Source organism: uncultured Turicimonas sp. (assembly GCF_902477955.1).
In the GTDB taxonomy this organism is placed as follows: domain Bacteria; phylum Pseudomonadota; class Gammaproteobacteria; order Burkholderiales; family Burkholderiaceae_F; genus Turicimonas.
In genome coordinates this window covers 1-57,671 of sequence record NZ_CABSJB010000006.1, presented here as the reverse complement: position 1 = coordinate 57,671, position 57,671 = coordinate 1, and the positions used below count along the sequence as shown (strand labels likewise).

At 46.1% G+C, this 57,671-nt stretch carries 50 protein-coding genes, 1 other RNA gene and 1 pseudogene (1 of these 52 running past the window's edge); 25 read left to right on the top strand and 27 right to left on the bottom strand.

Annotated features, from left to right (window positions below):
* The 12 genes from murC to rnpB all read right to left on the bottom strand — a co-directional run.
* A protein-coding gene (gene murC / locus RDK53_RS03120) for a UDP-N-acetylmuramate--L-alanine ligase (protein ID WP_308513243.1) crosses the window boundary here: on the bottom strand, nucleotides 1–363 show its start. The gene continues 1,041 nt to the left of window position 1, outside the view; only the first 363 of its 1,404 coding nucleotides appear in the window; the start codon lies at nucleotides 361–363; the stop codon falls past the left edge of the window.
* An 8-nt stretch (nucleotides 364–371) separates the two neighbouring features.
* Nucleotides 372–1,448, bottom strand: a complete 1,077-nt coding sequence (murG, locus tag RDK53_RS03115; RefSeq protein WP_308513242.1) for an undecaprenyldiphospho-muramoylpentapeptide beta-N-acetylglucosaminyltransferase — start codon at nucleotides 1,446–1,448, stop codon at nucleotides 372–374.
* Nucleotides 1,445–2,680 carry a putative lipid II flippase FtsW gene (ftsW, locus tag RDK53_RS03110; protein WP_308513241.1) on the bottom strand — a complete coding sequence of 412 codons (1,236 nt, stop codon included), beginning with the start codon at nucleotides 2,678–2,680 and terminating at the stop codon, nucleotides 1,445–1,447. Before ftsW ends, murG begins: the two co-directional genes overlap by 4 nt.
* Nucleotides 2,674–4,104: a UDP-N-acetylmuramoyl-L-alanine--D-glutamate ligase gene (murD, locus tag RDK53_RS03105; RefSeq protein ID WP_308513240.1), complete on the bottom strand. Its 1,431-nt coding sequence runs from the start codon at nucleotides 4,102–4,104 to the stop codon at nucleotides 2,674–2,676. Before murD ends, ftsW begins: the two co-directional genes overlap by 7 nt.
* Before the next feature lie 7 nt (nucleotides 4,105–4,111).
* The gene (gene mraY, locus RDK53_RS03100) at nucleotides 4,112–5,275 is read right to left on the bottom strand and encodes a phospho-N-acetylmuramoyl-pentapeptide-transferase (protein WP_308513239.1); all 1,164 of its coding nucleotides are present in this window, start codon (nucleotides 5,273–5,275) and stop codon (nucleotides 4,112–4,114) included.
* A gap of 2 nt (nucleotides 5,276–5,277) precedes the next feature.
* Entirely contained in the window at nucleotides 5,278–6,639 is a 1,362-nt protein-coding gene (gene murF / locus RDK53_RS03095; protein ID WP_308513238.1) for a UDP-N-acetylmuramoyl-tripeptide--D-alanyl-D-alanine ligase, read from the bottom strand.
* Complete coding sequence (locus tag RDK53_RS03090) at nucleotides 6,632–8,092, bottom strand: UDP-N-acetylmuramoyl-L-alanyl-D-glutamate--2,6-diaminopimelate ligase (protein ID WP_308513237.1); 1,461 nt, start codon at nucleotides 8,090–8,092, stop codon at nucleotides 6,632–6,634. The genes murF and RDK53_RS03090 overlap by 8 nt, the downstream gene beginning before the upstream one ends.
* A complete protein-coding gene (locus tag RDK53_RS03085) occupies nucleotides 8,085–10,016 on the bottom strand; it encodes a penicillin-binding protein 2 (RefSeq protein ID WP_308513236.1) in 1,932 nt (643 codons plus the stop codon). The genes RDK53_RS03090 and RDK53_RS03085 overlap by 8 nt, the downstream gene beginning before the upstream one ends.
* On the bottom strand, nucleotides 10,013–10,360 hold the full coding sequence (ftsL, locus tag RDK53_RS03080; protein WP_308513235.1) for a cell division protein FtsL: 348 nt from the start codon (nucleotides 10,358–10,360) through the stop codon (nucleotides 10,013–10,015). Before ftsL ends, RDK53_RS03085 begins: the two co-directional genes overlap by 4 nt.
* Entirely contained in the window at nucleotides 10,360–11,322 is a 963-nt protein-coding gene (rsmH, locus tag RDK53_RS03075; RefSeq protein WP_374041556.1) for a 16S rRNA (cytosine(1402)-N(4))-methyltransferase RsmH, read from the bottom strand. Before rsmH ends, ftsL begins: the two co-directional genes overlap by 1 nt.
* Before the next feature lie 15 nt (nucleotides 11,323–11,337).
* A complete protein-coding gene (mraZ, locus tag RDK53_RS03070) occupies nucleotides 11,338–11,769 on the bottom strand; it encodes a division/cell wall cluster transcriptional repressor MraZ (protein ID WP_277030124.1) in 432 nt (143 codons plus the stop codon).
* Nucleotides 11,770–12,000: 231 nt separating this feature from the next.
* Nucleotides 12,001–12,297, bottom strand: an RNA gene (gene rnpB, locus RDK53_RS03065) — RNase P RNA component class A.
* A gap of 207 nt (nucleotides 12,298–12,504) precedes the next feature.
* Between rnpB and RDK53_RS03060 the strand changes: the two genes are divergently transcribed.
* The 4 genes from RDK53_RS03060 to RDK53_RS03045 all read left to right on the top strand — a co-directional run bounded on the left by RDK53_RS03060 (nucleotide 12,505) and on the right by RDK53_RS03045 (nucleotide 18,600).
* Entirely contained in the window at nucleotides 12,505–13,653 is a 1,149-nt protein-coding gene (locus RDK53_RS03060; protein ID WP_308513233.1) for an outer membrane beta-barrel protein, read from the top strand.
* Between the two features lie 70 nt (nucleotides 13,654–13,723).
* The gene (gene hemL / locus RDK53_RS03055) at nucleotides 13,724–15,016 is read left to right on the top strand and encodes a glutamate-1-semialdehyde 2,1-aminomutase (RefSeq protein ID WP_308513232.1); all 1,293 of its coding nucleotides are present in this window, start codon (nucleotides 13,724–13,726) and stop codon (nucleotides 15,014–15,016) included.
* A gap of 125 nt (nucleotides 15,017–15,141) precedes the next feature.
* A complete protein-coding gene (locus RDK53_RS03050) occupies nucleotides 15,142–17,103 on the top strand; it encodes a thioredoxin family protein (RefSeq protein WP_308513231.1) in 1,962 nt (653 codons plus the stop codon).
* A 162-nt stretch (nucleotides 17,104–17,265) separates the two neighbouring features.
* Nucleotides 17,266–18,600 carry a sodium-dependent transporter gene (locus RDK53_RS03045; RefSeq protein WP_308513230.1) on the top strand — a complete coding sequence of 445 codons (1,335 nt, stop codon included), beginning with the start codon at nucleotides 17,266–17,268 and terminating at the stop codon, nucleotides 18,598–18,600.
* 135 nt (nucleotides 18,601–18,735) lie between these two features.
* Here RDK53_RS03045 and RDK53_RS03040 read toward each other — a convergent pair.
* Nucleotides 18,736–20,355, bottom strand: a pseudogene (locus tag RDK53_RS03040) (NAD-dependent malic enzyme); the annotation flags it as partial.
* A gap of 120 nt (nucleotides 20,356–20,475) precedes the next feature.
* On the opposite strand from RDK53_RS03040, the gene RDK53_RS03035 reads away from it, so the two are divergent.
* The 6 genes from RDK53_RS03035 (at nucleotide 20,476) to pyrF (ending at nucleotide 27,341) form a co-directional block, all read left to right on the top strand.
* The gene (locus RDK53_RS03035) at nucleotides 20,476–21,492 is read left to right on the top strand and encodes a LysR family transcriptional regulator (protein WP_308513229.1); all 1,017 of its coding nucleotides are present in this window, start codon (nucleotides 20,476–20,478) and stop codon (nucleotides 21,490–21,492) included.
* A gap of 464 nt (nucleotides 21,493–21,956) precedes the next feature.
* A complete protein-coding gene (locus RDK53_RS03030; RefSeq protein WP_308513228.1) occupies nucleotides 21,957–23,087 on the top strand; it encodes an ATP-binding protein in 1,131 nt (376 codons plus the stop codon).
* A 139-nt stretch (nucleotides 23,088–23,226) separates the two neighbouring features.
* The gene (gene leuC / locus RDK53_RS03025; protein ID WP_308513227.1) at nucleotides 23,227–24,636 is read left to right on the top strand and encodes a 3-isopropylmalate dehydratase large subunit; all 1,410 of its coding nucleotides are present in this window, start codon (nucleotides 23,227–23,229) and stop codon (nucleotides 24,634–24,636) included.
* A 3-nt stretch (nucleotides 24,637–24,639) separates the two neighbouring features.
* Complete coding sequence (leuD, locus tag RDK53_RS03020; RefSeq protein WP_308513226.1) at nucleotides 24,640–25,248, top strand: 3-isopropylmalate dehydratase small subunit; 609 nt, start codon at nucleotides 24,640–24,642, stop codon at nucleotides 25,246–25,248.
* A gap of 41 nt (nucleotides 25,249–25,289) precedes the next feature.
* Nucleotides 25,290–26,504: an MFS transporter gene (locus RDK53_RS03015; protein ID WP_308513225.1), complete on the top strand. Its 1,215-nt coding sequence runs from the start codon at nucleotides 25,290–25,292 to the stop codon at nucleotides 26,502–26,504.
* 24 nt (nucleotides 26,505–26,528) lie between these two features.
* Nucleotides 26,529–27,341 (top strand): orotidine-5'-phosphate decarboxylase, encoded by an 813-nt coding sequence (gene pyrF / locus RDK53_RS03010; RefSeq protein ID WP_308513224.1) that lies wholly within the window; start codon nucleotides 26,529–26,531, stop codon nucleotides 27,339–27,341.
* Here the strand turns inward: pyrF and RDK53_RS03005 are convergent.
* Complete coding sequence (locus RDK53_RS03005) at nucleotides 27,338–28,306, bottom strand: LysR family transcriptional regulator (protein ID WP_308513223.1); 969 nt, start codon at nucleotides 28,304–28,306, stop codon at nucleotides 27,338–27,340. The genes pyrF and RDK53_RS03005 overlap by 4 nt on opposite strands.
* 389 nt (nucleotides 28,307–28,695) lie before the next feature.
* On the opposite strand from RDK53_RS03005, the gene RDK53_RS03000 reads away from it, so the two are divergent.
* The gene (locus RDK53_RS03000; protein ID WP_308513222.1) at nucleotides 28,696–30,126 is read left to right on the top strand and encodes a lyase family protein; all 1,431 of its coding nucleotides are present in this window, start codon (nucleotides 28,696–28,698) and stop codon (nucleotides 30,124–30,126) included.
* A 2-nt stretch (nucleotides 30,127–30,128) separates the two neighbouring features.
* On the top strand, nucleotides 30,129–31,499 hold the full coding sequence (dcuC, locus tag RDK53_RS02995; RefSeq protein WP_308513221.1) for a C4-dicarboxylate transporter DcuC: 1,371 nt from the start codon (nucleotides 30,129–30,131) through the stop codon (nucleotides 31,497–31,499).
* Between the two features lie 76 nt (nucleotides 31,500–31,575).
* Here the strand turns inward: dcuC (RDK53_RS02995) and RDK53_RS02990 are convergent, their stop codons facing one another.
* Nucleotides 31,576–31,899 carry a hypothetical protein gene (locus tag RDK53_RS02990; protein WP_308513220.1) on the bottom strand — a complete coding sequence of 108 codons (324 nt, stop codon included), beginning with the start codon at nucleotides 31,897–31,899 and terminating at the stop codon, nucleotides 31,576–31,578.
* Between the two features lie 61 nt (nucleotides 31,900–31,960).
* Nucleotides 31,961–32,578 (bottom strand): hypothetical protein, encoded by a 618-nt coding sequence (locus tag RDK53_RS02985; protein ID WP_308513219.1) that lies wholly within the window; start codon nucleotides 32,576–32,578, stop codon nucleotides 31,961–31,963.
* Nucleotides 32,579–32,976: 398 nt separating this feature from the next.
* Here RDK53_RS02985 and fdnG point away from each other — a divergent pair, with 398 nt between their 5' ends.
* From fdnG to nrfD, 3 genes are read left to right on the top strand one after another with little or no spacing between them, the layout of a single operon-like run.
* Complete coding sequence (gene fdnG / locus RDK53_RS02980; protein WP_308513218.1) at nucleotides 32,977–36,159, top strand: formate dehydrogenase-N subunit alpha; 3,183 nt, start codon at nucleotides 32,977–32,979, stop codon at nucleotides 36,157–36,159.
* A gap of 2 nt (nucleotides 36,160–36,161) precedes the next feature.
* Nucleotides 36,162–37,091 (top strand): 4Fe-4S dicluster domain-containing protein, encoded by a 930-nt coding sequence (locus RDK53_RS02975; protein WP_308513217.1) that lies wholly within the window; start codon nucleotides 36,162–36,164, stop codon nucleotides 37,089–37,091.
* 12 nt (nucleotides 37,092–37,103) lie between these two features.
* Complete coding sequence (gene nrfD / locus RDK53_RS02970; protein WP_308513216.1) at nucleotides 37,104–38,009, top strand: NrfD/PsrC family molybdoenzyme membrane anchor subunit; 906 nt, start codon at nucleotides 37,104–37,106, stop codon at nucleotides 38,007–38,009.
* Between the two features lie 41 nt (nucleotides 38,010–38,050).
* Here the strand turns inward: nrfD and RDK53_RS02965 are convergent, their stop codons facing one another.
* Nucleotides 38,051–38,698, bottom strand: coding sequence for a DUF6198 family protein (locus tag RDK53_RS02965; RefSeq protein WP_308513215.1), 648 nt, complete (start codon nucleotides 38,696–38,698; stop codon nucleotides 38,051–38,053).
* Between the two features lie 196 nt (nucleotides 38,699–38,894).
* On the opposite strand from RDK53_RS02965, the gene RDK53_RS02960 reads away from it, so the two are divergent.
* Genes RDK53_RS02960 through RDK53_RS02940 form a run of 5 tightly spaced genes read left to right on the top strand, consistent with a single transcriptional unit; the run spans nucleotide 38,895 to nucleotide 42,368 of the window.
* Nucleotides 38,895–39,662, top strand: coding sequence for a DUF4198 domain-containing protein (locus RDK53_RS02960; RefSeq protein WP_308513213.1), 768 nt, complete (start codon nucleotides 38,895–38,897; stop codon nucleotides 39,660–39,662).
* Complete coding sequence (gene cbiM / locus RDK53_RS02955; RefSeq protein WP_308513212.1) at nucleotides 39,663–40,271, top strand: cobalt transporter CbiM; 609 nt, start codon at nucleotides 39,663–39,665, stop codon at nucleotides 40,269–40,271.
* Entirely contained in the window at nucleotides 40,255–40,887 is a 633-nt protein-coding gene (locus RDK53_RS02950; protein WP_308513211.1) for a hypothetical protein, read from the top strand. The genes cbiM and RDK53_RS02950 overlap by 17 nt, the downstream gene beginning before the upstream one ends.
* 24 nt (nucleotides 40,888–40,911) lie before the next feature.
* Nucleotides 40,912–41,628 carry an energy-coupling factor transporter transmembrane component T gene (locus tag RDK53_RS02945; RefSeq protein ID WP_308513210.1) on the top strand — a complete coding sequence of 239 codons (717 nt, stop codon included), beginning with the start codon at nucleotides 40,912–40,914 and terminating at the stop codon, nucleotides 41,626–41,628.
* 8 nt (nucleotides 41,629–41,636) lie between these two features.
* Nucleotides 41,637–42,368 carry an ABC transporter ATP-binding protein gene (locus RDK53_RS02940; RefSeq protein ID WP_308513209.1) on the top strand — a complete coding sequence of 244 codons (732 nt, stop codon included), beginning with the start codon at nucleotides 41,637–41,639 and terminating at the stop codon, nucleotides 42,366–42,368.
* A 123-nt stretch (nucleotides 42,369–42,491) separates the two neighbouring features.
* Here RDK53_RS02940 and dcuC (RDK53_RS02935) read toward each other — a convergent pair whose 3' ends face one another.
* Entirely contained in the window at nucleotides 42,492–43,862 is a 1,371-nt protein-coding gene (gene dcuC, locus RDK53_RS02935) for a C4-dicarboxylate transporter DcuC (protein WP_308513208.1), read from the bottom strand.
* 204 nt (nucleotides 43,863–44,066) lie between these two features.
* Between dcuC (RDK53_RS02935) and RDK53_RS02930 the strand changes: the two genes are divergently transcribed.
* On the top strand, nucleotides 44,067–45,167 hold the full coding sequence (locus tag RDK53_RS02930; RefSeq protein ID WP_308513207.1) for an adenosine deaminase: 1,101 nt from the start codon (nucleotides 44,067–44,069) through the stop codon (nucleotides 45,165–45,167).
* A gap of 108 nt (nucleotides 45,168–45,275) precedes the next feature.
* Here RDK53_RS02930 and groL read toward each other — a convergent pair whose 3' ends face one another.
* Complete coding sequence (groL, locus tag RDK53_RS02925; protein ID WP_066595218.1) at nucleotides 45,276–46,910, bottom strand: chaperonin GroEL; 1,635 nt, start codon at nucleotides 46,908–46,910, stop codon at nucleotides 45,276–45,278.
* Nucleotides 46,911–46,953: 43 nt separating this feature from the next.
* Complete coding sequence (locus RDK53_RS02920; protein ID WP_282195668.1) at nucleotides 46,954–47,241, bottom strand: co-chaperone GroES; 288 nt, start codon at nucleotides 47,239–47,241, stop codon at nucleotides 46,954–46,956.
* Nucleotides 47,242–47,536: 295 nt separating this feature from the next.
* On the opposite strand from RDK53_RS02920, the gene dacB reads away from it, so the two are divergent.
* The 4 genes from dacB to RDK53_RS02900 are packed head-to-tail and all read left to right on the top strand — an operon-like array spanning nucleotide 47,537 to nucleotide 50,346.
* The gene (dacB, locus tag RDK53_RS02915) at nucleotides 47,537–49,180 is read left to right on the top strand and encodes a D-alanyl-D-alanine carboxypeptidase/D-alanyl-D-alanine-endopeptidase (protein WP_308513206.1); all 1,644 of its coding nucleotides are present in this window, start codon (nucleotides 47,537–47,539) and stop codon (nucleotides 49,178–49,180) included.
* Between the two features lie 33 nt (nucleotides 49,181–49,213).
* Entirely contained in the window at nucleotides 49,214–49,516 is a 303-nt protein-coding gene (locus tag RDK53_RS02910) for a DUF883 family protein (RefSeq protein ID WP_308513205.1), read from the top strand.
* A 4-nt stretch (nucleotides 49,517–49,520) separates the two neighbouring features.
* Nucleotides 49,521–49,937, top strand: a complete 417-nt coding sequence (locus RDK53_RS02905; protein ID WP_308513204.1) for a phage holin family protein — start codon at nucleotides 49,521–49,523, stop codon at nucleotides 49,935–49,937.
* Nucleotide 49,938: 1 nt separating this feature from the next.
* The gene (locus RDK53_RS02900; protein ID WP_308513203.1) at nucleotides 49,939–50,346 is read left to right on the top strand and encodes a hypothetical protein; all 408 of its coding nucleotides are present in this window, start codon (nucleotides 49,939–49,941) and stop codon (nucleotides 50,344–50,346) included.
* Nucleotides 50,347–50,400: 54 nt separating this feature from the next.
* Here RDK53_RS02900 and RDK53_RS02895 read toward each other — a convergent pair whose 3' ends face one another.
* The 7 genes from RDK53_RS02895 to thiL all read right to left on the bottom strand — a co-directional run.
* The gene (locus RDK53_RS02895; protein WP_308513202.1) at nucleotides 50,401–51,462 is read right to left on the bottom strand and encodes a C45 family peptidase; all 1,062 of its coding nucleotides are present in this window, start codon (nucleotides 51,460–51,462) and stop codon (nucleotides 50,401–50,403) included.
* Between the two features lie 250 nt (nucleotides 51,463–51,712).
* Nucleotides 51,713–52,948: a peptidase M48 gene (locus tag RDK53_RS02890; protein ID WP_308513201.1), complete on the bottom strand. Its 1,236-nt coding sequence runs from the start codon at nucleotides 52,946–52,948 to the stop codon at nucleotides 51,713–51,715.
* A gap of 194 nt (nucleotides 52,949–53,142) precedes the next feature.
* Entirely contained in the window at nucleotides 53,143–54,111 is a 969-nt protein-coding gene (locus RDK53_RS02885) for an AEC family transporter (protein WP_308513200.1), read from the bottom strand.
* Nucleotides 54,112–54,392: 281 nt separating this feature from the next.
* Nucleotides 54,393–55,718: a hemolysin family protein gene (locus RDK53_RS02880; RefSeq protein WP_308513199.1), complete on the bottom strand. Its 1,326-nt coding sequence runs from the start codon at nucleotides 55,716–55,718 to the stop codon at nucleotides 54,393–54,395.
* Nucleotides 55,719–55,721: 3 nt separating this feature from the next.
* Nucleotides 55,722–56,210: a CinA family protein gene (locus tag RDK53_RS02875; RefSeq protein ID WP_308513198.1), complete on the bottom strand. Its 489-nt coding sequence runs from the start codon at nucleotides 56,208–56,210 to the stop codon at nucleotides 55,722–55,724.
* Nucleotides 56,210–56,743: a phosphatidylglycerophosphatase A gene (locus RDK53_RS02870; RefSeq protein ID WP_308513197.1), complete on the bottom strand. Its 534-nt coding sequence runs from the start codon at nucleotides 56,741–56,743 to the stop codon at nucleotides 56,210–56,212. The genes RDK53_RS02875 and RDK53_RS02870 overlap by 1 nt, the downstream gene beginning before the upstream one ends.
* Nucleotides 56,744–56,745: 2 nt before the next feature.
* The coding region (gene thiL / locus RDK53_RS02865; protein ID WP_308513196.1) for a thiamine-phosphate kinase at nucleotides 56,746–57,671 on the bottom strand (926 nt) is incomplete at its 5' end.

Genomic DNA, 57,671 nt, shown 5'->3' with positions numbered 1-57,671 from the left:
CAAAGAAGTCGTTGTCGTCTTTCCATGCGTTCCCGCAATAGCAATGCCGTTCCGCAGTCTCATCAGCTCGGCAAGCATGATTGCACGGGGAACTACCGGGATGTTATTTTCCTTAGCGTAGACAACTTCCGGGTTGTCTCCGTGCACGGCGCTGGAAATCACAACTACATCGGCATCGCCAACATGCTCTCCCGAATGGTTATAGAAAATACGCGCGCCTAACCTTTCCAGACGTTCCGTCGCAGCATTGGCCTTCAAATCTGATCCGGAAACTTCATAACCAAGGTTTAACAAAACCTCAGCAATACCGTTCATGCCGGTTCCACCAATGCCAACAAAATGTAGCCGTTTGACTGCAAACATGCTTTTTCCTAATCCGTAATGTGTTCAATAAAATCCGCAACTGTAGTTGCAGCGTTGGGCTTTCCGAGCCCTTTGGCTTTCTTCGCCATTTCCAATAACTTTTCTCTGTCGAGACTTCCTATAATTTCAGCCAGTTTCGGCGGCGTCAATTCTGTTTGCGGCAAGTAAATGGATGCACCGGCATCCTGCATGTACTTGGCATTTCCGACTTGATGAGAAGTAGTTTTAACCACAAGGGGCACTAATATAGCAGGAACACCGGCTACCATTAACTCAGAGACGGAAATTGCACCGGCTCTGGCCAGCACTACGTCTGCTTTCATGTAGGCTGCTGCCATATCATCGATAAAAGGAACGACTTCAGCTTCGACACCGAGCTCCTTATAAAGATTTTTGACCTTTTCCAAGTCGTTTACACCGCACTGGTGGACGATCGCCGGTCTTACCTCTTCCGGAATCAGAGCAATTGCCTTCGGGGCATTTTCATTGAAAACGCGCGCGCCTAAAGAGCCTCCGAAGATCAATAGATTCAGCTTGCCGCTTCTGCCGGCATATCTTTCTTCCGGAGAAGGCAAAGATACAATCTCTTTTCTGACAGGATTACCCGTCACGACAGCGCGTTTGCCGGCTTCCTTAGCGGCTTTTCCGTCGAAACCGCACATCACGCCGCTGGCATTTCCCTGAATCATCTTGATGCTCAACAGCGGATCCGCATCACTGTTCATCAAAACGTAGGGAATGCCTTTAAGGCCTGCCCCTAAACACACTGGTACGGCAATATACCCGCCGGTAGAGAAAACCGCATCTGCTTTAACTTCAGTCAAATACTTTTTGGATTGGAAGATCGATGAAAGAAGTTTAAATCCGCCGAATAAAAGAGTTTTAAGACCTTTTCCTCTTAAACCTTCAAAGTCCAATGCGGTAAAAGGTATTCCGTGTCTTTCCACGAGACGTTTTTCCATACCGGCCTTTGTGCCAACCCATGAAACATCCCAACCGCGTGAGATCATGATTTTAGCCACTGCAATACCGGGCATCACGTGACCACCGGTACCGGCCGCTGCTATAACTAAATGCTTCTTCATACCATTCCCCCACGCATAGTAAGTTTATTTTCGTAATCGACCCGAAGCAGCAAGGCTGCAGCCGCTAAACACGCCAGAAGCGCCGATCCTCCGTAACTGACAAACGGAAGAGTCAACCCTTTCGTCGGGAGCAAACCGCTGGCTACGCCGACATTGATAAAGGCTTGCACACCAAACCAAATGGCTATACCTTGAGCGACAAGTCCTGAGAAAAAGTGTTTCAACAAAATAGCCTTTCGGCCGATTTCGAAGGCTCTCTTAACGAGCCAAAGGAAAAGAGCAAGAACTACTAAAACACCGACGAAACCCAGTTCCTCTCCGATAATGGCCAAGATAAAGTCCGTGTGAGCTTCAGGCAGATAATTTTGTTTTTCAATAGCGTCTCCCAGACCCACTCCGAATATCTCTCCTCGACCGAAAGCTATCAATGAGTGAGAAAGCTGGTAAGACTTACCTAGCGCATGATCGGCTGACCAAGGATCCAAGTAGGCAAAGATGCGGGCCATACGCCATGGAGACGTCAAAATAACGCCGATAAAAATACTTATCAGCACCACAAAAATGCCGATAAAGATCCCGAAATTGATTCCTCCTAAAAAGAGGATGCCCATCGAGATACAGACAATCATAATCAGCGCACCAAGGTCAGGCTCCAACAGCACAAGCAAACCAACCAAACCGATAACGATTCCCATCGGCAGGAAACCTTTCTTGAAGCTGTGCATAAAGTTCTGCTTTCGCACCGTAAAATTCGCTGCAAACAACAGGGCCGCCACTTTCATGAATTCCGTTGCCTGAAGCTGGAAAGGTCCGACTTGAATCCAGCGATAAGAACCATTGACGTTCTTACCAATCCCCGGGATGAGCACGGCAATCAGCAACACAAAACCTAAGAAGAAAATAAGAGGCGAGAACTGCTTCCAAACTTTCATCGGGATTGTACTGACTATCACCGCAACCACGGCAGCAACCCCTAACGAAATGGCGTGCTTGACAAGGAATGCATCGACGGCAACTTTGTACTTGGGAGAATCAGACAAAGAGATTGACGCTGAAAAAACCATCAGCGTTCCGATTAGCACTAAGCTGAAGACAACAAAAAGCACTCCCCAATCAGGAGAAATCCCTGTCATTGATCGGCTCGGCGCATAGGGAATCGCGGCCTCGCTGGCGTCTCCCACCGTTGTGTTGATCTGGAGATCGCCTTCTCCTTTTCTAAAATACTTCAGCACAAAGTTCCTTCATCTTCTGCAATTTGCTTGGCGCAATCAATAAATTGCTGCGAACGATCGGCGTAATCTCTGAACATATCCCAGCTAGCACAGGCCGGAGACAACAGAATCACATCCCCTTCTTTAGCATTTTGACGGCATGCCGCTACTGCTTCTTTCATATCCTTGGCGTGAATCTTGGGAATATCCACATCAGCCAGCACCTCTTCAATTTGAGGGGCATCTCTTCCAATCAAAACAACTGCACGACAATGTTCTTGGATCGGTTTTTTCAGCGGAGTGAAATCCTGACCTTTTCCGTCCCCGCCGAGAATAATGACGACTTTTCTGCCTTCAAATCCTTCTAAAGCAGCCGCAGTAGCGCCGACATTCGTACCTTTTGAATCATCAATATATTCAATGTCTCTGGAAGTCAAAACCGTCTGGACTCGATGAGGTTCTCCTCGGTAGGTCAGCAGTGCCTTCTGAAGATCCGAGAGTTCAATACCCGTAGACAAAGTTAAAGCAGCCGCAGCCAACGCATTGGCCTTATTGTGATTTCCTCGAATCAGGAGAGAATTAGCCGGAACGATGTTGAAATCTTCTCCGTCTTCGTCCACATAGGAGAGCCAGGGGAAGGCGCCTACTTGTTCAACACCGAAGTCGCCTTTATTTTCCGGGGCGTTTAAGCCGAAAGTACGGACTAAAGCAGGGTTTACTGCCTGTGCAAAACTAATCGACACCGCATCTTCACGGTTTAAAACGCGAATCGTATCTTCTGAAAAGATCTTAGCTTTGGCAGCAGCATAAGCTGCCATCGATCCGTGCCAATCCAAGTGGTCTTCCGTTACGTTCAAAAGCGCTGCTGCATCACATCTCAAGGAAGAAGTTGTCTCGAGCTGGAAACTGGAGAGTTCTAATACCCAATAGTCCGGCAGCTTCTGCTCTTTTTCCAAGCGAGTAACCTCGGCCAGAGCGTTAGGACCGACATTGCCTGCAAAGCACACGCTATGGCCGCTTTCCCCGACAATATGGGAACTCAGCATGGTCGTCGTAGTCTTACCGTTAGTTCCGGTAATTCCAATTACCTTAGGGGCGTAACCGGTTTCCTCTTTAAGTTTTGCCAAATGACGGGCAAAGAGTTCAATTTCTCCGACAACACCAATTTCTTTGGCTTTCGCAGCGGACACCAGCGGAGCGATTGCAGAAAAGTACGGGGAAATACCCGGCGAAAGAACAAGCAGTGACTCGTCAGTTAACTGAATATCGTCCAAGTCTCCGCCGATAAACTTGACCTGCGGAAATTCTGTCTGCAGGACTTTTAAATTTGGCGGACATTCTCGAGTATCCAACGCAGTTACGTTCCAGCCGTTTGACACCAAGTATCTTACGACTGTCATTCCGGAGGCTCCAAGGCCAACTACTATTGCCTTTTCTTGCTGCATAGCAATCCTAACGAATCTTCAAAGTTGAAAGACCAATTAATACCAATACAATCGTGATAATCCAGAAACGGACTACCACCTGAGTTTCTTTCCACCCCTTCATTTCGAAATGGTGGTGAAGAGGCGCCATTAAGAAAATTCTTTTACCGTGAGTAAGTTTGAAATAACCGACCTGCAAAATCACAGACAAGGTTTCCATCACAAATATGCCGCCCATGATGAAGAGCACCAATTCTTGTCTGGTGATGATAGCCATGGTTCCTAATGCACCGCCTAAAGCCAAAGCTCCGACATCGCCCATAAATACTTGGGCAGGATAGGCATTGAACCAAAGGAAGGCCAAGCCGGCTCCGATCAAAGCTGCTCCTACCACAACAACTTCACCGGCTCCCGGAACATAGGGGAAAAGTAAATAGTTGGCGTAGTCCACACGGCCGACCACATAGGCAAAGATACCAAGAGCAACGCCTACCAGAGCGCTCGGCAGAATTGCTAAACCATCCAGACCGTCAGTTAAATTAACGGCATTGCTTGTTCCCACAATGACAAAATAACTGAGAATAATGAAGCCCCAAATTCCAATAGGAATCGAAACTCCCTTCAGGAACGGAATTAACAATCCGCTTCTATCCGGAAGCTGAATAGAACCGAACCCATTTGCAATCCAGTCTCCAACCAGAGACCAAATACTTGAAGTATCAGGTGCGGCCACTGCAAAGGCCAAGTAAACGGAAGCGATTATTGCGATAAGGGACTGCCAGAAATACTTCTCTCTTGATTTCATTCCCTCCGGATTGTGATGAACAACTTTTCTGTAGTCATCTACCCATCCGACGGCTCCGAGCCCGAGGGTCACGAATAGAACAACCCAAACGAATCGGTTGCTAAGATCCATCCACAAAATCGTAGACAATCCGACGGCAATCAAAATAATGATGCCGCCCATTGTCGGTGTGCCGTCTTTAACCAAATGAGTTTTAGGCCCGTATTCGCGGACGGCTTGTCCAACTTTCAGAATTCTTAGTTCCTGAATGACTTTCGGCCCGATAGCAAGTCCGATAAAAAAAGCGGTAAGAGCTGCAAAAACTGCTCTTAAAGTCAAATAGTTAAAGACTCTTAGCCATCCCCATCCACATGTGTCAGCCAACCACTGAAACAAAGCTAATAACATGTTTATTCCTTTCCAACCTTTTCTTCTAGTTTTGCAGCGATGTTATAAAGTTTCATGAAATTTGAAGCTTTTATAAGGATTGCGTGAGGACCGCTGTTTAAAAGTTCTAATACTGCTTCAAGCAGTTCTTCTTTATTTTCGAAATGCTTTGCGCCGGGACCGAAGCTTTCAACTGCATCGATCATTCGATTACCGGTACAGAACAAAGTTTGTATACCGACGTCTGCGGCATACTTACCAATTTCTTTATGACAATCGACGCTTTGGACCCCGAGTTCTCCCATATCTCCCAAAATCGCCAGGGTGGGCATTTCATTTGCTGCCAACATTTTTAAAGCAGCAATCATAGAGTCAGGGTTCGCGTTATAACTGTCATCAATCAGAAGACTTCCGTCTTTCAGCTTGAAAGTTTCGCCTCGATGAGCAACGGGTCTGAAATTTTCCAACCCCTTCTTAATATCACAAAGGTCTCGGCCGACTGCATACTCAACGGCAGCAGCACAAACGGCATTAACAATATTGTGATCTCCCAAAACATTCAATGCGATATCGATTTCTCCCGATGGTGTAATCAAGCGGAAACCTTTATCGATTTTTTCACCGGAGACATCGCTGCATGGAGTCCCGAAAGAAACAATTCTTCTGGGACCGGCTTGTTCATGCCAAAGATTGCAGTACGGATCGGCTTCGTTAATAACGGCCACCCCGTTAGGAGGAAGCATTTCATAGACCAATCCATTTTCTCTCGCGGTATCTTCCATTGACAAGAGGAACTCTTGATGGTCGCGCATCGTATTGGTGACCACGGAAACTGTCGGTGCCACTGCTTTAACGAGCGCTTCCATCTCCCCAACATGGTTCATACCAATCTCAAAAGCGGCCACTTGGTGATGTGAACGCAGACGCCATAACATCAGAGCCACGCCCATGTCGTTGTTAAGATTGCCCAATGTGCCAATCCATTGTGCTGGTTCATAGCGGTTGCTGATGATGGACAAAATCATTTGAGTTGTCGTGGTTTTACCGTTGCTGCCGGCTACAGCAATTACCGGCAGAGAAAAACGCTTTCTCCATAGACTAGCCGATTCCAAAAGGGCTTTTCTCGTGTCGGGCACTACCACCTGCGGGATGGAAACGGGGACGATATGAGAAACCACAGCAGCCGCTGCACCATTATCGGCAGCGTCCTGAACAAAATCATGTCCGTCTCTTTCGCCTTCGATGGCAAAAAACAGCCCGTTAGGCTGAACTTTTCTTGAATCAATTTCTACAGAGGAGAATTTAATTCCCGAGGCTCCTTTGACGGATGCTTCCGGACCTAAAGCCTGGGCCAACTCACCAATCGTCATTAGGGGTTCACTCATTCAAATTTTCCTTTCTATTCTTTAAGTTTTTACGCGCTTCTTCCACATCTGAGAAATGATGTTTAATTCCATTTACCTCTTGATAATCCTCATGCCCTTTACCGGCGATAAGAATGACATCCTCAGGAGCAGCGTTCTTTATTGCAAAGCGGATAGCTTCTGCGCGATCAGGAATTCTGGTCACTTTCTCCGCACCGGAAGCCACTTGCTCAATAATTTTTAGCGGATCTTCACTTCTTGGATTGTCGCTGGTGATGATGGGTTCATCGGCCGTGGCTGCTACCCGTCCCATCAAAGGACGTTTACCGGGATCGCGATCTCCTCCGGCACCAACCAGTACCCAAAGTTTGCCTTTGCGCTGGGTTTTTACTTCCTGCAATGTTTCAATCGCTTTTTCCAGCGCATCGGGAGTATGAGAGTAATCGACAACCACTAACGGATTGACTCCGACTTCTGCTATCTGCATACGTCCCGGCGGCGGGACCAACTTTTGAGAGGCTTCGCAGACCTTCTCAAAATCAATTCCTGCGGCTAGAGCACAACCAACGGCAGCAAGATAGTTTTCGACATTAAAGTTTCCGACAAAGTTGCACTGAATGCTTTTAACTTTATCTTGCCAATGCAGGTCGAATGCTATTCCATGCTCCGTGTGACATAGATTAGAAGCGTATAGATCCGCTTCTTTCTTGCGGCTATAGATAATCCGAGTCACATCGCGGTTTCTGATCTGCTGGATATAACGTTGTGAATACTCATCATCGAGATTAATCACTGCACTTTCCAACTCAGGCCAGTCAAACAAAATTCCCTTGGCGGCCGCATAGTTTTCCATCGTCTCGTGATAGTCGAGATGGTCACGAGTCAGATTTGTAAAGGCGGCAATTTTGATGCTCAAGCCTTCCATGCGCCCCTGTTCCAGACCGATGGAACTTGCTTCCATCGCAAACGCCTGACACCCTTCATCTCTGAGCTGAGAAAGTGTTGATTCCAGAGTCAGAATGTCCGGTGTTGTCAGCGAAACAGTCGGTATCTTTTTACCTTCGAAATAGCATCCGATGGTTCCCAGAACGGCACAAGGCACTCCGCAGGAACTTAGCAAGTAAGAAATCCAGTGAGTCGTTGTGGTTTTGCCGTTTGTTCCGGTTACGGCAATCCCTGTCATGGATCGTGACGGATTACCGAAATAAGCTGCGGATATTTCAGGGAGCATCTCTCTGAGATTGCTGACTTCCAGCTGATTATCAGGAAGTTCCAATTCTCCTAGACCTTCCCGTACAACACAGGAAGCACCGTTTTTTAAAGCGATTTCAATAAAATCTCGGCCGTCATGGGCTCCTCCCGTGACGGCAAAAAACACATCGCCGGGCTTAACCCTTCTGCTGTCAAGGCACAGTTTGGATTCAGCCCGCGCGTATCTAGTTATAAAGTCCAATATATCTGAAAGGTCAGGCACCGCCAGTCTCCTTCTTCAGTCCTTTGCCCACGTCGTTAGAGGCGCGAATTCTCGGCGGCTTCTTAACCGGCGCAGTTTTATTACTTACAGGCTGCGGCGCAGCCTTTTTAGCTTTGCCTTGGGCAACCGCCTTAAGCGATTTGTCCTTCCCCTGCTGTTTAGCATCATTCTTTACGTAGGTTGTCTTGGGTGTGACGGCCTTATCCGGGTTGACAGCCATAATTCTTAAAGTTCCCGCAACAATCTGGGAAAACAGCGGTGCCGCTGCAGTTGAACCCCAGTGTTTGCCCTTCATCGGCTCATCAATCATTACACCAACGACAATTCTCGGGTTAGAGGCGGGAGCATAACCGGTAAAGCTAGCCACGTATTTCTTCACATACTGACCGCCCTCAAGCTTATAAGCAGTTCCGGTTTTGCCGGCAACGCTGAATCCTTCAACCTGAGCTCGAGTACCGGTTCCGCCTTTTTCGACTACGCTGGCAAGCATAGCTTTCATTTGATTCGCCGTTTTCGGACTGTACACAACCTGAGGCTGTGCCGGCTCTCTATCTTTCATGATAGAAAGAGGCACCATATCGCCCTCTCTGGCAATAGCGGTATAAGCTTGGACCAGCTGAAGCAAAGAAACCGTCACGCCGTGTCCGTAGGACATCGTCGCCTGTTCAATCGGACGCCAGCTCTTGGCCGGTCTCAATCTGCCCGGAACCGCTCCCGGGAAACCGATATTGGGAGCCTTGCCGAAGCCTAACTTGTCATAGTATGACCACATTGTTTGCGGCGACATCAGCAAAGCAACCTTTGAAGTTCCTATGTTGCTTGACTGCTGAATGATTCCGGCAACGGTTAGTTCTTTACTGTAGTGAGAGTCCCCAATGCTTCGCCGTCCGAAAGTCATGCGATGACCGATTTGGAATAATGTATTGGGCGTAACTTTCTTTTCTTCCAGGCCGGCAGCTACCGAGAACGGCTTCATCGTCGAGCCCGGTTCATACGTATCGGTGATCGCTCTGTTGCGGATAGCCTGACGGCCAATCTTTCTTCTAACATTGGGGTCAAAGCTTGGATAATTAGCCAAAGCCAATATATCTCCCGTCTGTGTATCAGCAACGACGACGGCTCCCGCTTTAGCGTTTAAATCCTTGACTTGTTTCTCGAGTGCTGAATAAACCAAGTACTGAATTCTGGTATCGATCGTCAGTCTTATATCCTCGCCATTTTGAGGTTCTCTGATCCATACGTCATCGATAATTCTCCCGAGGCGATCTTTCATCACACGGCGGGAGCCTGTTGTCCCTGTCAGAAGCTTATCGGCCGAAAGTTCGACACCTTCGACTCCGTTCCCGTCTATGCCGGTTAAACCGACAATCTGAGCAGCAATGACGCCGTCCGGGTATTGTCTTAAGTATTCACGGGTGGAATGAAGTCCTGCAATATTCAATGCAAGAACTTCATTGGCTACATCATTAGGAACCTGACGCTTCAAATAAACGAAAGTTCTCTTTGAAGAAAACTTCTTCTTAAGCTCTTGCTTAGGAACTTTCAGCAATGAGGAAAGTTTTTTAAGCTGTTCTTCCGTAATATCAGTGTCCTGCGGAATAATCCACAAACCTTTTCCGGGAACGCTGGAGGCCAGAACGGCGCCGTTTCTATCCAATATTCTTCCGCGCACGGCAGAGACGTCTAAAGTTCTCTGAAAACGCATCTCTCCCTGTTTTTGAAGAAATTCGGTATTGAATCCGAGCTGAAGGTAAGCTAAACGACCAATCAGAACCAAAAAAGAAAGGACGATGATGAAATACAGAAACCTAACGCGTCCGGCAGGTACACGAATAGACAACAGATCCTGAACGCTGTCGTTAGCGCCTCTGATTTCCTCGGGAGAAGAAGATATCCAACCTTTGATTTTATTAATTATTTTCATGGTGCGGCAGCCTCCTTAGTTGGCTTGACACCGGCTGCCCCGCTGGAAGATGGATTTTTAAGCGACGGGGTCGGGTGGATGATGACTACCTCGTTATTGTTAACAGGGGCAAGTCCTTGGAACTTCGCCGATGACACAATGTTTGACGGCTGTTCCAAAGAGGCGAGTTCTACTTTTGCTCGATTCAACTCATCGATCAGGGAATGATAAGTCTGCTGCTCTCTCTCGAGCTGAATAAACATCGTTCTATAGGTATGGCGGTTGTAGACAATACGAAGCCCGCAGGCGAAAATGCCTACTTCGATCAAGATGATTACAAACACCAAAAACCTGAACTCTTTCATTATGCTAACTCCAGTCCCTTCCAAGGAGTACTTGTTCTGGATGCAAAGCGAAGAATTGAACTTCGAGCTCTAGGATTGATTTCTAACTCTTCTTTTGAAGGCACGACTTTCTTGCCTTTGCTGAATAAAGGCTGAGGAAGCTGCTCTGCACGCAGCGGCAATCTAGGATCAATTCCTTTGTCAGGATTTGCGCACATATCAAAGAAGTGTTTAACAATGCGATCTTCCAAAGAATGGAAGCTGATAACTTCTAGAATTCCTTCGGGCTGCAGCAGAGAACCGGCAGCATTGAGAGCTTGTCTCAACTGTCCTAGTTCATCGTTAATAAAAATACGGATACCTTGGAAGGAACGCGTTGCAGGGTGCTGATCACGATCCTTCTTATTTCTCGGTACTACCGATGCAATCAAATCTGCCAAAGCCTTGGTTGTAGTAAAAGGCTCTTTAGCTCTTTTTTCACAAATAGCGGCCGCGATCCTGGAAGAGAATTTTTCTTCTCCGTAAAGCTTTAAGACGGAGGCTATTTCCTCAGCAGCTGCTTGATTGATCCATTCGGCTGCCGTCATTCCGGTACTTGTATCCATGCGCATATCGAGAGGGCCGTCAAATCTGAATGAGAAACCTCTTTCTGCATCATCGATTTGCGGACTTGAGACACCGATATCTAGGAGGATGCCGTTGACAGAAGTAATGCCAAGCTCGACGAGCTTTTCTTCCATTTCTGCAAAAGGAGCATGAATGATCCGGAAGCGAGGATCCGTTATCTCTTCGGCCGCTTTGACAGCAGTCTCATCTCTGTCAAACGCGTACAGCTTCCCCTCGGGAGAGAGTTTTTCAAGAATTAGTCTTGAATGTCCTCCTCTTCCGAAAGTGCCGTCTACGTATATGCCTGAAGGATCTCTAACCAGAATGTCAGGAACCTCTTTAGCCAGCACAGGAATGTGTTTGAAATTCTTTGCGATGTCCAAAGCCAATCCTTAAAAATTAAATGCAGCTGCTATTTCGGACAGATTCTCTGACTTTGCTTGTTCTTCGCTCTCTTCCAATTTCTGGGCATCCCATAGTTCGAAATGCTGACCCAAACCGACTAAAACAACCTCTTTACGGTTTAGGCTGCAGCTGCTTCGGATCTCTTGCGGAATCAGCAGGCGACCGTTAGCATCCATCTCAACATCTATAGCCGAACCCATAACAATTCTTTGGAATGCGCGGGCAGCAAAAGGAAGGGCCATTAACTCTTCTTTCTTTTTCTGCCACACAGGACGAGGGTAAAGAAGTGCGCATCCATCAGGGTGTCTTGTAAAAGTAAGTTGTCCGGAGCACAACTCCTCCAGGGCCTTGCGAAACCTCGCAGGCACTGAGAATCTCCCTTTGGAATCGAGAGTAATGTGAGGAGAGCCTTGGAACAATTTTTATTTCCGAAACATTAATACACCATGGACCTCTAATTTTATCCACTTTTTAGCCACTTTTTTCCACTTTTTAGCGCTCTGCCCTATCGGTAGGACGCTAATATAGATTGAGAGATAAAACTTTGTTCCCAAAATGATTTTTCTTTAACGTAAAAAAATTATTTTTTCCACTGGGTGAACTTTGTTTTCAAAAAACGAAACAAAACGTGAAGAAGAGGAGAGAAAAGAAGAAAAAGTTTGCCGTAAGCCGGATTCTGTCCGCAATAAATTGCGCGATGATCATTCATCTAGAATATAAGTCGCCTTATATTTCGAGCCACCTACCCACAGTCTCGCCGGACAGGGTCAATAACTGTCTATTTGGTGTTGCTCCGCGTAGAGATTGCCCGTTTCAACCGGACTTAACCGGCTCGTCTCTGTTGCTCTAATCCTCGCCTCACGGCGGAGAGGTGTTACCTCCTACGCTGTCCTATGGAGTCCGGACTTTCCTCAGAGCTAACGCCCTACGATCATCCGGCAAACTTCAGGCGCTACTTTAGTTGCTTTTTACAAAAATTTCAAATGGCCAACATCGAGTAACTACTCACTTCAAAATCTCGGGATACATTTTCATTTTCTTTTAACAACTTATTGACGATCTAGAAACACGGCCTTCCGCCCGTTTAAGAAAATCGTGCTAAATCGCAATAGAATTGAACCGTAGAAAAATCATATAAATTTGTTGGGAATCAAGTGAAAACAAAAACAAAGGCTCTTCTGGCACTTCTACCTCTTGTTGCGTTTCCTTCGATTGCTTTTAGTGCGGGATGGGATTCTTTTTGGTCGGCAATCGGTGAGACGCTTCCGGCGTCTGTCAGCGACAGTGATGAAGGTTATTTTTCTAAAACCTGGGACGGTTTAAAAACCATCATGCGGGATGGGAACACCGGCCTTTTAGTGCCTGCTTATACTATTCATCCGGCGTGGGACTATCCAAACAGGCGTCAGGAAAACGGCTACACATGGGGCGGCGGCATCTCCAGCAACTACATTGATGCTCGCGGCAACCGCCGAATTCTTTATGCGATGGCGTTTTCCGATTCCCACAATATTATTGAACCTTTCATGGGCTACGCGTGGTTGGCTCGATGGAAGCTCGGCTCAAGTCCTCTGCATCTGGAGACGGGATACACCCTCGGTTTAACGGCTCGTGCCGATTACCGATGGCTCCCGATTCCTGCACCCCTGCCTCTGCTAGGAGTTGGAACCGACAACTTAACTTTCTACGGAACTTATGTTCCCGGAGCCAACATTTTCTTTTTCTTCGGCAACTTAGTCTTTTCCGACAAGAGCTTCAGCTATTCCGAGCTTCCCGAAGAATCTAAATTCAATAACAAAGTTATGCTTTACGGAGGGGGCGGTTGGCAGAAAACAGATATGAACGGCCTCGGAGGGGCGAGCATATCTTCGAATCCTGCTTGGACAGCTGGTGCTCGTGTATTTCTAACCAAAAACTGGGCAATTGACGCCAATGTCATCCAAAGCAAACATAATGTTAAATATTTCGGTCAAAAAATAGGTTCTTACAAATTGACCGGATATTCTTTGGCGCTTCAATATCATTTCTTAGCATCAAAAGACGTTTCTTTATATGCCGGCATCGGCGCAGGATTCTTCCGGCTGAACAATCTACAGCAGAACCCCGGCTGGCACTCTCGGAAGAACGCCTTTTCGCCGGTTATTCAGATAGGCACAACCTTTGCTTTGAGCAAACACATTCAATTAACCGGCGGTTTGGATATGGCATTTCCGCGATACAAAGGACGAAATTCCTACGGGGAAACATACTCTTTGAGGCCTTCTCCTGCCACGTTCAAGGCAGCAATCGGCATTACATTTTAAGGTTTGAATTAAGTTTTCGGATTAGTATAGCGTCCTTACTAGGACGCTTATTTTATTAATCGGAGTCAACATGGATCGCAATGAAGCTCTTTTTGACAGAGCCCAAGAATCAATTCCCGGAGGCGTGAACTCTCCTGTTCGTGCATTTAAGTCAGTTGGCGGAGTTCCTCCTTTTATCAAAAAAGCTTTAGGCCCTCATCTTTATGATGAAGAAGGCAAAAAATATATCGACTACGTTGGCTCCTGGGGTCCGATGATTCTCGGCCACAACAATCCCGCAGTTATTCAAGCCGTCAAGGAAGCCGTTGACAACGGTTTGAGCTTCGGTGCTCCGACTCAAGGAGAAGTTTTAATCGCTGAAGAAATCAAGAAGATTATTCCTTCCATTGATGAAGTCCGCCTTGTTTCCTCCGGCACAGAAGCAGGCATGAGCGCCATCCGCCTAGCCAGAGGCTACACCGGACGCAACAAGATTATTAAGTTTGAAGGCTGCTACCACGGTCACAGCGATGCTCTTTTAGTCAAAGCCGGATCAGGCTTACTGACTTTCGGCACACCAAGTTCTGCAGGTGTCCCGGCCGACGTGACTAAAGACACCATTGTTTTGGAATACAACAATTGCGACATGCTTGAAGAAACCTTCGAAAAAGAAGGTGACCAAATCGCCTGCGTTACCGTAGAAGCAATCGCAGGCAACATGAACATGGTTCCTGCTACTCGCGAATTCATCACCAAGATGCGCGAACTGACAGCAAAACACGGAACCGTGATGATTGTAGACGAAGTGATGACAGGCTTCCGAGTCGCTTTGCACGGCGCACAATCCTTATACGGCGTAACTCCTGATCTGACTATGTTCGGCAAAGTCATCGGCGGAGGCATGCCTGTTGCAGCCTTCGGCGGCAAAAAAGAAATTATGGACTGCATTGCACCGCTCGGCCCTGTCTATCAGGCCGGCACGCTCTCCGGCAACCCGGTTGCCGTTGCCTGCGGTCTTGCTACGTTGAAGGCCATTCAAGAACCGGGCTTCTACGACAGACTGTCCGTTCAAACAACCAAACTCATCAGCGGCTTGGTGCAAATTGCTAAAGAAGAAGGCGTTGCTTTCTCCGGACAATGTACCGGCGGTATGTTCGGCATTTACTTCCGTCCGACTTGTCCTGCCAGCTTCAAAGAAGTTATGGAATGCGACACCGATAAATTCAAGACTTTCTTCCATGCCATGCTTGATAACGGTGTTTACCTTGCTCCAAGTACTTTCGAAGCCGGCTTTGTCTCTATCACTCACGACGACTCCGTCCTGAGCAAGACTTTTGAAGCTGCACGAAAGGCCTTTAAAGAAGTTAGAAAGGTTCACGGATAATGAGAAGTTCTCTGCTTTTTCGCATATTCTTTATTTTTATTTTTCTTTTTGGCATTCAAATTCAGGCCGCTCCTTGGGCGCCAAAAACCAAAAGCAATTTCGTAAAAGCAGAGCTTATCTCTTCTATGGCCGAAGCCACGCCTGGCTCGACCATAGAAGTCGGCCTGAAACTAACTCACGATCCTCATTGGCATACTTATTGGAAAGCCACCGGCGACAGCGGCCTTCCCACAGAGATCCAATGGACGCTCCCGGACGGATGGAAAGCCGGCGACATTCAGTGGCCGATTCCCAAAGTATTTAAGCTCGGGACGCTTATCAATTACGGTTATGACGGAGAAGTCCTTCTTCCCGTACAGATCACTATTCCCGCCGACCAGCCTCTTGGCTCCTCAGCCTCATTGAAAGCGGAGGTTTCTTGGCTCATGTGTGCGGAACAATGCGTTCCGGGTAGAGCCTCTCTTTCCTTAGATATTAAAGTTGGACCAAAGTCCGTTCCCTCTGACGCCTACGACATCTTCCAAGAAACACTCAAGGACATCCCATCCGACAGCATCCCCGTTACTGCAAAAATTGACCATTCAAAGAAACTTATTGAGTTGTCTTTTCCGGATAAAGGAGCATTAGAGAACGTCTACATCTTTGCCCAAACGGCAGATTCCATCTCTTATGGAGCACCGCAAGAGATTGTCCCAATGGCTAATGGTTTTTCCGTTTTCCTACACGCCACCGAATTTATTAATACAGGGGACACTTTCGAGGGATTAATTCTGGTTAACGACGGCAAGGAATCTCAAGGCGGCTGGGCTAAAAACTTCAGTGCACCGTTAAAAGAAGCCTCCTTAACGATTCCGGTTAAATCAGAGCAACTGAATTTGTCTCAAGGCTCATTACTGATTTCAGCCTTCTTTGCCTTCCTCGGCGGCTTAATTCTGAATTTAATGCCTTGTGTCTTCCCTGTTCTTTCTTTGAAGATAATCGGCATCGTTGAAAACCGAGGCACTAAGAACTTGTTGCCTCACGGATTCGGATTCTTAGCAGGCATTTTGCTCACAATGCTTGTTCTGTCCAGCCTGCTTATTGCGGTTAAGTCGACCGGTGCAATGATCGGTTGGGGCTTCCAACTCCAATCTCCTTTCTTTGTCTGCGCTTTAGCAGCCTTATTTATTGTTCTCTCGGTAAACCTTCTCGGATTTTTTGAATTTAGTTTTACTCCAAGAATTTCAGGAGCCGGGGCAGCGAAAAAACGTTCTCCTTTTCTGGAGAGCTTCCTCACCGGAGTTCTTGCGGTTTTTGTTGCATCCCCCTGCACTGCTCCTTTCATGGGGGCTGCTCTGGGCTATGCGTTAAGTGCCTCTTATATTGAAACTTTGTTCATCTTCTTAGCCTTAGGCTTAGGCATGGCTCTGCCTTGGTTTTTACTCACCGTTTTCCCGTGGCTTACACGCTGGCTTCCTAAGCCGGGGCAATGGATGATCACATTCAAAAAGTGGATGGCTTTGCCTATGGGGTTGACAGCCCTTTGGCTCCTTTGGGTTTTATCTCAACAAATCAGTATTCTTGCGTTTGCCTGCATTTGTACAGGTCTTCTCTGGTGCTGCGCTGCCCTCTATTTTTACGGAAAGTTCCAATTCGGCAAGCTTTCGGCGAAACCCGTTGCCGCCGTTCTTGCTGCCGCAACATTATTTTTCGTAGGAGGAGGCTTAACGCTCTCAGCCATCTCTCCGGTACAAGAAGTCTACCAAGGAGCAGACAGTTGGTCCCCGCAAAAGGTGGACGATGCCCTCAAACAAGGAAAACGAGTATTTGTGGACTTCACGGCATCTTGGTGCTTAACATGTCAGGCCAACAAATTAGCCGTTCTGCGCACCTCTGAAGTCCAAAAAGCTTTCAAAGACAATGACTTTGTCGTGCTTGAAGCCGATTGGACGAACTACGATGAAAGAATCACAAAAGTCCTGGAACATTTCGGCAGAAGCGGAGTTCCTCTATATGTCGTTTATGAACCGGATGGGTCTACGGAAATTCTTCCGGAACTGCTGACACAAGAAATTGTTCTCAAGGCCATCAAAAAGAATACGAAATAATCGCCTGCTGATGAGTTCAACATGGAAAAAGGATGAGGAGGAGATAGATGCTTCTCCTTATTGTTTGTCCTCATGCGTTAACAAGTTCATAGTTCAAAACTCTAAATTCGAGGAGGAAGCCTGTAACATTCCTTACAGTTAAAATAAAAAGAAGATTCAATCATGGCTGTCGCATCCTCCTGGACATCTCGCTTAGGCTTCATTCTCGCCAGCGCCGGTTCTGCCGTGGGCTTGGGAGCAATTTGGAAATTCCCGTACTTAGCCGGAAACAACGGCGGTTCCGTTTTCCTTTTATCGTACTTATTATTCACCTTTACCGTTGGTGTAGCCATGCTCATCAGCGAGTATGTTGTCGGAAGAGCCGGGCGTGCCGGCCCTATCGGTTCCCTTACTAAAGTAGCAGGAAAGGGATGGAGAATTTTCGGTGCGATCGGAGTTCTGACGGCTTTCTTGATTCTGTGCTTTTACTCTTGTGTCGGCGGTTGGTGCATTAAGTACTTCATTGACGCATTATTCGGAAACGGGTTAGTTTCCAATGCCGATGAACTCAATAAAAATTTCGGCAATTTCGTCAGCAACGGCGTAGTCGCCTATCTCTACCAGTTGGTATTCTTAGCCATCAACGCGTGGATAGTATCTCGCGGAGTCCAGAAAGGAATTGAACGTTTGGCAAAAGTTTTAATGCCGGTTCTTTTCGTACTCATGTTAATTCTTATTGTCAGAGGATTAACCCTTCCGGGTGCGATACAAGGTCTGGAGTACTTATTTAAACCTAATTTCTCAGCTTTCACAACTGAAGCCGTCTTCAATGCGATGGGATTCACATTTTTCTCTCTATCGCTTGGCGCAGCTGTCATGGTCACCTATGCCGGCTATCTCTCGGAAAAAGTTAACCTAGTCTCTTCGACTGCTTGGATTGCATTTTTAGCGATCTTATCTGCAGTCCTAGGCGGCTTAATGGTCATGCCCGCAGTGTTTGCTTTCAATCTCAGTCCGACAGCAGGCCCCGGTTTAACATTTGTCACGATGCCGGCCATTTTTTCCCAGATGCCTTTCGGCGCATTCTTTGCTGCCTTGTTTTATTTCTGCTTGGTTGTAGCTGCCATTACCAGCTCCATCTCAATGTTGGAAGCCGTAGTGGCTGCCGTTCTAACTTCCAGAGGAACTGACAACCGCTCAATTATTACTTGGATTATTACCGCTGCAGCTGCCATCATCGGACTTTTCTGCACGTTAAGTTTCGGATCTCTGGCGGACTTTAAGATCTTCGGCAAGAACGTTTTCGATCTTCTCGATTTCCTAACAAGCAACGTCGGCATGCCGATTTCTGAGATCGGCTTCAGTCTAGTTGCCGCTTGGATTGCTTGGGAAGTCACTGCTAAACAGCTTACGAGTGCCAAACCTGTAAACAAGACTCTTCTCTGGGTTATCAGAATTGGTATCGGCGTTTTAGCACCGTTGCTCATCATCACAGTAGTCCTCACCGGCATCTTTTAATAGCTTTTCATCAAGTTCCTTCTACGCCTATAACCGCAGAAGGAACTTTTTATTATTCACAATGAAATTATTTAACCCAGCAATGGGGATTTCTGTATGCGTGAGAGTGGAAAATTCCGCTTGTTTCGTTAATAATCAGTGATAAGAAGGCTCGTACATTTGTTCCTTAACCCAGGCTTTTATATCAACTGGAAGCGTTATGGAGCAACGGCCGTTTCTTTGCGCGTTGCTAATAATGTTAGCGGCTATTGAGCAACATACCTCCCTTACCTTTTCAAATGGAGGGTAGAGAGCTCCGCTGGCCATATCTTCCTTAGTCACCATATCGGCTACGGTAAGGGAGGCAATAAGGAAGTCTTCGTCTTCTATTGTCGCAAGCTTCCCTAGGAGAGCTGCAAGACCAATAGCCGGATAAATGTAGGCATTGTTTCCTTGGCGCGGAGTTAATGTTTTGTCTTTAAAACTCCATTGGGGAAATGGAGAACCGGTTGCTACCAAGGCTCTACCTTCGGTTGCCCTATACGCTTCTTCCGGAGAACATTCAGATTTACTGTTTGGATTGGAAAGAGGAAAAATGATGGGCTGTTTGTTGAGTTTTCCCATCTCTCGGAGAACTTCCTCCGTAAAGGCACCCCCTGCAGTTGAAAGGCCAATAAGAGCGGTCGGTCTGATGGTACGAATACACTTTAGCAAATCCTGTTCCGCGGCCATCGATTTAGCATAAGGAGCATGGCCGTGGCCACAATTAACACGATCTGAAGTAACAAGTCCATCTACATCGAAAAGGTACATTTGGCTTCGGGCCTTCTCCAAAGAGGTGCCGTCAATGACATTCATAGCAGTGCAGAGCTGATCCGCAGATCCTGTTCCTGCCTCTCCTGCTCCGAAAAAAAGAACTCGTTCATCCGAAAGTTTCGAACCTTTTGCGCGTGCCGCTGCAATAAGGCCGGCTACTACTATACTGCCTGTTCCTTGGATATCATCGCTAAAACAACTGTAACGGTGTCTGAAGCGGGAAAGGAGAGCGAAAGCGTTTGCGTTGCCAAAGTCTTCGAACTGGATAACAGCACCAGGCCAGCGCTTTTTAATGTTGTCAACGATCTCTTCTAAGAACAAGAAATAGTCTTTTCCAGAGATCCGATGATGCCGATGACCGAGATAAAGCGGATCCTTGAGATAAGCCTCATTGTTTGTTCCCACGTCAATTGTTATCGGCAGCGTGCGCGATGGGTCAACACCTGCAAATGCAGTATAGAGGCCCAGTTTTCCTGCTGGGATTGGCATTCCGTTGATGCCGAGATCTCCAAGTCCCAGAATGCGCTCTCCGTCGGTCATTACGATCATGTCTACTTTTTTCTGACGAACATTGGCGAGAATTTCATCTATGCGACCTCGTTCCTCCCAACTCAAAAACAACCCCTTAGGAAACCTCCAGCAATGTGAATAGTTCAAGCAAAGTTCAGCTACAGCTGGTGTATAGGCGATAGGAAGTATTTGGGAAACATGATTAATGAGAAGATAGAAAAAAAGTGTTTCGTTACTTGCATGGATTGTCTGAAGAAATAGAGCCTTTTGAAAAGGTGTATCGCATAACTCCAGTGTGTTAAGGACGGCCTGGGCTTGAAGCTGCAGTGTAGTAGGCACAGGAGGCAGAAGTCCCTCCAGATTGAGTTGGTGGCGAGCTTTCATCGTATACGCCGTGGAATGTGTGTTAGCCGAATCTAATAGTAAGTCAAACCCTGTTTTCATATCTTTCTCCTTTGGTGAAGACTGTGATTCTGACGTCCACTATAGGGAGTTGCATTGTTCTTGAAAATGGAAGATTAGAAACTTAAACTTGCAAAAACTACAACAAAGAATTGAGAAGAAATCCCGATGAAACCTTCAGAAAATATTCAAAACTGGCGCTTGTTGCATGCTCTAAATAAAAAAGGAACACTATCATCTGCTGCCGAGGTGCTTGGAATTGAACTGTCGGAAGCCTCACGGAGAATTTCAAGTTTGGAGAAAGAGTGTCAAACGATTTTTTTAGATCGTAATAGTCGTCCCGCAAAAATCACTCTCGAGGCTAAGCGTCTAGACGTTCAGGCAGGGCGTATCGCTCGAGCTTATAACGCTGCTTTATTGCAACTCGAGGAAATTCAGAAAGAGCAAACCGGTCGAAAACAAATACGAAATATCCGCATTAGCCTTCCGGCAAATTTTGATAAAGTACCGTTGCTTTCTGCTTTGTACGAATACGAGCAGAAGCATTCCGACCTTCATTTGGAATTTTCCGCTGACAGCGGAATTGAAGCACTCCTCGAACATTTAACCGACATCTCTATGGCTGGATATCTCTGGCAAAGAAAAGGAGTATATGCGCTCCCGATCGCCCAATGTTTTAATTTCATAATGGCTTCAACTCATTATCTTAGACGCTGGGGAGAGCCTCAAACCATTGATGAACTGCTCTCGGGCAAGCATCGCATTCTTATGCGCAATCGTAACAATCGCTTCTTTTCGGATAAACTCACAAACGGTCAACGTACCGTCTACGTCCCTTCCACGACCGACATTTTTTACGGAGATGCAGCGGCTTGCCGTGAAATGTTGCTTTCAGGTTCAGGCATAGCCACCGATCTGAGTATTGGCTATGTGAGCGAATACATTGCGCAAGGGCTAGTTAAACCGATCCTGGTGGGTTGGCACCGTGAGCCCTGGACTTTTTATGTGTATTGCCGCGCTGAGGATTCAGAAAGCAGCCTTATCCGCACAATAATGGCCCAAATAACTCAAAAGGCTTTTAGCCAGATTTCTAATCAATGGGAATTTTGGTACGAAAGATTAGGTCTTCCTCGGCCTCCAGAGTTATCTCGGGCGACAGACAAGAACGTAAGGATTACCAAATAACTTCTCAGTTATGTTGAGAAAAATTTCATAGTTTCGGCAAGAATACCTGAGTACAAACTAGAAGGGTTGCCTCCAGCCACTCGAGTTGTTCTCTGGAACTCAGGAATTTTGCATCTCGAGGCGAGTCCAATTTCTGAGATAAGAATGTTTTCGACCTTTCCGCCTTCTGACAACAACGTTGGATTAAGTGGAACGTTTACTTGAGAAATTGCATCTTCTCTAGGAAATTAGGATTGGCATCGGCGTTTTAGCACCGCTGCTCATCATCACAGTAGTCCTCACCGGCATCTTTTAATAGTTTTTCATCAAGCTCCTTTTTGCGTTCTACGCCTATAACCGCAGAAGAAACTTTTTATTATTTAATATTTAATTATTTAAAGTTAAATAATTTAAAGTTAAATAATTTAAAGTTAAATTATTTAATTTATAATCATTAAGAACCGATAATTTAAGCCTTATGCATCATGTTTCTTACAAATCCTTTCGTCATTGGAGCCTACATCTCCGAAGAATACTTTTGTGATCGAGAAGAAGAAAAAGAGAAATTAATCGGTCATCTCAGAAATGGAAGAAATGTAGTTTTGTTCTCTGAGAGGAGAATGGGCAAAACTGGACTCATTCAACATGTATTTCACAACAAACAAATTCAAAAAGACTATAACTGTTTGTATTTCGATGCGTACGCTTGCGGGAACATCCAAGAGTTTACTTACGAGCTAACCAATTGTATTTTTAATAACTTAAAGGAGACCGGCTCATTCTTAGAAAAAATAACAGCCATATTCAGATCAATCCAACTCTCTCTCGAAATAGATCCGATGACAGGGAAACCGGAAGTTGGGATAAGCTTAGGAGAAATTAAACAACCAGAAAGAACCCTGCAAGAAGCATTTAGTGTTCTGAATACTCTTGAGAAACCCGTCATCCTAGCGATCGATGAATTTCAGCAGATCCTTTCCTTTAAGGACTTTAATACAGCTGCCTTCCTAAGAGGACTCGTACAAACTTCGTCGAACGTGAAGATGATCTATGCAGGAAGCGAAGCTCATTTGCTGTCTAATCTATTTCTTCAAAGCAGCAGTCCTTTCTATCAGACTTCAACGATGATGCGCTTAGAGGCAATTCCAGCAAACAAGTACTTTTTATTTGCAAAAGAAAAATTCGAAAAAGAGGATAAAACCATCACAGAGGCTGTCTTTTATGAAATCTACGAAGAGTTCCAAGGCTGCACGTGGTTTGTTCAATCGGCTTTAAATCGTATTTATGCCAATACACTTCCGGGGGAGAAGGTCCCTGCGGATGCTCTGGAAAAGACTGTAAGGACTCTATTACAAGAGCAGGATGTTTTTTATCGTACTCTTCTGTCTACTTTATCAATGGCTCAAAAAGCGTTGCTGTTTGCTGTTGCCAAGGAGGAAACGGTGTCGAATCCTTCTTCTACAGAATTCGTCAAAAAGTACAGCCTTTCCTCCGTAAGCTCGACTCAATCAGCTTCACGCTCTTTGATTGAAAAAGGAATCTTGAGAAAAACGGATAAAGGTTTATCGATTTATGACTTCCTGTTTAATGCCTGGATCAAAAAACACTACGTTTAAACAAAACCAACTTGCGGCCTCTTAATTGCTGTTTATGCAGGTTGTCTGCAGGCCGTCTGTATGTTTTTCAGAGTGCACCAACCGCTACGTCGTAAAAAATGTCGGAAATAGTAAAATCTAGCCAATCCAAGGAGTTTTTATGAAAGCCCAAACCTTATACGACAAAATAATTGAGCTTCACACTATTGAGAACTTAACAGCCGATGGCAGGGAGAGACTTGTGTACATTGACAGGACGGTAGTCAATGAATACACCAGTCCGCAAGCCTTCTCTCTCTTACGGGAAAACAAACTTCAAGTTTGGCGTCCCTGCGCCACACTCGGCACGGTAGATCACGTTAATTCAAGCGCTCCTAATCGAACCGAATTTCCTTCAGAAGAGAATTCATGCACCCAAGTTAAATATCTTCTGAAAAACGGAGCAGATTTTAATTTTGAAGTCCTCAATAACGGCAACCCAAAGCAAGGCATTGAACATGTCGTCATGGTGGAACGAGGAAAAGTTCTTCCAGGAATGCTTATCGGTGCAGGCGACAGCCATACCGCCATGTACGGTGCTCTCGGAGCAGTTGCATATGGAATCGGAACCTCCGATATTTATCATTACCTTGCAACTTCTACCCTTCGCTATAAAAAGCTCAAGAATATGAGGGTCTGCGTTACCGGCAAGAGAGGCGCAGAAGTTTCTGCCAAAGACATTATTCTTTTCATTGTCAAAAAACTCGGAGCCGGCGGATGTACAGGTCACTGCGTTGAATTCTGCGGTCCGGTCATCAGCGACTTAACGGCAGAAGAAAGACTTACTCTATGCAATATGGCGGTCGAATGCGCAGCTCGTTCTTCAGTCATCGCCCCGGATGAAAAAGTATTCGAATATCTGAAAGGCAAGGAATGCAGTCCCACCGGCAAACTTTGGGACGAAGCCGTCAGCTTTTGGAGAACTTTAAGATCCGATTCCGACGCCGCTTTTGATAAGGAAGAAACTATTGACATCACAGGCTTAGAGCCCTCTGTTACCTGGGGCACTAGTCCCGATCAGAATTGTTTTATTTCCGAGGCTATTCCAAATCCGGAAGAAATCGAAGATCCTAAAGTTAGAGCCGATTTCGAAAGAGCCCTCTCGTATATGGGATTGAAAGCCGGACAAAAAATTAAAGGCTTGCCGATTACTCATGCGTTCATTGGTTCCTGCACAAATTCAAGAATCGAAGATCTTCGAGCTGCTGCCGCTGTCTTAAAAGGCAAGAAACTTGCCCCGGGCGTCTGGGCAATGGTCGTACCGGGCAGCACACAAGTCCGTGCTCAAGCTGAACGGGAAGGAATCGACAAAATTTTCAAAGATGCCGGTTGGGAATGGAGAAATTCCGGCTGCTCTCTTTGTTTGGCAATGAACGGGGATATTCTCGACGCCCAAGATCGTTGTATCTCGGCGACCAATCGCAACTTCGAGGGACGGCAGGGAGTTCAAACCAGGACTCACTTAGCCAGTCCTCAAATGGTCGCTCTAGCCAGTGTTAAGGGTTTTATTGCCGACATTCGGGAGGAATAGTTCATGTCTCAATTCACACAACTGACAGCTGTCGCTGCACCGATGCCGGCATCCAATATTGATACTGACATCATCATGCCCAAAGCCTTCTTAAAAAGAATTGATAAAGAAGGCCTCCTCGATGGGCTTTTCCATGACGTCCGCTTAAACAAAGACGGGAGCGAAAGAAAAGATTTCGTTCTCAATCAAGAAGGATTTCGAAACGCTGAGATTCTGGTGACGGGTCCTAATTTCGGATGCGGTTCTTCTCGTGAACATGCCGTATGGGGTCTTCAAAAGAGAGGTATTAAATGTCTTATCGGATCCTCATTTGCCGGTATTTTCTTTGACAACTGCGCTAATAACGGCATCTTAGCTATCGTTGTCGAACCGGAGCGCACGTCCTCTTTGATGCAAGAGCTGTCCACAAACGAATCAAAGAGTATTACCATAGACTTGGAGGCACAGACTATAAAAGCGCCTTCGGGAACCGTCATTGCTTTCGACATTGAACCTTCAAGGAAAGAAAAACTGCTTAAAGGCTTGGATCCTGTGGGTTTAACGCTGAAATCTAAAGACAAAATAAAAAGATTTGAAGAAAAATACTTTAAGCAATTCCCTTGGCTTGCTTGATAAAGAATGACTCTCTCGCATCATTTAGTGTTGAGGTTTGAATGAACTGGAAGATTTCGCTTGGAATTCTGACAACTTGTACGGTTCTCATGTCGATGAGCTATACCATGCTCATTCCTTTCCTACCCATGTATCTCATTCAAGATTTGGGAGTGGCCAAAGCAGATGTAGACATGTGGTCGGGCCTTATCTTTTCGGTTACCTTTCTTATCAGCGGCATCATGGCTCCTATTTGGGGGGCTCTTGCCGATAAGAAGAGCAGAAAGTTAATGGCTTTGCGCGCAGGGTTCTGTTTAGCGATAACTTATTTCCTCGGCGGTATTGTTACAAATCCTTGGGAACTATTCGGCGTTCGATTCATTCAAGGCCTTTCTGCCGGCTTATGGCCTGCTCTTCTAGCTATTATCTCGGCAAGTTCGCCAAAACTGAAACTTGGATTTTGTTTAGGCGTGATGCAAGGCGGTATGACTGCCGGAGGCGTTCTCGGACCCCTATTCGGCGGTTTGTTGGCTGACCAGTTCGGGATGCGCGCCTCCTTCTTTATCGCCGGGGGCGCACTCTTCATTATTTCCTGCGTCATCCTTTTCTACATTAAAGAAGAACCAAGAAAGCCAAACCCGAACGCCAAGCCTGTCAAAGTTTGGGACTTCTCATTGCTAAAGATTCCTGCCGTCAAACGTATGCTGATCTGCGCCGGAATCGTTCAAATGAGTATTTTGCTTACCCAGCCAATCATGCCGTTATACGTTGCAGAACTCCAGGGCTCAATGGATAAAATCGTTCTGGTTTCCGGAATTGTGTTTTCCATCGTTGGTGTTTCAGGCGTCATTGCCTCTCCTATTTGGGGCATTCTGGGTCAGAACTGGGGCTATCGCCAAGTGCTTTACTTGGCTCTTTTCGGCTCGGCAATTTTCGGCATTGTTCAAGTCTTTCCGTCTTCTTTAGAGGGATTTACTATTTGGCGTTTCATCGGCGGATTAACTTTTGCCGGAATTTTCCCTGCTATTAATGCAGTTCTCACCATTTCGACATCTCCCGCTGACAAAGGCCGTGTTTTCGGGTTATCTTACTTAGCCCAGCAGATCGGTTCAGTGATGGGACCAATTTTCGGCGGTATGCTCGCCGCGGCTTTCTCCTACAAGATTATTATCGGAGTCTCCGGTGCTATTCTTCTGCCGTTAGTGTTTTATCTCTGGATTAATCGACCGAAAGAGAAAGTCATGGCAACCGGCACACCTCTGGAAAAAGACCACTAAACTCAATTTTTACGAAAGAACATTATGAAATTCAGTCAGATGCTTAGCTCCTGTTGGGAGAAAAATGATTCCTTACTGTGCATCGGTTTGGATCCGACGCCGGCAAGATTTCCGGAAAAGTTTAAAACTTCCTCTCGCCCGATCTTCGATTTCTGCACTGAAATCGTAGATGCGACAGCAGATTTAGTCTGTGCTTTTAAGCCTCAAATTGCCTACTTCTCGTCATCGAGCGCCGAACAGGAACTCATTGACATTATTGACTGGATCCACACTAACCACCCCGGCATCCCTGTCATTCTCGACGCAAAAAGAGGAGATATCGGAAGCACGGCGGCTCATTACGCTAAAGAAGTTTTTGAACGCTTTAAAGCTGACTGCGTTACTCTGTCACCGTACATGGGCAAAGACTCTGTTGAACCTTACCTTGAATACGCTGAGAAGGGAGAATTTGTTCTTTGCCGAACCAGCAACAAAGGCGGCGATGACTTCCAGATGCTTGATGTCGGAGGAGTCCCTCTCTACATCAAGGTTGCTGAGAAAGTCGCCGAATGGAATACCAATGGTCAGATGGGTTTAGTCATCGGTGCCACTTATCCTGAAGAACTAAAAAAAGCCCGTGCAGTCGTTCCTGACCTTACATTCTTGGTCCCCGGCATCGGCGCACAAGGCGGCGACATTAACGCTGCAGTAAAAGCCGGGATGAACAAGGATAAGACAGGTCTAGTCATCAACTCCAGCCGTGCCATCCTCTACGCCTCAAAAGAGGCGGATTTTGCCGAAAAAGCCAGAGCTGAAGCGCTAAAGACAAGGGACGCAATCAATAAAGCACGCGGTTAAACTTCCCGCGTCACAGTCTCTCTAGGGGGCTCCCAGTAGGGACGGACTATATCTTCTTTCTGAGAAAAGAATTTCTTCAGTCTGTCCCGGAACCACTCCATAAAGATCCGATGACGCCGCACTCTCCAGTGAGAAGTCGACGTTATGATAAAACATTCATGAGGCGGATTCACCCAACCGGGAAGGATGGGAATCAGCTTCCCTGCGGCAATTTCTTCCGCACAATGAATTAACGGCAGATCGACGGCTAGACCCATTCCATCAAGCACGGACCTTCTGATTGCCAGGATATTAGCGACTTTCATAATGTTGCCGCAAACCACTTCTTCTTCGATCCCGTTCTTCACGAGAACCTTCGTCGGGTTTCTAACGGTTCCCGAATAAAGCAAAACGCGGTGGTTTACCAAATCTCTCGGATGCAGCGGCATCCCGTACTTTTTGATGTATTCCGGTGAAGCAACCGGGACGTAGACGTTTCTTCCGCGGGAGAAACTAACGATTCTCGCGTCCTTAGGCTTGTAGGTAACCACGGCAATATCAGAACGGTATTGAAGAATATCTTGGATTGCTCCGCCCCCTCCGACTTCAAAGCTGATATCCGGATACATCACGTTAAATTCCATCAGCATCGGCATCATGAATCGAGTAACGAACCCAGGAGCTAAGGAAAGCCGGATTTTGCCGCTAAGTTGAGAAGAGCCCTGCTGCAAATCTGAAATCATCTCGTTGTGCATTTGAAGCAAAGGAACGATATGACTCCTGGCTCTTTCGCCGACTTGCGTTAACTGCAAAGGCCGAGAATTACGCGAAAAAAGATCCTGACCAAGGGCTTTTTCCAGCCCTCCGATTGAACGCGAAACCGTAGAGACGTCAATGTCAAAATCGGCGGCAGTATCGGAGAAACTTCCAGTCCTGCAAAGGCTCACGAAAATTCTCCAGGCGTTGAGATCGTTTAACTTAGTCATTGGGATTCCTTTTTCGCAGAGTCTAATTACCTCTTGCAATTTCAACAATAACTTTGCATTTCACGCAAAACCGCCTTGCAGAAATCGCCAGATGTGGTGAGAGAAAACCTCAATACCAAAACAAGGGATATTTTATTTAAGCAATTTAAGTTAGAGGTTTATATTTCGGGATCTCACTGATTTTTAAAGGGGTATCCCTATTAGAGATACCGAGGATTTAAAAACCTTCGTCCCCGCATCTTTCTTTTATTCTAGGTAAAAAGAATCCGGCTTTGCGCCAACAATTTGCATTCTCCGCAAAGTGCTTTTGAAGAACTTGCCTAGTCTTTTCTCTGAATCAAAGGCAATATAAAAAAACAAAAATATTCATACTTTTCCACGGAGTTTCTATGGCAGTAAGAGACGAATTCTTTTGGTTAAGCAAGGTTAACCAAGCCACAATAGTTATCAACAGCAAGCTCGGCCTTCTTCCTAAGCCAATCGCAATTGAAGCGGCCAGAGCTCTCAGAGAAGTTATCGCCGACGGCGAAAAAGATCCCGCTCTTCGTCCTAAGACTTACATCACCTTTGAGCCAAAGATGATTGCAAAAAGCGGCCCTGAAATCACGATTATGCATGCAGGCAGATCCAGCCAAGACATTCATGCTACCTACCGAGCAGCCACTCTTCGTGAAAAGGCCCTTGAAGTTGCCGACGGTCTTCTTACCGTCATTAAAACAATCGAAAAACTGGCTATAAAACACAGAGATGTTGTATTGCCCAACTACACCAACGGTGTTGCCGCTCAGCCCAACGCCTACAGCCATTACTTGATCGCTTTCTTGTACGGATTCCTGAGAGATTTCGCCCGTTTGGAAGAATTCTACGAAAGACTTAATGTCTGCCCGATGGGTTCAACCGTATTAAACGGTACTTGCTGGCCTCTGGACAGAAGAGAAATGGCCAAGAGACTCGGTTTCTCCGGCATTGCCTACAATGCTTTTGACGCCACTCAGGTTGCTCAATCCGATTTGCCTGTTGAATTCTCTTCCATTGTTACCGCTATTGCCATCCATATCACTTCTTTCCTAACAGACTTGATGGTGCAGTACGCCCAACCTCGTCCTTGGATCCTTTTACAGGAAGGCGGAGACAATACTTACGTTTCTTCCGCAATGCCTCAGAAACGCAACCCCGGCTTGGTCAACAACTGCCGCACGGAAGCCAGCGAAGTTATCGGACAAGCACAAGGCGTGGTATTCCGCGCCCACAACCTTGAAACCGGTATGCTGGATCCGAAAAAACAAGATCTCCATGCTGCTTTAGGCAATCGTGCCGTCAATATGCTCAAGCTGTTCAACAAGGTCCTCAATGCCCTTGTCGTTGATAAAGAACGTGCTCTTGAAGAACTTAATAACGACTGGACCGCGAGCCAGGAAGTCGCTGATGTCTTAATGCACGAATTCGGTCTTCCGTTCCGCGTAGGCCATCACGTTGCCAGCCGGATGGTCAGCTTCGCCCGTGCCAACAAGATTCTTCCTCTGGACTTCCCTTATGAAGAAATGAAGAGAATCTACAAAGAAGTCATTGAAAAAGAATATCCGACTGCCAGTTCAGAGCTTCCGATGTCTCTGGAAAGATTTAAGGCTGCCTTGGATCCCGTTGCCATCATCAACAACCGCAAAACCGAGGGTGGTCCTCAGCCGGCTGAAATTGAGAAGATGCTTCAGGATGTCAAAGATAAAAACGAAAAACGCACACAATGGCTTGAAAAACAAGTCACTCAAATTAATCAATCCCTTCAAAACCTTGAATCTGAATTTAATCAAATAGGAGAATAACCATGTTAATGCTTATGCCATGGTTTGCTTTAATTGTCACGATTATTACCGGGTGGCTGATTATCAAACGCTATCCGACGGCAATGGTCTTATTATTTGCCGGTTTAGCAATGTTTGTTTTCGCCGTTCTTTGCGGAGTTCACGGCTTTCTTCCGAAAGGCGTAAAACCCTCCGGCTTCATCTGGTTCGATATCTTTGATTTATTAAGAACAATTGCCACCAAACAAGCTTCAGGCATCGGCTTCCTGATTATGGTCGCCGGCGGCTTCGCAGCTTATATGGATAAGATTGGCGCTGCCAGAGCTTTGGTTAATGTCTGCATTAAGCCATTAAAAGCTCTTTCTTCTCCCTATCTTGTTTTAGTTCTCGGCTATTTCATCGGCCAGACTTTGGTTCTCGTTATTCCGAGCGCCGCAGGTCTTGCCATGCTGCTCTTAGTAGCTCTTTTCCCGATTCTTCTCGGTGTCGGCGTCTCTCCGGCGGCAGCAGCCTCTGTCATCGGTACAACAGCAGGCATGGTTCTCGGGCCAGCAGGCGGAACTGCAAACCTTGCCGCTAAAACAGCGGGCTTAGATCCGATTATCTACTTTGTAGAATGCCAGCTTCCGGTTGCTATTCCAACATTGATTGTTGTCGGCATTGCCCACTACATTGTTCAGAAATACTACGACAAGAAGAATGACGATGTTTACACTCAGGCCATTCTTACTCAAAAAGAAGATGTTCGCGATGTTCCTAACTGGTATGCCATCCTTCCATGCCTGCCAATCGCTTTGATGATCATCTTCAGCAAACTCGTTTATTCCGCAATCAAACTCAATACTATTTCTGCCCTGCTTTTGGTTTGGATCCTCACTGTCATCATCGAATTAATCAGAAGAAGACAACCTAAGGAAGTATTGAAAGACGGTCAGTTCATCTTCAAATCCATGGGCGGAATGTTTGCTTCCATCGTTGCCTTGATTATCTGCGCCGAGTTCTTTGCCAACGGTCTTAAAGTTACCGGACTGATTGATGCTCTCATTTCTCACGCTCAGCATTTAGGTCTTGGTTTGAACGGTATGACCATTGTTCTTACAGGCGTTGTCGGTCTCGTCACATTCCTTACCGGTTCCGGTGTAGGCGCCTTCTCAAGCTTTGCCGCATTAGCTCCTGACGTTGCCGGCGGCTTAGGCGGAACAGCAGCTGCTTTCGTTACCCCGATGCAATTTGCTTCCGGTATGCTTCGTGCCATGTCCCCGGTTGCCGGCGTGATCATTGCGGTGGCCGGTGCTGCGGGTGTCTCCCCGATGGCAATCGTCAGAAGAAACTGGATCCCTATGATGGCCGGCATGATCTCCGTGATCATCTGCAACTATATCTTCTTGGGATAACAATCGTTCTCTAAGACGCAAAAACCGCCGAAAGGCGGTTTTTGTTTGTCAACATAATTTGGAATCCGTACGGCTATTACACACCGTCAGGACTAGTCCAATTTGGTTCCTGCAGAGGCATCTTCGGGCTCTTCAAGGCCGACTCAGGGAAGTCCAATCTTTCAGGCAGCTTCTTTTCTTTGGCAATTGCCAAATGAAGTACGCTCAAAGCAATAGAAGGCCAAATATCAAACACCCATTGAGGAGGCTCGGCCTGAAGTTTGGCTTCATAGTCCTTAACGGCAGACTTCACACCTTTCTTTGTATTGTCTGATTCGTAGCCCATCTGATGCATAAAAGCCAAAACCAAAGCGTCAAAATCCGCATTGGGATCTTGTGAGGGCGGCACTTTAAACGTCAAAATAGTCTCCTTTTTTCTGTTAAAGCTAAATAGACAGGTCTTAGCTTACAGTCTTAATCAGTTATTGCTGAGCACTCGGGGCATTTTGAGCAGAAGGAGCTCCTTGCTGGAACTGTCCCGGTTGAACAGGAACCAAGATTTCTTCCTGAGGAAGCGGCTGCGGAGCTATTTGCATTTGGGAAGGCTGTTGTACCTGAGGAGCTTGTTCGCTCGGCTGTACTTGCGGTGCCGGCTGAGCAGTCTGTGGTTCTACAGACGGAGCAGGCATTACTTCAGGGGGCAATGGTGTTACAGCCTGAGGAACCATTTCAGCTGCTTGCTTCTGGATGTCCATGAATGTAGCCAAAGAACCGGCTATATAACCCATACCGACCAAAGCCTCGTCGCGAGTTACTTCTACGCCCTCTGCTTTAGCTTTGTTCATTAAAAATTCTGTGGCTTTGTCCAACTCTTCCTGAGTGACAAGGAATTTGCCGCTGTTTTGCATAGTAACAAGTTTATTGATGACTACAGCAGCAGGACCAAATTGATTTGCATTTTCAAATTGATTTGCACTTTGAGCTGCCGGGGCTTCAGCTTGCGGCGCAGAAATTGGGGCCTGTGCTTGCTGAGCGAAAGCAGTAGAACCAAAAGCGAGCGCCGCTGCAAGAGAAACAGCTACTAATTTGAAACCTTTCATTTGTGTCTCCTAAAACACATTCGGATGCGGGTCAATATACTCTTTGGCCTGAAAAACGATCACCTCCAGGGGCCTTATATTTCCCGAATTGGTATTTAATTTTTAAGGAAAAATCCTCGAAAAGCCACACCGCAAAAGAGTTCCGAGCCTCATGAAATTCACTGCTCCAAAAAGTAACGTTTGTTTCAAAGTTTCTCTTTCTGGGATCTTGGAAAAATCCTTTAAAAACGTTTGAAAGAGAAGAGACAACGATATTTTTCCAACCTGAGCGGCACTGTTTAAATTTTCAAATTGCTTATTTTAGTGGGTATTTCTACTTATTTTCTAAGGGTTGTCCATAATCGAAAGAAACAGGAATATTTTTTGTTAATTAACTAACTATACGCATAAGGTTCACTATGATTACTATCCAAGATGTATTAAGCCCGCGTACAGAATCGAAATGCTCCCGCCTTAGAGGAGCCAAAGTTGGTTCAACTCTCTGCCAATACTGCGCAGTCGGTTGTTCTCAGTTGGCCTTCTTCCAAGACAAAACGTTGGTGGACATTGAAGGAGATCCCCGAAGTCAGGTAAACCAAGGCAGACTCTGTCCTAAAGGCGGTTCAACATATGCTCTTGTGGACAATCCCTATCGTGTTACGAAGCCGTTGTACCGAGCTCCGGGATCCGACAAGTGGCAGGAAGTCACCCTTGATTGGATTCTTGATGAAGTTGCCAAGAGAATTTGGGACAGCCGAGCAAAAGGATTCATTGAGAAAGACGAAAACGGACTTACCGTCAACCAAGTTCCGAATATTGGTTTTATCGGCGGTTCTGCAAACGATAACGAGGAATGCTATTTATTCCGTAAGCTGTTTACCGGCGGCTTAGGCCTCATGCCGGTTGAGAACTCCGCCCGCTATTGCCACTCGACAACTGTTGCGGCTTTGTCGCCTACTTTCGGCTTCGGCGCATGCACTAATCCCCCAAGAGACTTGCTCAACAGTGACTGTATCGTCATCATGGGCTCCAATATGTCTGAAGCTCACCCGGTTGCCTTTTACTGGCCTATGCAGGCCAAAAAGAAAGGTGCGGCTACGATTCACATTGATCCTCGCTACACGAGAACAAGCGCAGCCTGCGACCATCACGTTCATATCCGCCCGGCCACTGACATTGCCTTCATTTACGCAGTTATCAAATACATTCTGGACAACGACTTATGGTTCCATGAATATGTATTGAACTATACGAACGCAGCCACCCTAATTAATCCGGGATTTAAATTTGACCAGGTCACCGGCATGTTTAACGGCTGGAATCCTGAAACCAATTCTTATTCTCTGGAACCTGATTCTTGGGATTATCAGTACGAAATCAATCCTGACGGCACTAAAGGAAAACCAAAAACCGACCCGACGCTTCAAGATCCGAACTGCGTGTTCCAGCTGCTGAAGAAACAAGTTGAGAAATACACGCCGGAGGCCGTAGCGGATACGTGCGGATGCCGCCCTGCAGACATTATCAAGGTCGCAGAATTGATGGCCCGCAATTCCGGCCGCGATAAGACAACTGCTTTCTGTTATGCCACAGGCTTTACTCAGCACAGTGACGGCACGCAGATTATTCGCTCAGTAGCCATTCTCCAGCTTCTGCTTGGAAATATCGGACGTCCGGGCGGCGGCATTCTTGCCCTGCGCGGTCACTCGAACGTGCAAGGCGCTACAGATATTCCGACTCTCTTCGCAGCACTTCCGAACTACATTCCTATGCCGGAAGCAAAACCGGGGAATGCCACTCTCAAAGATTATCTAGCAAACGGCCATGCTTTCTGCGATGCACGCGATAAATCCAAGGGTATGTGGAAATTGGAAACCGAAAGAGGATCTTGGGCTTCTTTGCCGAACTACATGATCAGTCTTCTTAAGGCTTGGTACGGGGACGGAGCAACCAAAGAAAATGAATACGGCTACCAGCATCTGCCGAAACTTCCCGGAGATGAGTCGTTAACAATCACAATGGAACGAGCCCTAGAAGGAAAAGTCGACGGTTTGATTGTTTTTGGTCAGAACATTGCAGTAACCAACCCGAATACGGGCTGGAGCCGTGACGCCATAAGAAACCTGAAATGGCTTGTCGTCTGCGATATGTTTGAAAACGAGACGGCCTCCGTTTGGTATGCCGATCCTGATGCTCCTGATCCATCAAAATGCAAGACGGAAGTCTTCCTCCTGCCGACCAATGCTCTGATTGAAAAAGACGGCTCTGCCAACAATACAGAGCGTTTGATGCAATGGCACGACAGAGTTAAAGAAGCTCCGGGAGACTGCAGATCTGATGCTTGGTGGATTTACCAGCTCGGTCTTCGTTTCAAGAAGATGGCAGAACAGTCAATGCTGCCGCGTGATGAAGGTATGAGGACGCTGACCTGGAATTACGGCATGGCGCCAAATGCTGTTAACGTTATGGGACTGCCTGCCGTCGAAGGAGACGCAGATATCAACGCCGTGGCTCTTGAAATGAACGGCGTCAATTTGGAAACCAAGGAACCGATTCAATCCAGCGGCGAACTAAAAGCTGACGGCACTACTATTTGCGGATGCCGTTTGCTAGCCGGCTTTATCGATAAGGAAGGCAACAACCTGATGAAGAGAAGAGAGCCCGGGGAAGTTGATCATGAACTTGATCTGACCTACCGTGTTTCTTGGCCTACAAATACTCGAATCCTTTACAACCGCTGCTCAGCAGATCCGGAAGGGAAGCCCTGGTCAGAAAATAAGAAGCTGATTTGGTGGGATGAGCTTCAAAAGAAGTGGGTTGGATATGACAAACCTAACTTCGATGAAACCAAAGCCCCGGACTATGTACCTCCGGAAGGAGCCAAAGGCGGAGCTGCGTTAGCCGGCACCGAACCATTTACCGTCCATTCCGACGGCAAAGCCTGGCTCTTTGTACCTTATGGAATTAAAGAAGGTCCGTTCCCAGTCTTCTACGAACCTGCAGAATCCCCGTACAAAGACGCTTTCTTCAAGAATAGCAAGACTCCGGGAATAATCACTATGGATAGCGATTTGAACAAGCTCGCTCCTCAGGGCGATCCTATGTTCCCGACAGCCATGACAACCTATCACATGACTGAACATTGGCTAAGCGGCGCAATGACAAGACATGTTCCATGGCTTGTCCAGCTGCAGCCGCAAACCTTTATCGAAATTTCTCCAGAAATGGCAGAAGAAATCGGTATTCAATCCGGCAGCTATGTGACGGTTAAAAACCTGAGAAATTCTCTTCAGGTTAAAGCCCTGGTAACACCGCGACTCAGAAGCGGCATCGTTCACGGCAAACCCTCAAGCATCGTCGGCTCCTTTGTCTGCTCAGGCTACAAGGGCAATATGGTCAGTGCCATTACCAACGACTTAAGCCCGGCTATCGAAGCTCCTGACGGCTTAATCCCGGCATCTAAAGGCTTTGTGGTGAAAGTTGAAAAAGGCGATCCGGCTAAAGTTGAAAAACTCGTTCCGGAAAAGATTCAATATCCGGAAGCGATGATTGCGCCGATTCCTAATACTCCGTGGGCCTCTCAGCCAGAAGGGAGGAGCTAATCATGAAATTAAAAGAAAGCAACATTTTTAATCTTATCAGCAAGGCCTTCCCTGCCGGTTCTCCCAAGAAGGAAGGAAGATTCGCTCCGATTTACGGCCTTTTTAAACGTCGTGAGCCAAGACCTACTCAGACTGAAATGGCGTTCTTTACCGATACTTCCATCTGTACCGGATGTAAATCCTGTGAAGTGGCTTGCAAACAGTGGAATCAGTTAAAGGCTCCCACACCCAAGTGGTCCGGGGACAGCTACGACAATACTCAGGATCTTTCCTATCTGAACTGGCGTCACGTTAAATTCATCGAAAGATTCCCGGAAAAGAATGAGGTTAATCATCCCGCTCCGAAGAATATCGACAATTTACTGGCTGAAAAGAAAACCGGTGAATGGCTCTTTATGGCAGATCAGTGCAAGCACTGCCGACAGTCTCCATGCCATCAAGCCTGTCCGACCGGCGCCATTATGCGCAACGAATTCGGCGGAGTGTACTATCAAACCGATATCTGCATGGGCTGCGGAATGTGTATTGCAGCTTGTCCTTTCGGCGTTCCGGAAATCAATCCGGAAACCGGCCACTCCGTCAAGTGCGCTGAGTGCTATGACCGTTTGCGCGACGGCTTGAGACCCGCTTGCGTAACTGCCTGCACCACCGGTGCCATTGATTTCGGCCCGCGTGAAGTCATGGTTGAAAAAGCCCGAGCAAGACTGAAATTCCTACACGAACATGGTCACCCGGAAGCCAACCTCTACGGATGCGATGACTTCGAGCATTACAGTTCGTTAAATTCCTTCTACTTGCTTATGGACAAACCGTCTGTCTATGGCCTTCCTGAGAATCCGGTTACACCGACTGAACATATGCCGATGGACTATCTTAGAGCAGCGGCAACACTGATTTTGTGCAGTGCCGTCGTGGTTGGAACTTTAATGTAAGGGAGAGGAATAATGAAAGAAAAGACTTGGGTTAGCGGTTCATTATCGCCCTACCAGCTGCACGATATTACTCACCGCCCTGACTGGGAAAACCTCATTGTTTGGGATGCCTATCTCAACAATATGACTTCCGGCTTCATGGTCATCACAGGACTTGCGTGGATGGCGGGTCCGGGTTATTTCACAGCACTCTTACCATGGGCCATTACGGTTGCCCTGGCAATCGTGGTATTGGATTTGCTCTTGTTGATTTTTGACTTAGGAGATCCTTTCCGCTTCACAAACGCTATGCGAGTGATGAGATTTACCTCTCCTCTTTCGGTTGGCGTATGGGGACTTGCCAGCTATGCCACCTGTGTTGGGTTTGCCGTCGGTCTTTATTGGCTGTCATACATTTCGGCTCATACCACAGACTTCTTGAATCCGTATATCGACGTTCTGGATATGTTGACAAGGATGTTTGTGATACTGGCTTTCTTAGGTGCTCTGGTGGTTATCTGCTACAAAGGCGTAGCCTTCAGCTGCACTTCTCAGCCGGGAGTTAAAAATGCAAGATGGCTGACAAGCTTCATGGTTGCTGATGCCATGCTGATGGGGTTAGGCGTCTATTCCATTATGGCTGCTATTCTGCAGGCTCCTGAAGCCATCGCCTATTTAATGCTTCCGACACTGATCCTGATCATTGCCAGATGCATCGCCTTCTACTTGCTCAGCTTAGATCTCAACCCGAGAGCCAAGCTGACCAACAGCAAGACGGAAAACTTCTGGGTTAAGTTTTCAGTTTATATTCTCGGCGGCGTAATCGCCTTCGGATGCTGCTTCATCGGCCCGTTGGGAGTTACCGTTGCCGGCGTAATAGCACTGGTGGTAGGTCTTATTGAAAGATATTGGATTATCAGCACCACCAAGAGAATCTAATTTAATCAGATGAGAGATAAAGCGGTCTTCGGGCCGCTTTTTCATTGCTCATCGGTCTTTTTGCCGGTGATAAGACGAAATATTGAGAGCCAGCCTTTAACAAAAATCCCGACACAAACGGCCGAGATAATCGTTCCTTCTCGAATTCCGTGTAATTCTTTGAAGAAAAAGTAACTCAGCAAGATCGCCAAAACCACTAGCATCACATCATTGAACACTTTTACTTTCGGGAATGGTTTCCCTGAAAATAAAGCCATTGCCACGACTAGCCCCTCTCCCGGTAGCACCGCAGCTTTGGAATAGATTTCTAAAGAAACACCAAGAGCGAGGACCGCGTTGCCAAGCATACTGAATGCGATTTTGTGCCAGTAAGTTGCAAGCTCGATTGTCTGAACCCAACTCATCGAGAAATCGATGAGGACTGAGAAGAAGTAAGTCATCGGCAGCTGAAGCAAAAGCACAAGCCATTTGACGTTTTTGCGCAGCAGTATCAACTGGCCCAGAATCATTGCCAGGTTAATAATCAAAGTTGTCTGGCCGAAGGTTAAACCTGAGATATAAGAAGAAACTAGAGGCAATGCGCTAATAGGAGTGGTTCCCAAGCCGGCAACAGTAACGATGCTGATGCCAAGACTCATAACAGAGAGTCCTAAAAGAAAAAAAGCCCAATTTATAACGTGTGTGTTCAATCCTTTCTCCGAAGAAGATTGAATTTTACTATATGAAAAATATTTTCACATAAAGATAACCCCACAGCATATTCAGACCTTATTCTGCCGTTTTACTCACATTGGGACTAAATGAAAATAGATTTTCTTTTTACAAGTGATAACGTAAGATCCTATTAAAAAAGTTACAGGGTCCGTTAATTTTTTTGGAGACGCCATGATTAAATTTCCAGCTCTTTTTGCCGCACTTATTTTTTCCGCCTCTGCTTCCGCCCATTTCGGCAGCGTTCTCCCCGACAAACAAATTGTGGAAAATCAAAAAGATAATGTGTTGACATTAACTGCCGCCTTTAATCATCCGATGGAACAAACCGGCATGACCATGGACAAGCCGCAAAAATTCAGCGTTTTTAAAGATAATCAGGCTCAAGACTTAACTTCAACATTAAAGCCGGCTACCGTGCTTGGAAAAGATGCCTGGACAACACAATACAAAATCTCCCGGCCCGGCTTGTACCAGTTCCTTCTTGAGCCCGCTCCTTACTGGGAACCAGCCGAAGATAAGTTCATCATCCACTACTCTAAGTTATATGTTCCGGCTTATGGTGTAGAAGAAGGCTGGGAAAATCCTTTGGGCGTTAAAACTGAAATTGTTCCTCTGACTCGTCCATTCGGCAACTATGTCGGCAATCTTTTCCGAGGCAAGGTTCTAGTTGACGGGAAACCTGCCGCCAACACCCCGGTTGAAGTTGAGTTCTACAACAAAGGAAAAACTGCCGAAGCACCTAATGATATTTTTGTCACTCAAACTGTGATGACCGACGAACAAGGAATATTCAGTTACTCCGTCCCTTGGGCCGGTTGGTGGGGCTTTGCCGCTTTGACGGATGCCGACTACCAGATGAAAAAAGACGGTGCCGACAAAGATGTGGAACTTGGTGCTGTATTATGGACGGAATTTGTCTCTCCCAAGTTAAAGAAATAAATGCATATTGCTGAAGGAGTTCTATCTGCACCCGTACTGATTACGGGCGCAGTGGTTGCTGCGGCCGGTGTCGCATATGGATTGAAAAAGATACCTGCCAATCATTTAATGCTGGCAAGCTTATTAGGTTCTGCTTTTTTTGTGGCCAGCTTAATTCACGTTCCGATTGGTTTTTCCAGTGCGCATCTTATTCTCAATGGCCTCATCGGAGCCATCTTGGGAGCCGCATCTTTTCCTATCATTTTCGTTGCATTGCTCCTGCAAGCCGTTCTTTTTCAGTTCGGCGGATTCACTGTCTTAGGAGTAAATACAGCGACTATGGGAATTGGCGCCTGGGCTGCGGGATTAATTTTCCGTTGGCTAGCGGGCCCGGCAACTAGCAAGAATTTAAAAATAGCAGGATTTGCGGCAGGGTTCAGCGGAGTTTTTATCTCAGGCCTCCTCACAGCACTTGCGCTAGCTTTTTCGAATGAAGGCTTCGTTGCGGCGGCTTGGACGATTTTCTTAAGCAACCTGCCCATCATGTTTATCGAAGGCATCCTCACAGCGATCGTCGTGGTGTACATTAAACGCACAGATGCAGGAGTTTTTGATGCAAAAACAAGCTAAGGTCATCCTTTCCCTTTTGGTTCCCCTTCTTTCTTTGTCTGCAGGGAGCGCAGCGTTTGCTCATCGGTTAAATGTATTTGCATACCCGTCCGGATCAGAGATTTGTGTGGAAGCATCCTTTGCGGGAGGAAATCCTGCAAGGAATGCTGACATCAAAATTATCGATGAGCAGGGAAAAGTCGTTTTGACATCTAAGACATCCAAAGACGGCAAAAACTGTGCAGCAGTCCCCCCTGACTTTAAGCCCGTTTCCTTAACAGTTATAGTCAACGCAGGTGAGGGGCATCAGAATCAATGGACCATTGAGAAATCTGAATTCGACGGAATTTCTACACCTGTTGCTTCAGTTTCTCCTTCACCTGCTGCAATAGGTCCGCAGGCAGATAATAAGCTTCCGAAGTCCGGAGCCAAACTCTTTTCCCAGCAAGAGATGAACGAAGCAATCCAGGCTGCTAAACGCGATATTGAAGTTACCGTAATAGCGCCTCTAAGAAAGCAGCTTGCAGAAGCTCAGCAGCCAAAAACAACCTTCAAAGATATCATCGGAGGAATCGGCTGGCTGGTGGGCATTGCAGGGTTGATTGCCTGGTTTACCACCAGAAGAAAACAGAAATAACTCATTTTGTCCGGCCGCTCTTCGATGAATATTTCTTCCTTTACTCCCGCCTCAAAAATACTAAGCGCACTAGTGTTTGCGGCAGTGGCGGCCATCCTTCCGACAATTCCGTCGGCTTGTCTGGCCTTTCTTTGCGGCCTTATCGTCCTCTGCATATTTCCTCCTCCTTGGAATTCTTTTCTTAAAAGAACCGCAATGATCAATATTTTTGTCTTGTTTATATGGTTCTTTACTCCGTGGACCACACCGGGGGTGCCTCTGTGGGCAGGGAGCTGGTTAACAAAAGAAGGTGTTGAGTTGTCTTTGCTGGTGACCCTCAAAGTCAATGCTCTATTTTGTATTTTCTATACCTTAGTCAGCTCCATGAGTTTCAGCCAGCTGGCTGCAGGGCTCAATCAGCTTGGATTTCCAGACAAACTTGTGGCGATAATTCTTTTCTGTGCCCGCGGAATTACGATTTTTGAAAAAGAGTATGCGAACTTAACGGAAGCCGCTAAGTTAAGAGGCTTTTACATGAAAACTGACCTTCGGACTTATCGAACGGTCGGTGCTATGGTCGCTTTGTTGTTCTCGAAAGCTTTCCGGAAAGGGAGAATCTTGGAACAAAGTATGATTCTGCGAGGCTTTAATGGCAAAATCAGAACATTAACCAAGTATCAATGGACAGGGAAAGACATTGCGCTGGTGGGTGCCTTTTCCATCGTTTCTTTCTGTTTGAGCATAAGCGGATGGATGCTGTAAAGAACAATATGTCAGAACAAGAGTTATTGCTGGAGCTTAAGGGCATTAGTTTTGGATTCCCGGAAAAAGAACCCCTTTATCTCCAAACCGGACTTTCACTGCGTAAAGGTCAGAACATCGGATTTTGGAGTCCGAATGGCAGTGGCAAAACAACTCTTTTCAAGATCATTACGGGACTAATCCAGCCTCAGGAAGGAGAAATATTCTTAAAAGGCAAGCCTATTAGCTCCGAGTCCGATTTCAGAGAACTTCGTTCAAAAGTTGGTTTTGTTCTTCAGCATTCCGATGACCAATTATTTTTTCCGGAAGTCATCGATGATGTCTCTTTCGGACCTTTAAATCTAGGCTTTTCTGAAGAGGAAGCTTTATCCGCCTCTATGAATGCTTTGGAACGCCTTGGAATTTCCTCTCTGGCCCACTCTTTAAGCTTTGAATTATCGGGCGGACAAAAGAAATTAGTTACTCTTGCGGCTGTCCTCTCCATGAATCCGGAAATTCTGCTTCTTGACGAACCCTCGAACGGATTAGATGAAAAAAGCCGTCATCTTCTCATCTCCCAAATCAACTCACTGGACTGCGCCAAAATCATTATCAGTCACGAACCCGAGCTGTTGATTGAGACATGTGACAGCTTCATCATCATTCAGGATAAGAAGATAGTTCCAGTACCTGCACCCACCATACACGAGCACAGACACGCCCATTTCTTTGGCGGTACAGCGCATACGCACGGCTCTTAAAACTCGCGTGCGGCTCTAAAGATCGAGTATGGTTCAGTCCAAGATAATCTCAAAAATCAGAACCGCACTTTTTTGGATTTGCTGTGTACAAAGCGCTTATCCGCTTCGTCTCTCCTCGATTTCCTAGATATATTTCAAGAAAGACAACAAAAGGACAGTCAGCACACCTGCCATCAAAGGAACCCAAGTTCTCTTCACTAACACCAGCGGATTAACTTTGATAGAGGCCGAGACAATAATTACCACAGCGGCAACCGGCGACATTGAGCGGAACAAGTTGGACATACATTGCATCGGAAGAGCAACCATGATTGGGTCCAAACCTGCTTTTTCAGCAATCTGCGGAATTATTTCGATAAAGCTATAAAAGGCAGCATTACCGGAACCGCTGATGAAGGTAATCAAACCGGTAATTGCAGAAAATGCCAGCATAAGACCTGCTTTGGCGTTTTCAAAGTCAGACACAGAGCGAGAAATTGCATCTATGAGTCCGAGTGCGCGAAGGCCTGCAACCATTGTGGCGGCAGCAACGATTAATACGACTACCTTTGAAAAGCCGTCTCCCATTCCATTGAAGAAAAGTCTCAAATCCTTCATTGTTTCTTTGGCATTCTTATTTCGAACAAGTTCGCTAATCACGGCAGGAACTAAAGAGAAGAGAGTTATCTCAACTAAACCTACTTTTGCTTTGCGAAAGAATATCCAGAAAAAGATGACAAGAAACAACGGTAAAACCGGAAAAATCGAATACCAAATCGGTGTATTTTTTTCAGGGCGATTCTGTTCAATCATCGACTCCTGATTTAAGACCTCAAGTTCTTTTCCTTGGCGTTTGTCTAAGTAGGTTTGCCAGAAATAATGAACTATTCCCATAACAAACAAAGCAGGAATGGTAATTGGTGCGCAGTGATAGAACACATAATCGACAACATTCTCAAAACCAAGAACACGAGCAGCTACCACGTTATCTCCGCCTAGCGGAGTCGGAACAATCGTCGCGGTGGTAGCAATAAGAGCGGCAGCAGTCAGAGTCGAAAGACCTGCGGCACGAAGGACCGGATAAAGTGTGGCCATTAAGATTACTGCTAGAGAAGCCGCACTTGGGATAATAATTTGCAAGCAAGTGCCAATCCAGAAAACCAACGGGATCAATAATGCCGGATGTTTAATCTTGGAAAGTGGCTTTGTTAAAACTTTAATGACCATATCATTTGCGCCGATATGAGACATATAGGCTGCAAAACCGAAGAGCGTAAGGATGATTAAACCTGCATTACTGAATTGCCTTACAAACTGATCCTTAATCACCTTGAATGGATCGGCCCACGCCAGTCCTGATGTAGCTTTTGCTCCGAGAACATCGTGTCCGCTGATGAGTGCTAGGTAAAGCATCACTAGGCCGGCGGCAAATAGAACAACCTTTGCATCATAGTTCTTAGCGATCGCCCAACCTGTAATTACAAGAATAATGACCGCAAGGATGCAATCAATCATTTTTGGTCTCCGGGATTTTATTTAAGAATCTTTTAATTTTAATGAGCCTCGCCATTCGGAGCATTTCGGAATGAACCTTACGGGTTAAGACTATGGGTGATAACTACTTGTTTTAACGGCAAAATTAGAGGAAACCCTATGAAATGAGACGAATAAGAACTTGAAAGATGTATATTCCTTTTGACTAATCTCACGGAGCCCAAAATGCGAAAAGACAATCCTGGTTTTGTACCCGACTCTCCTTTTCAAAGAGTCCTGCCTAAAGAATGGACAGACTTCTTCAGCTCTTTCCCAAAAGTTGAGCTTCACTGCCATTTGCTTGGTACAACAGGAAAGGAAACTTTTGAGGATTTGGTTAAAGAATCAGGTGCCGACATTCCTCAGTCCACAATAGATGAGTTTTATACACGCGGGGATAAACCAGTTGGTGTTCTGAGAATTTTCCGATCACTGGAATCTCAGATCCTTTCAAAGCCGGAATTCTTAAAAAGAATCACCTTTGAACATATGAAACGCGTGGCGGACCAAGGTGTTCGTTACATCGAGTTCTATTGGAATTGGACCGGTCTTAAGCATTTCATGACCTTTGAGAAGGCTCAAAAAGCCATTGTAGAAGGCTTAGAAGACGGCGAGCGTGAATTCGGTGTGATTGGAAGGTCCATTCCCGCAATTGACCGTGAGGCGTCTGCCGAAGATGCCGTTGAACTAGTCCAGGAAATGATTGCCCATCGCGATCCTAAAACAATCGGATTGGGCATCGACTACCGTGAAACCAATCATGAGCCGGAAAACTTCTGGAAAGCATTCAAGTTAGCTAAAGATGCCGGTTTTAAGATCACAATTCATGCCGGGGAGTTCGGCGAACATTGGCGAAACGTTGAGACCTCACTGACGCTGCTTGGAGCTGACCGCATCGATCATGGCTACACAATTATCGACAATCCGGACCTCGTCCAAGAAGCTCGTAATAACGATGTCCATTTTGCCGTGGTTCCCACCAACTCTTACTACCTCAGAACTTTCTCAGATGAAGAATGGGCACACAAGCATCCTGTGAGAAAAATGGCTGAATTGGGCCTGAAGATTTTTCCAAATAGTGACGACCCCACCATGCATCAGGTATCTATTTCTGAATCGTGGCTGCTGATGTTCAACTTTCTAGGATTCTCTTTGGAAGATTTGAGAAAGATGCTTGAAAACAGTATTGAAGCAGCTTGGGTTGATGAAGCAACCAAAAAGGAATGGAAAATAGATTGGCTCCCAGAGTTTGACAGATTAGCGGAAGGACTTCCTATTCTTGCTTAGCATCCTTTGAGTATTGCTTTCCAAACTAATTAACAATTTCATAAGTAAAACAAAACCTCCGAGAGGCTTGAAACTTCATCGGAGGTTTTCTTTTGAACTAGATGTCTATTACATCATGCCAGGCATTCCGCCCATTCCGCCCATTGGAGGAACTTCAGGTTTGTCTTCCGGCAAATCAGCAATCATGCACTCAGTTGTGAGGATGAGGCTGGAGACAGAAGCGGCATTCTGAAGGGCTGTACGAGTAACCTTAGTCGGATCCAAAACGCCCATTTCAATCATGTCGCCATATTCGCCTGTCTGAGCATTGAAACCGAAGTTTCCTTTGCCGTTAGCAACGCGATCTACTACAACACTTGGCTCATCACCGGCATTGCGAACGATCTGGCGCATTGGTTCTTCCATAGCGCGCAAAACGATCTTGATACCGGCGTCTTGTTCAGGATTGTCACCCTTAAGATCTTTGATAGCCTGTTTAGCACGGATAAGAGCAACACCGCCGCCGGCAACAACGCCTTCTTCAACAGCAGCACGTGTGGCATGCAGAGCATCTTCAACACGAGCTTTCTTTTCTTTCATTTCAACTTCAGTAGCAGCACCGACCTTAATCAAGGCAACACCGCCTGCCAACTTGGCAACACGTTCCTGAAGTTTTTCACGATCGTAATCGCTGGAAGTTTCTTCAATCTGCTTACGAATCTGTTTAACTCTGGCTTCGATCTGGTCTTCCTTACCGGCGCCGTCGATGATAGTTGTGCTTTCTTTGTTAACTTCGACTTTCTTAGCAGAGCCAAGTTCGTTCAAAGTTGCTTTGTCGAGGCTCAAGCCGACATCGCTGCTGATGACTGTACCGCCTGTGAGGATAGCGATATCTTCGAGCATGGCTTTACGGCGGTCACCGAAGCCAGGAGCCTTAACGGCAACTGTCTTCAATACACCGCGGATGCTGTTGACAACCAATGTTGCAAGAGCTTCGCCGTCGATGTCTTCAGCAATGATGAGCAATGGCTTGCCAGCCTTAGCAACCTGTTCAAGGATTGGGAGAAGATCGCGAATGTTGCTGATCTTCTTTTCAACCAACAGGATGTATGGGTTGTCTAACAAAGCGACTTGCTTGTCAGGATTGTTGATGAAGTACGGAGAGAGGTAGCCGCGATCAAACTGCATACCTTCGACAACTTCAAGTTCATTGTGGAGGCTCTTGCCGTCTTCAACGGTAATAACGCCTTCCTTACCAACCTTGTCCATTGCTTCAGCAATGATGTCGCCGATTTCGTGATCGGAGTTAGCAGAAATAGCACCAACCTGTGCGATTTCTTTGCTGGTTGTTGTTGGTTTGCTGAGTTTATGGAGTTCTGCGATAGCAGCGGCGACAGCCTTGTCGATACCGCGCTTCAAGTCCATTGGGCTCATACCGGCAGCAACAAACTTCATACCTTCGTCAACGATAGCTTGTGCCAAAACGGTAGCTGTTGTTGTACCGTCACCGGCGTTGTCGCTGGTCTTGGAAGCAACTTCCTTAACCATCTGAGCGCCCATATTTTCAAATTTGTCTTTGAGCTCTACTTCTTTGGCAACGGAAACACCGTCTTTAGTGATTGTAGGACCGCCGAAAGCGCGTTCCAAAACAACGTTGCGGCCCTTAGGTCCTAAAGTAACCTTAACGGCGTCAGCCAAAACGTTTACGCCGCGAACCATGCGGGTACGTGCATCATTGCCAAACAAAACTTGCTTAGAAGCCATTTTGAAAAGTTCTCCTATTCCTAAATTATTTATTCTTTGCCGCTTATTCCAAGACACCCATGATGTCTTCTTCGCGCATTACAAGATATTCTTCTCCGCCAACTTTAACGGTCTGTCCGGAGTACTTGCCGAACAAGACACGATCGCCGACCTTAACGTCCATAGGAATCAATTTTCCTGCGTCATCGCGCTTGCCAGGACCAACTGCTAAAACTTCACCTTGATCTGGTTTTTCGCCGGCAGCATCAGGAATGTAGAGGCCGGAAGCAGTACGGGTTTCTGGTTCAACGCGCTTGACGATCACGCGGTCGTGCAAGGGACGAATATTCATCTTATAACTCCTTATCTTTTAAAAATCTAAGTCACGCTATTGTGCTAGTGACTATGTGGGGACCATCTTTTATTTTTCAAGTCCCCTCGTGTGACTAGGTATAAATACTAACAACATCCAAAATGGGTTGGGTGTTATTTCTCGACAATCTGTAAGAAATATCAAATTTTATACCGTGGAAATTTTATTCAAGTGCCCAAAAAAGGTTTATCTTCCAAGCTTAGAACTAGAAAGAAAATGAATCTGTGTTAAACCACATCAGTTCCCAGAGCGCACTAAGTTAGAAGAAGAAGCGATGAAGAGTAAATTTGTTCAATATCTATGCTTGTCGGCATTCGCAATAACCTGTTCCTTGGGAGGGTTTGCGAACGCTTCTGCTCCCTCTAAAGAGCCGCAAAAAACTAAAACCGTTGCCAAGAAGACAGCAACCCCTAAAAAAGCAGCCGTGCCGAAGAAAGCTGTGCGTCCGGCCAAGAAAACCGTTAAGAAGAATACCGCAAGAACGGCTTTGACTAAAGCAAAAAAGGCGGTTGTCCCAATATCCGCGGCGGCAGTCCCTTCTGCTTTGGCTCTTTCATCCGGAAGTGCCTCGGGGACAGTTTCAGAATTGCCTTCTGAAATTTCTCATGCAATGTTAAGGGCCCGCGTAGATAAAAACGATCTTTCTATCGCGGTGATTCCGCTTGGCTCTGAAGGCAAGAAACTTTTGGTTAATGCCAACCAGCCGAGAATTCCCGCTTCTGTAGAAAAAATAGTCACCTCTGCCGCAGCTCTGGATTTACTTGGTCCTTCAAAGGTTTGGTCAACTTTCATTGCTTCCGAGGCCGAGCCGGAAAACGGCACGCTGAAAGGAGACTTATATTTGATTGGTTCCGGTGACCCGTATCTAACAATCGAGAGGTTTTGGCTGCTGTTGGATAACCTCCGAGCCAGAGGAATCAAAACCATTGACGGCGACATAATCCTGGATCGAAGCTCTTTTCAAGTGCCGGCACATGATCCGTTTGCTTTCGATGGAGAAGGCAACCGACCATATAACCTCGGCCCTGACGCTCTGCTCATTAACTCTCGCTCCTTAATCATTAGATTCAGACCGGATCCGAAAAAAGGGGTTGCTTATCTTTATCCCGAACCTAACCTTGAAGGCATCAAGCTTCCTGAAAGTATTCCGCTCAGCAAAGAAGTATGCGGAGCCTGGCGAAAGCAAATTAACCCGGACTACTCCAATCCTTACCATCCGGTCTTCAAGGGTAAATATCCTTCCAGCTGCGGTGCTAAAAATTTGATGTATACCGCCTTTGCTCAAAACGAATATGTGAATGCGGTTTTCTCTTCTATGTGGAAACAGATGGGAGGAGAATGGAAAGGAACGGTCAAGAACGGAAAAGCTCCGGAAGAACGCACAGTCCTCGCCAGTTCTTATTCTGACCCGCTTACTAAGCTTGCTTACAACATGAACAAGTACAGCAATAATTTAATTGCTCGGCAATTGTTCTTAGCCTTAGGTAAGACTGCAAAAGACGAGCCCAAGAATTTGGCTAGCAGCCGCGAAACAATGAAAGAATGGGCGCAGACATTAAAAATCTCTCCGCGAGAACTCTATCTGGATAATGGATCAGGTTTATCTAGGAACTCTCAGCTTTCAGCAGCCGCTGCTGCCAGAGTGCTTGAGTATATGTGGAACCATAAAGCCATGGCCGAGTATATGGCCTCCATGCCGATTTCCGGAATTGATGGAACCATGAAAAAACGACCCGTTGCCAAGGGGCAAGCACATATAAAGACTGGATATATTTCGGGCGTCCGCTCCATCGCCGGATACGTGCTGACTGCCTCCGGCAAGCGCTATGCGGTAGCGGCCATAATCAATGGAAACGCAGCTATCAACGCAATACCCGTAATGGACGCAATTATCGACTGGGTATACTCCGAGTGCTAGACTTTTTACAGTTATATAAGGAGATCTACACCCATGAGCGACAGAGTAGAAAACATAATTCGTGACAATGTCAATGAAGCTTTGGAACAAGCAGATGAGCTTCTTAAGAAAGCTGCAAACGCATCGGATGAAAATGCAAAAGAATTGCAGGAACAAGCTAAGAAGAAATTGCGCATGGCTCGCGAAACTCTTGCTGATTTTTATCAGAACGCGTCCTCTCAAGGTAAGGAAATTGCTGACGATATCAATTCATGCGTCCATGAAAATCCGTGGCGTGCTGTCGGTATTGCTGCAGCAGCCGGCGTCCTCCTTGGCTTACTTATCGCAAAGAAGTAAATAAATGACAAAGTCCGTTCCACCGAAGAATGATGCTTCGCTGAGATCTATTCTCGACTTGTTCGTTGAAGGCTTGGCCACGCGCGCTCAGATTTTCGGTCTTGAGCTCTCGGTGGCTAAGGACAACACGGCGAAAAGCGCCCTCAATATGGTGTTAGCCGCATTGTTCGGCATTTTCGCCTTAGTCTTCATCTCAGTAGCTTTATTGGTTATCTTCTGGGATGACCACAGAATATTTGTTGCATGCTGTCTGGCAGGCTTTTACACGGTGATGTTTCTTTTTTTTCTCGCAAGAGCAAAAAATTTGGCATCCAATCTTCCATATGCCTTTACAGAGTCCAAGCAGATTATTTCTAACGACTTAGAAGCTCTGCGCCGTTCATTAAACACTCCGACTCATAAAGATCAGGAGGAGAAATAAGATGCAAGCCAATGAAGATGTCGCCAAGAAGCTAGCTGACCTCACCATGAAAGCAAAGCTCGAGAGAGCTGAGCTTCAGCAGGAAATATACGAAATCCGCAATAAACCTCGCTCTTTGGCAAATGTCGGAGTTGCGGCCTATAAGACGGCCCGCACGATAGGTTTGGATGAAATGAAAGTTATCCTTCCTATTGCCAAGACGGTACTTCTTCCTGCAGGAATTGCTCTCGGAAGAATTCTTGCTGAGAAAAGCAGCCCTAAAAGAGTAGCTGGTGTTGCAGGGATAGTCCTAGGAGCCTTTGGTATTTTAAAAGGCATCCAATACGACAAGAATCGCAGAGCTCGCAAAGAGGAAGAAAAAGAATATCTTCCTGAAGTGATTGAAGAGCCATCCCAAAAAAGTAAATAGCTTTTGACCGCTATGCCGAAAAGACGCTGTTATGGCGTCTTTTCGGCATTTAAATTAAAGAGAGTATTCTCTTGCTTGCGTCTTGCATGGATTGCCATCCGTCAAATACAGCTTCTTGTCTGTAACATCAACAACCATCGACCACAAAGACCGATGTCGGTGATACACGGCAACTGTTTCGTCATCATGACGGCAGACGCCTTCAGGATGTCCTGCGTGATCCGACAAGACTCGGAAAAGGCTTTCGACAGTCATTTTTCCTTCTTGTTTAACCAACCTTCTGGCTCGGTCCAAACGGATGAACGTTGAATTGTAGGAATAATTAGTTGCTTCTCCTCCCAAAATCATCTTCATTGAAACCCAATGGTTGGAGTGGCAAATTGTTTCACCATCAGACAGCAGAATATCCATATCAATTGGTGCATATTCAATGAAGAGAAGCAGACCGTCCGAGCTCGCCAATCCGACACATCCGCTTCCTGCGCGTTTGGCTTTTGCAATGGCATCGATGGCTTTAGGAATAGTTCGGCAAGACAAAGCGCCTCTTAAAAGTACTATTGCCGGAACACCAATCCTTCCATTCCGCGCGGATAAAGCATTAAGAGACAGCGCGATCCCGTTTTCATTCAAGCCTTTTCCGCCTACCAAACCTGCTTCGGTAATAATAAGTGCTTTGGGATAAGGAGCTTGCTCTACCTCCACAATTACAGTAGTGCCTTCACCGATGGACCACCAGTCCCAATTCTGAGCTAGGTAGGTATGACCGCTTGCGCTTGCCTCCGGGGGAACGCCGATAGCTGTACAGGCATCTTCGCCTAATTTAGCCTTGGCAAACATTATCTCGGAGCGGCAATTCAAAGTTAGGATTGTGACAAAGTCAACACCCGCACCGTCTGCAATGCCTTGCATTTCCTCTATCAAATCCGGACGATAGTCTTCTATTTCTTTCCGAAACGGTTCGGATAGCTTAAGAGCCTTGTCCCAATTGATAAAAGCTTCTTTTTCGAAAAGAACTTTATATTCTTCAATAACCTTAAAAATTCTTTCCTTTGCTTGGCTTCCGTACTGGAAACCTCTTTCATACGGAGAGCCGGAAATCTTTATGAACTGATGCATCTATTCATTCCTTTTTCTCTAGAGTTAGCCGTTCGCATTCAAGTAGCCGCAAACTGAAGATTACGAATTGACGGCGATGCTTTGTTCGCTACATTGTAGAGATTAAGTTTGGCTTTTGCTTCTGAGTTCACTCAAGAACTTCTGGAAATCACCTGTTAACTACAAGTGTTCCCAGAAAAAAGGATGACAGCTAAGCTGGACCTCTCACAAGGTTTATTCCAGGTCGAGAAGTTCCAGCTTGCAGTTCTGATTAGGCACTCGGCAGCCAAGAGTCTCTTTGACGAGTGTGGCGCGGAGCTAAATGTTGAATCAGTTTAATCTTGTACATTGGGTCAGGATTTCCGCTTACAAGTTTGAAGTACATTGAATCGGGCACCATGGAACCGGCACGGTGAGCAGTTTCCTTAGCAATAGCACTAATCATTGCATTCCAGTCAACGAGAAGCACTGAATTCTCTTCGGCTTTCTCATCACGTTTCCATGAAAGAGCATTTCTCAAAGGAATTAAAGGAGAAAGAAAAACGTAGGCCGAAATCATAAAGAGCACAAAAGCCGTACCATATGCCGATTTATCCAAGCCATTGACGCCAAGCCCTTCGTAAAACCATGGCTTAGAAACGACCTCACCAAGAACCCAGAAGAAAAGGAAAGAGACAATAAGCAAAGCCGTCCAAGTCATAATGCTATGACTTTGCTTGTACTGACAGACCTTATTAGCGATGAGTGCCTCAATTTCAAGCGGTGAAAGGTGCTCAAGAACGTACTTGCTGAGAATAATCTTCTTATTGAATCCGTATCCAACAATTTGGACGCCTTCAGAGTTTTTTGCATCCTTTTCTTCATCCACAAAAAGTTTTGCTGATTCAAAACGGATTCGTCGTTGGAAAGCCTGCAACCGCTCTTTCAGGTCGCCGTTAGTCATTGGACGTACAGCAGCTCCATTAAAAGAGAAGCCAAAATGTACGGCAAGACCAATTCCAAAAACAGCTAAAGTAGCCCAGAACCACCACAAACCAGAACCGGACATCCAAATCGGGAGTACTGCTAACGGAACAAGTGTGCAGAAGACTAAGCGCTTCAAGAAACTGCTTTGTCCGGGAACTGCAAGCTTATTTTGACCAAAAGCAGAGAAGACCAAGTCGATAGCGGCAAAAACAGCTAATACGCCGAATACGATGAAATATTGCGTTAGCAACCCGTTACCGAAATTAGCAAGCAATGTCGAACTAAACCAGCCTAAAACTCCTCCATATGTCAGAAGAAGGATTGCCACCAAGTTTGTAATTCTATGAATTTCAGACACTTTCGCTTCATGAAGGCACAAATCGGAGGTTTTCTGATGCTCAGACAAACTTACGTAATCCGAAAAGACATGAGGGACAGTGTCTCGGTGTAGTTTGACTGAACGAACTTGCCTTACATAAAAATAAAAAATCAATAAGGCGTTTCCAAATAAGAACAGTAAAAAAAGAATTTCAAAAGCCATTACCTCACCCATCTTTTTTGTATTTTTTAGGATCTTAGGAATTACCAGTACAAAGATAGATGAGCGTAACGCTTTAGGTGCATAGAACGCACCATTAGGAGCGATCCAATTTGTAACGGAGCCTTAACTTTCGGCTAGCCGATTACATCTGGAAGCGCTTTTGTTTTATTTATGCAAAATATTTTTGGAAATGCCTAGATCAGGTTGACTGCTATCAGTAAGAAGGGCAGAACAACAATCATTCCAACGGTAGAAGCTCCTATAGCTTCTGAGGCAAATTCTTCATCTCCTCCGTACCCTTTGGACAAGACTGCAATCACGGAAGAAACCGGCAAAGCTGAAGCAAGGATGAAACACTTCCGCATAAGGGGATCCATATCCAGCGGCATTGTGCATAAGTACATCACCAGCGGCCGTATCACAAAGCAGGACAGAAGAACAAGCCAAACCTCTCTCGGCATCTTTCTTAACTTATCCACTCCAATTTGGTGAATAGTAATGCCTACAAAGATAAGGGCTAACGGTGTCGTCAGCTGGCCTAAGTAGCGAGTCGAAACTTGGATGAAATTTGGAACCGTTATTGAAGAAAGAACCACTGCGAGACCTAAAAGGAACGCCAATAATGGAGGAGACAAAAGCATCCTCAAACCTTTAAGCGAAATAATTTTAGGAGCAACTCCCGTTCCTTTACGCACTCCGTCCATCTGTATATTAAAAAGGCCAACCGTCCAAATAAACACGCAGTTGGCAAAGAAGTACACCAATAAGTACGGAATACCGTCTGAACCATACATCGTCGACACTAAAGGCACGCCGACAAATAAAACGGTTGCCGCCGAAAAAGCCGCGATAAAAGTCCCTTTCAAATGAGGTCTTACCCAACCTAAGCGGATAAAGAGCAGAGAAATAAAATAATTAATAGCAACGGTTAGAAACGGGACTCCCGCAAAAGTCAAAAGATTCAGTAACTCATCGTGAGAAAATTTTGAAATTACCGAATAGAACAGAAAGCATGGAATTGAAGTGTTTACTAACTTCGAAACAGTTGCGCGACTAGACGGCGAATCAAAATATCTTTTTCTGGACAGCCAGACTCCAAAGCCAATAATGGTCAGTAAAACAAAAAGCGCGGAGATGGACTGTAATATCGTTGAGGCTAGCATTCTTATTTTTCTCCTAAGGCTATCTTAGTTTACCTTGCCTTAAGTCCTCTCTATCTCTTAAGGAAAATCTTTTTCCGTGTTCTCGTGGAGATTTGCACGGTTCTTATTCATAGATTCATTGCTTGAAGCATCGGATTTTGCATGACGCAATGACTTTAGAAGATGTCCGTTCGTTCTGCCTCGCAATCAAAAGAACAATCTTGCTTGATGCAAAGGAAAAGCTGCAGGAACCTCCATTTTTGTAGAAATTCTCTGCAGCTTTGTGCTCTCTTACGAGTAATTTAGGATGATTTCTCAGAAGAATTCTCTTCCGGAAGCTTAGAAATCAAGATTCTGTCAAGGCGCCGTCCGTCCATTTCTAAAACATAGAACTCCCAGCCATCCCATTTGACCTTGTCTCCCTGTCGAGGAATTCTTTCGAGCAGGAACATCACCATACCTCCAACGGTGGTGTAATGGTCTTCCTCTTCTTCCGGAACTTCATCAATATCAAGCAAGTCCTTCAACTCCGGAATAGGAAGCAAGCCATCAACTTCGAAAGAGTTCTCGCCTTTTTTGATAATTTGAGCATCTTCCGGAGTAGTCGGAGTAAATTCTCCGGCAATAGCTTCCAGCACATCATGAGGAGTCACCAAGCCGAGAATTGCACCGTATTCATCGACCACAAAAGCTAAGGAAGCAGAATTCTTTCTAAAATTCTCCAACAGCTCCATGCCGGTTAAAGATTCCGGTACGAAAACCAGCGGTTCATATTGATCCTGAGCCTTGAAGTTAGGCTTTCCGGTCTGAACCATTTGCTTAAGAAGCTGGCGTGTTGTCACAATGCCCTTAACTTCATCCAAACCGCCGTTGCAGACCGGTAGACGAGAATAAGGAGAATTCAAAATCTTCTCCATATTAACTTCTCTGCTGTCCTGCAGATCGATAAATTCCACTTCACTTCTTGGAATCATTAAAGAGGCGACTAGTCTGTCATCCAGACGGAATACATTTCTGACCATCGTGTGCTCTTGAGCATCCAACACTCCGGTTTCGCCGCCTTCTTCAATCATTGAATGAATTTCTTCTTCTGTCAGCTGCTGACTGTTATTTTGAATACCAAGTAACTTCAGTAAAGACTCAGTAGAAACAGATAGCAATTTGACAAATGGAAGCGCAATGAAAGCCAACCAATGAATTGGTTTAGCTACAAATCTTGCGATGGCATCAGCTGCAATCTGACCAACTCTCTTAGGAACAAGTTCGCCGATGACGATAGAGAAATAAGTAATACCGATTACCACACAAGCCATGGCTAAGCCGCGGGCAGTCGCTTCGTTAAGCGGAAAAGCTTCGGTCAGGACTTTAGAGAGAGGATCGACAAGTGCAGACTCACCGACAATACCGGACAAAATCCCGATAGAAGTAATGCCCACTTGAATTGTCGATAAAGCCCTTGTCGGATTTTCAGAGAGCATAAGAGCCAACTTGGCCCCCGGTGCATCATCTTCAGCAAGCATTTGTAGTTTGGTACGCCGGGCTGTCACAATGGCAATTTCGCTCATGGCAAAAAAGCCATTCAGACAAATCAATAAGAATAAACAGCCGACATCTATCCAGACGCTCATTTATTAACCTTTCAGTAAATCCAATAACCCATTGACAGCTTCTTCAACACACTGCTCTCTGACTTGCTGTCTGTCGCCTTCAAAATGGAAGCGAATAATATTCGGCATTTCGTCTTTGAGACCCCAACCTAGGAAAACGGTTCCCACAGGCTTGCCCGGTTCTTCACCGCCGGGGCCTGCAATGCCGCTGACTGCTACTGCAACTTGAGCATTAGAGTTCTTTAAAGCTCCTACTACCATTTGAGCAACACAGTCGTTGCTGACGGCGCCATACTTTTCCAAGATGCTCTGAGACACTCCCAACATTTCATGCTTTGCTGTGTTGTTATAAGTCACAAAGCCTCTATCAAACCAGTCGCTGGCTCCCGGAAGATCGGTCAAAGCTGCAGCAATCATACCGCCGGTGCAAGACTCGGCAGTTGCGACTTTCAAATTACGGTCTTTTAATACATCTGCCAGGTCGGCAATCTTTGCTTTTAATTCGTTTTTCATTAGAAAACCTTCCACATTAGTTCTGCATTAAGGAAATACACAAGCAGCCATGCGACCCCGTTGACAACCAAAAGCGTATACAAAGCTGCAAAAACATCATCAATCATCACTGTCCAGCCTGATTGAGGACCATTATCAAGTCCGGCTGCAGGCGGCAATTTAACAATGTCAAAAAATCTAAACACCAGTACTCCGGCCAATTGCCAAAACAAACCGGTCGGACAAAGAAGAAGCACCAACCAAACGGCAACCACTTCGTCGATCACGATTGAACCGTGATCCATTTTTTTTAACACGGCCTCGCACTTCGGAATGGCAATGACTCCGACAATAAAACACAGAATCGTCAGAATCCACATCAGCCCTCTTCCGACCAAAGGCTCCAAAATAAGAAAGGCCAACCATGCTGCAAACGACCCCCACGTTCCGGGCCCCGGTGTTAAACAGCCCGCTCCGAAAAAAGTCGTAAATATAAGCCACGGGTTCTTGCAAACCTCTTTAATACTTGGCGCAGTGACAGAATAATCTTTCATAGTTATGCAAAGTGATTAAAACTTTTCGAAAGCTCAATGGACTTTCCGTCTTGATCCAATACTTTCAGAGGTTCAGCCGCTGGGACAATTTTTCCTATTCTCGTCACTTTGACGGCTCCTCCCTCATTAAGGTTCTCGATCTGAGCTCGTTTATTCTTCGGTGCCGTAAACAGAAGTTCGTAATCATCGCCGCCCGAAAGGACACATCTTCTTTGGACTTCCTCAGGGAGCCGTTTCATTGGCTCTGAACGCGGAAAATCTTTCCAGTACAAAATTGCTGAAACCTTTGATCTCTCAAGAATATGTCCCAAATCTCCAACCAGACCGTCGGAAATATCACAACAGGCCGTCGCCACGCTTTTTAATTTTTGTCCAAGCTCAACTCTCGGCGTCGGCGTATCCATGCGTGCTTTGAAATAAGAGAAATCGTTTACGGGAACTTCAAACTGACCCCAGATTGAACCCAAGGCCGCGTAGGCATCTCCCGGAGTTCCCGAGACCCAAATGTCATCGCCCGGTTTAGCCCCTCCGCGGGTCATATAAGTATCACCTTCAACTTCTCCCATAGCGCAGATAGAAATGCAAGTCTTTCCCGGCAAACCGTTAACGGATGCTGTTTTGGTTGTGTCTCCGCCGCGCAAAGGACAATGAAATCTCTCAGCTTCCTCAAAAAGGCCTTCAGAAAAACCTTTTAGCCACACAGGGTCGGCTTCAGGAAGTGCAATAGAGAGGAAAAAAGCTTTTGGAGAGGCTCCGGCCGCCGCCAAATCTGACAAATTAACGGCCAAAGCTTTTCTGCCGACCGTATAAGGATCGGCATCATCAAGAAAATGAGTGCCTAAAGCCATCATATCTGCGGTGACAGCTAACTTCACGGCCCCAATAGTAAGGATGGCGCAATCGTCTCCGATCGAAGAGGAAGGCCAAG

Bases quoted from the DNA above. Each gene is read 5' to 3' on its own strand.
- leuD (WP_308513226.1), top strand. From the start codon at position 24,640: ATGTCTCAATTCACACAACTGACAGCTGTCGCTGCACCGATGCCGGCA.
- RDK53_RS02885 (WP_308513200.1), bottom strand. From the start codon at position 54,111: ATGCTAGCCTCAACGATATTACAGTCCATCTCCGCGCTTTTTGTTTTA.
- RDK53_RS03050 (WP_308513231.1), top strand. From the start codon at position 15,142: ATGGCCGAAGCCACGCCTGGCTCGACCATAGAAGTCGGCCTGAAACTA.
- RDK53_RS02870 (WP_308513197.1), bottom strand. From the start codon at position 56,743: ATGAAAGATTATTCTGTCACTGCGCCAAGTATTAAAGAGGTTTGCAAG.
- RDK53_RS02910 (WP_308513205.1), top strand. From the start codon at position 49,214: ATGAGCGACAGAGTAGAAAACATAATTCGTGACAATGTCAATGAAGCT.
- dcuC (WP_308513208.1), bottom strand. From the start codon at position 43,862: ATGATTGATTGCATCCTTGCGGTCATTATTCTTGTAATTACAGGTTGG.
- murG (WP_308513242.1), bottom strand. From the start codon at position 1,448: ATGAAGAAGCATTTAGTTATAGCAGCGGCCGGTACCGGTGGTCACGTG.
- RDK53_RS02880 (WP_308513199.1), bottom strand. From the start codon at position 55,718: ATGAGCGTCTGGATAGATGTCGGCTGTTTATTCTTATTGATTTGTCTG.
- RDK53_RS02945 (WP_308513210.1), top strand. From the start codon at position 40,912: ATGAATATTTCTTCCTTTACTCCCGCCTCAAAAATACTAAGCGCACTA.
- RDK53_RS02975 (WP_308513217.1), top strand. From the start codon at position 36,162: ATGAAATTAAAAGAAAGCAACATTTTTAATCTTATCAGCAAGGCCTTC.
- RDK53_RS02985 (WP_308513219.1), bottom strand. From the start codon at position 32,578: ATGAAAGGTTTCAAATTAGTAGCTGTTTCTCTTGCAGCGGCGCTCGCT.
- dcuC (WP_308513221.1), top strand. From the start codon at position 30,129: ATGTTAATGCTTATGCCATGGTTTGCTTTAATTGTCACGATTATTACC.
- leuC (WP_308513227.1), top strand. From the start codon at position 23,227: ATGAAAGCCCAAACCTTATACGACAAAATAATTGAGCTTCACACTATT.
- nrfD (WP_308513216.1), top strand. From the start codon at position 37,104: ATGAAAGAAAAGACTTGGGTTAGCGGTTCATTATCGCCCTACCAGCTG.
- RDK53_RS03030 (WP_308513228.1), top strand. From the start codon at position 21,957: ATGTTTCTTACAAATCCTTTCGTCATTGGAGCCTACATCTCCGAAGAA.
- RDK53_RS02960 (WP_308513213.1), top strand. From the start codon at position 38,895: ATGATTAAATTTCCAGCTCTTTTTGCCGCACTTATTTTTTCCGCCTCT.
- RDK53_RS03015 (WP_308513225.1), top strand. From the start codon at position 25,290: ATGAACTGGAAGATTTCGCTTGGAATTCTGACAACTTGTACGGTTCTC.
- dacB (WP_308513206.1), top strand. From the start codon at position 47,537: ATGAAGAGTAAATTTGTTCAATATCTATGCTTGTCGGCATTCGCAATA.
- RDK53_RS02890 (WP_308513201.1), bottom strand. From the start codon at position 52,948: ATGGCTTTTGAAATTCTTTTTTTACTGTTCTTATTTGGAAACGCCTTA.
- RDK53_RS02920 (WP_282195668.1), bottom strand. From the start codon at position 47,241: ATGAATATTCGTCCCTTGCACGACCGCGTGATCGTCAAGCGCGTTGAA.
- RDK53_RS02905 (WP_308513204.1), top strand. From the start codon at position 49,521: ATGACAAAGTCCGTTCCACCGAAGAATGATGCTTCGCTGAGATCTATT.
- cbiM (WP_308513212.1), top strand. From the start codon at position 39,663: ATGCATATTGCTGAAGGAGTTCTATCTGCACCCGTACTGATTACGGGC.
- RDK53_RS03045 (WP_308513230.1), top strand. From the start codon at position 17,266: ATGGCTGTCGCATCCTCCTGGACATCTCGCTTAGGCTTCATTCTCGCC.
- RDK53_RS02940 (WP_308513209.1), top strand. From the start codon at position 41,637: ATGTCAGAACAAGAGTTATTGCTGGAGCTTAAGGGCATTAGTTTTGGA.
- RDK53_RS03000 (WP_308513222.1), top strand. From the start codon at position 28,696: ATGGCAGTAAGAGACGAATTCTTTTGGTTAAGCAAGGTTAACCAAGCC.
- RDK53_RS03005 (WP_308513223.1), bottom strand. From the start codon at position 28,306: ATGACTAAGTTAAACGATCTCAACGCCTGGAGAATTTTCGTGAGCCTT.
- RDK53_RS02900 (WP_308513203.1), top strand. From the start codon at position 49,939: ATGCAAGCCAATGAAGATGTCGCCAAGAAGCTAGCTGACCTCACCATG.
- fdnG (WP_308513218.1), top strand. From the start codon at position 32,977: ATGATTACTATCCAAGATGTATTAAGCCCGCGTACAGAATCGAAATGC.
- RDK53_RS02895 (WP_308513202.1), bottom strand. From the start codon at position 51,462: ATGCATCAGTTCATAAAGATTTCCGGCTCTCCGTATGAAAGAGGTTTC.
- RDK53_RS02950 (WP_308513211.1), top strand. From the start codon at position 40,255: ATGCAAAAACAAGCTAAGGTCATCCTTTCCCTTTTGGTTCCCCTTCTT.
- mraY (WP_308513239.1), bottom strand. From the start codon at position 5,275: ATGTTATTAGCTTTGTTTCAGTGGTTGGCTGACACATGTGGATGGGGA.
- RDK53_RS03035 (WP_308513229.1), top strand. From the start codon at position 20,476: ATGAAACCTTCAGAAAATATTCAAAACTGGCGCTTGTTGCATGCTCTA.
- hemL (WP_308513232.1), top strand. From the start codon at position 13,724: ATGGATCGCAATGAAGCTCTTTTTGACAGAGCCCAAGAATCAATTCCC.
- RDK53_RS03085 (WP_308513236.1), bottom strand. From the start codon at position 10,016: ATGAAAATAATTAATAAAATCAAAGGTTGGATATCTTCTTCTCCCGAG.
- groL (WP_066595218.1), bottom strand. From the start codon at position 46,910: ATGGCTTCTAAGCAAGTTTTGTTTGGCAATGATGCACGTACCCGCATG.
- murF (WP_308513238.1), bottom strand. From the start codon at position 6,639: ATGAGTGAACCCCTAATGACGATTGGTGAGTTGGCCCAGGCTTTAGGT.
- RDK53_RS02930 (WP_308513207.1), top strand. From the start codon at position 44,067: ATGCGAAAAGACAATCCTGGTTTTGTACCCGACTCTCCTTTTCAAAGA.
- ftsL (WP_308513235.1), bottom strand. From the start codon at position 10,360: ATGAAAGAGTTCAGGTTTTTGGTGTTTGTAATCATCTTGATCGAAGTA.
- murD (WP_308513240.1), bottom strand. From the start codon at position 4,104: ATGCAGCAAGAAAAGGCAATAGTAGTTGGCCTTGGAGCCTCCGGAATG.
- pyrF (WP_308513224.1), top strand. From the start codon at position 26,529: ATGAAATTCAGTCAGATGCTTAGCTCCTGTTGGGAGAAAAATGATTCC.
- RDK53_RS02875 (WP_308513198.1), bottom strand. From the start codon at position 56,210: ATGAAAAACGAATTAAAAGCAAAGATTGCCGACCTGGCAGATGTATTA.